Source organism: Paenibacillus qinlingensis, assembly GCF_013204845.1.
GTDB lineage: Bacteria > Bacillota > Bacilli > Paenibacillales > NBRC-103111 > Paenibacillus_E > Paenibacillus_E qinlingensis.
Genome location: NZ_JABMKY010000001.1, coordinates 516,439 through 574,109, shown reverse-complemented (window position 1 = coordinate 574,109; position 57,671 = coordinate 516,439). Strand labels below are relative to the sequence as shown.

The window sequence follows — 57,671 nt, the reverse complement described above, 5'->3', positions numbered from 1 at the left end:
GTGCTTTCACTTGCTCTTGCACTGCTATTAGTAAAAAATACGAAGATTCACGTATTCCTTCGAGCTCTTTACTTTTTCCCGACAATCTTATCATCTGTTGCGGTAGGGTTGATCTGGTCGTTTATGTATGATCCATCGCTTGGTCTTATCAATTCCTTATTGAAGGAAGTGGGCTTGGGGGCTTATGGTCAGAACTGGATTGGCGGGGTAAAAATAGCGCTATTTTCCATTGCTGGCGTGCAAGTTTGGGCTCATGCTGGGCAAATGATGATTGTGTTTGTGGCGGGGCTGCATGCGATCCCAGAAGAGCTCTACGAGGCTGCGAAGATCGATGGAGGCAACAAATTTCAGGTGTTTCGTAAGGTAACATGGCCGCTTTTAGCGCCTTCAGCAACTATAGTTATTGCATATACAACGATTCAATCGTTCAAAGCATTTGATCTCATTTTTACAATGACAGACGGTGGACCCAATTATGCAACGGAAATTTTGACCACCTATATTTATCACACCGCTTTTGCGAACTACTCGTTCGGCATGGCATCTGCGGGTTCTGTTTTATTTCTGATCTTGTTATCTGTGTTAACGATCCTGCAGTTCAAGGCGCTGCGAGCGGATCGTGTTTCCTACTAAATCCAATGAGGTACTAGCAATTATGGGGATGAAATGGTTCGGTCGTGTTATCTTACTGCTGTATGCAGTATTGATAACAGCACCTTTATATTTTGTAGTCGTCTCTTCCTTCAAAACGACACAGCGCTTCTTCGCCTCGCCTCTCGGCTGGCCGAAGCCATTCACGTTTGGAAATTTTAGTGGCATTTTCAAAGGACAAACGATGTGGAAATACTTCTTCAACAGCGTGGAAGTGACCCTCGGCACGGTTATTATTGAACTTGCACTCGGAAGTTTGATCGCCTATGCGTTATTTCGCTTTGGGGGAATCATAGCTAAGATCATCTTCGGCTTGTTTATTGCTGGACTCATTGTTCCATCACAAGTCAATATGCTGCCGATCTACTCACTTACACATAAACTAGGCTGGTCAGATCATTTGTATGGATTAGTACTTGTCTCTGTTGCAATGCTCATGCCATTGACCGTTTTCATGTTGAAGGGCTTTATGCAGGTACTAAATAAAGAAATTTTGGAAGCAGGGAGTATAGATGGGGCTAGTGAGTGGAAACTATATGCACGTATCGCTTTGCCCTTATCTGCACCTTCCTTAGCGGCAACGGCAACTTTCCTGTTCGTGATGGTATGGAATGATTTGTTAATCCCCATGCTGCTTATCAATAGCAAATCCAAATTAACGCTTCCGCTAGCTATGCTGCAGTTCCGAGGCGAATATGTGACCGACTATCCCATGCTCCTTACAGGAGTTGTTATTACGGCAATACCAATGGTAGTGATGTTCTTATTCTTACAGAGGTATTTCGTAGCAGGGGTCATGGCGGGATCTTTGAAGGGGTAAAAGGCAAGAAATGATACAGTCGTGATGTGTCACGGCTGTTTTTGGCATTCTGTTCTTTTTTGTGTTACAGTTAGATGGAGGTGATTACTTGTGTTGAAACTAAGTATATTGGATCAATCGCAAATTGGAGAAGGTCGTAATGCCGCGCAGACGTTGGCTGAGACGACTGAACTCGCACAAGAAGCAGATCGCATTGGTTACAGCCGCTTCTGGGTGTCGGAACATCATGCTTCACAAGCCTTGGCGCATTCAAGTCCAGAGGTTCTGATTGCTCATTTGGCTGCCAAAACTGAGCGCATCCGACTAGGCTCTGGAGGCATCATGATGCCGCATTATAGCGCATATAAAGTTGCTGAAAACTTCCGGTTGTTAGAGGCGCTTCATCCCGGACGTATTGATGTTGGGCTTGGCCGTGCACCAGGCGGTATGCCAATTTCCACGCGTGCGCTGCAAGAGGGCAAATATACAGGTGTTGACCAATACCCGCAGCAAATCGCTGATTTGACGGGTTATTTATATGATTCACTACCAGCGGGGCATAGGTTCGCTGCACTTCATGCATCGCCAATTATCTCAACGGCTCCAGAAATATGGTTGCTCGGATCTTCCTATGACAGCGCAAGAATTGCTGCTGATCAGGGGGCTGCTTTCGGTTTCGCACAATTTTTTGGTAACGCGGATTGTGAGCAAGCCCTGCGTATCTATCGCGAGCATTTCACACCTTCAATCCTGAATGAGAAACCACACTCCCTAGCAGCTGTGTTGGTCATCTGTGCTGATACGGAAGAAGAAGCGAATCAACTGGCGCTTAGCACAGACTTGTTCTTCTTGTCTTTAGGTCGCGGGATGCTGCTTCCATCATTCCCATCTGTGAATACGGCGCTCAATTACCCTTATACGGAGAATGACTATGCCATGATTCGCAATGGACGCCACAGACGGATTGTTGGCACGCCGAAGCAAGTGAAAGAAGAGATCTTGAAATTGAATGAAGCTTACCAAGCGGATGAAATCATGGTCGTCTCGCCGATTCATAACATCGAAGCGCGCTTGCATTCATATCGCTTGTTGGCGAAGGCATTCGATCTGTAGAGAAAGGGGAGCTTGCGCTCCTCTTGTCGGTTGCGCTTGTCAAATCAAACGAACTTCCCGTATCGAACGGGGCTCGCCTATTCACTCGGACCATGTCCTACCATCACTCGCGGCATTAACTGGAAAAAGTACATTTGAATTGGCCAAATTTGCTTGAAAACACGAAATAACTGGATTTCATGTTGCTAATTTCAGTGATTTGGTTTGATTTTAGCCAATCGGTGAAAATCAGCTGTAGGTTTTCCAGTTAATCTCTTTAATCAGCGATATTGCGTGAAATTAGCTGCATATTTTCCATTTATTTTGCGAATTTAGTGGTAGAAGGAAGGTAGCTGTGTGGTAGTGGGGAGGAAGTTGACACATAGGCGATAGGTAATCTACCCATCCAACCAGCACCATACTGAAAAACCACATTTGCGTTTTTTGGTAACTGCCATTACACTTAAACAAAAAACGGTGGAGTGGTGGCATGAGTAAGAATCGCGTATGGAACAAAGGAAAACGGAATGGTGGAGGCGGGCCTGCACCTGGGACAAGTTACAAAGAGAAACTTGCAGCAGAGCAGCCTTTTCAAGCGGAAGTGATCGATCTATCTAATCCGATTAATCAAGTGAAACGCATGAGCCGTGAGAACTGGGTAGAACGTCCAACCCGACCAGCTCGCGCGCAACAGCCGAATAAATAATAATCGCGACAAGCCTAACTAGTCTCCATCACTGGAGATTGTGTGGGCTTTTTTTGCGCCAAAATTCTTGTTAGCTAGTCACTCATACGACTTTTTCCGCCTAAAACCTCATATAAATGGAAAATGTGCCGAAGGTGAGAATGTGATGTACCAAGCGGATAAGGTTCGACAAAGGAGGCTATGCATCATGAGATCCGTCTTGAAGCTAGAAATTGAGGAAGCGAAGGTGATGATTGCTGCTGGAGTTCAAGCCGCCGAGGAAGCTCAAGCGGCAGAAACAATTTGTATCGTCGACGAAGGCGGTTATTTGCTAGCCTTAGAGCGGATGGACGGGGCACGCAACACGAGCCCTGAGCTGGCGATGGCAAAAGCTTTTACGGCTAGTGGGCATAGACGTTCGACACACTTGTTTAATCAGCCTGGCGGGCCAGCGACGATCCATGGGGAAGCGTTTGGCATTCATGCCATGATGCCGGGGAAGTTTGCGATTTTCGTAGGCGGATTTCCCATCGTGGTCAACGGGCAAGTCATTGGCGGGGTTGGCGTGAGCGGAGGAGCTGGCGAGGAGGATATTCTCGTAGGAGTGGCGACCTTAAAGGCGTTGCAGCATCACTTAGGTGACCAATACGAAGTCCTTACGCATCCTGATATTAAGAAATGAGAAAAACTTTCTATCGAGGATCTTCGAGGATGAGCGACTGCGATTGAAAGGCGGTTTTTATCGCCAATACGAATTTGTTCTTCCGAGTAACGGAAACTTATCAATATTTATATAGTAAGAAAACCCCGACATCTCTCCTTAGAGAGAAATCGGGGTTCTTTCTTACAGTAAGCCTCTGACGTACGAGAAAGCTTCTTCGATCGTATGATTTTCGAGTCGCTCTAATGAAATGTCGACACCAGGTTTATGCGAGTGTAGCTTGTTTAAAAAAGCTGCTGTCTCGAATATGCCTTTACCGGACGCAATTTCATTCTTTTGACCATTGTTCACTACGTAATCCTTCAGATGAGTCAGTACAATTCGGCTGCCAAAAGTTGCGAAGGCATGATCCAAGAAAGTTACTTGATCTTGCGGTTCAACCACAGTCGGCGGAATTAAATTAACGGGATCGAAAACGACGCCTAACGTGCTAGAAGGCACTTCTTCCAGAATTCGAGCCATTTTCTCAGTACTCGATAGCGTATGTGTGACAACCGGTTCTAATCCGATATGAACACCCCAACGATCGGCCTCTTCTGCTAATTCCTCAACTGTTTGCTTCAGGATCGACCATCCTTTGGCCTCATACCCGTTAGCATCCTCCGCAAGATACGTTGTTAGATCTCCTGTTTCGGTTGCCACAATGGACGTTCCAAAATCACGGGCGTATCGCAAATGCTCTTTGAATCTATCGATCTCATAACGACGCTGCTGCGGATCGGGATGAATGGGATTGATGTAACATCCGAGCACGCCAATCCGCACGCCTGCGCGATGAAATTGCTCGCCAATATGATTGGCAAGAGCCGGACTTAATTTCCCGAGGCTTAAATCATAGTCGCTAATCGCTTTACTGAGTGCTAATTGAACGAAGTCGATGCCTCGTCCGCTTAATTTTGCGGTCAATTCCTTCAAGGGCAGATGGCCGACGGTATGAGCGAGTGTCCCGATGCCCATCTATCTAGCCATCCATCCGCCGTCCACACATAGCACGTGTCCGTTCATATAATCGGAAGCATTCGAAGACAAGAAAACAACAGGGCCTTTCAAATCTTCCGGTGAACCCCAACGGCCAGCTGGAATACGCTCTGTGATAGAAGCTGTACGCTTCTCATCTTTGAGAATAGGCGCTGTGTTATTCGTTGTCATATAACCTGGGGCAATGGCATTGATTTGGATGCCTTTTCCAGCCCACTCGTTCGCTAAAGCTTTCGTCACACCAGCAATCGCGTGCTTACTTGCCGTGTATCCTGGTACGTTGATTCCGCCTTGGTACGTCAGCATGGAAGCGATATTCACGATTTTACCGCTGCCGCGCTCGATCATATGACGACCAATCAACTGACACAAGAAGAATGCCGAGTTCAAGTTCAGATCAATCACATCGTGCCAATCTTGACGCGCATGGTCAACGGCTGGAGTACGACGGATAATACCCGCGTTATTTACTAGGATATCGATGCTGCCGTAAATGCCAATCGCTCTAGCAACGACATCCTCAAGGATGTCTTCATTGCTTAGATCAGCAGCGATAAGCTCTGCTTTGCCGCCTAATGCGCGGATCGCTTCAACGGTTTGAACGCTTTCAGAAGAGGAAACCGCGATGACGTTCGCGCCTGCTTCTGCAAGTCCGATCGCCATAGCTTGGCCTAGGCCGCCTGAAGCGCCTGTAACGAATGCTGTTTTTCCCGATAGATTAAAAAGTGTCATGACGTACTCCTTTTCCCAAAAAGAAATGTTAGGTTTCAACTTTGCAATTTGCGTTTAAAGTGTTTCGATCTGGATGCCCGTTTCGCGGAACTGTCGGGCCGTCGCTTCCGTCAACCCGCTATCGGTTAAAATCATAGCCACTTCAGAAAGGGAAGCGAAAGTTCGCAACGCACATTGTCCGAATTTGAAATGATCGATAACCCCATAGACGGTTGCGCTGGAGCTGATTAAGGCACGTTTATATTCAACTAGATCATTCGTGTAAATCGTAAAACCATGCTGCAGATGTACCCCAGTAGCAGAAATGAAGGATTTCTGTATGTTGAGACTTCGCACATAGTCTACGGCTTCTGGACCGGCAAGCATGTTGCGCAGACGATAACCGCCTGGCACAACTAGCCGAATTTCATCCTTATGGACAAGCTCTGAGATGATATATAGATCGTTAGTTACAACCGTAAGCGGCTGATTATCCAGCCGCCTAGCAATTTCAAGCGTTGTCGAGCCGCCATCCAATGCGATAATATCGCGAGGTTGGATGTATCGGAGTGCGAGAGAGGCAATCTCTGATTTTTTGTCCGCATGCTTGATATTCGGTTCTTTCGCAGAGAGAATGCCTAACTGATCGCTTTGAGCTAGCATAGCACCGCCATGAATGCGGATAAGCAGCCCTTTTTCTTCAAGCTTGGCTAAATCCTCGCGAATGGTTTTTCCTGTTACTTCTAGACGTTCACTTAGCTCATTCACGGTGACTTCTTTCTGAGCGAGTAAAACTTCCATGATCGTTTCATATCTACGTAAAGGATTCATCGGGTTTCATCCGTTCTTCTAATGGGATTACCGATTATTTTAGATCTTGCATAGCAACTGCGTCCATATCGTTGAACATTTGATTCTCGCCAGCCATACCCCAAATGAATGTGTAGTTGTTCGTACCAACACCGCTGTGAATGGACCAACTTGGTGAGATGACAGCTTGCTCATTGCGCATAACAACGTGACGCGTTTGTTGCGGCTCACCCATCATGTGGAAGACAACAGCATCTTCTGGCATGTCAAAATAGAAATAAACCTCGGAACGACGGTTGTGCGTATGAGTCGGCATTGTATTCCACATGTTGCCTGGCTTCAATAATGTCATACCCATAACAAGTTGACAGCTTTGAATGCCATCCAAGTGGATGTATTTATAAATCGTACGCTCATTGGAAGTATTGATGCTGCCTAGGTGAGCAGGAGTCGCTTCGCTAATCGCTACTTTTACAGTCGGGTACGTTGTGTGCGCTGGTGTGGAGTTGAAATAGAACTTCGCTGGGTTCGCTGCATCATCACTTGCGAAGGAAATTTCTTTGGAGCCAAGTCCGATGTAAATACAGTCTTTGGAGTCCATTGTGTACGCTGTACCATCAACAGTGATTGTACCTCTTGCTCCAACGTTGATAATACCGATTTCGCGGCGCTCTAAGAAGTAGTCAGCAGCCATTTCTTTCGTGTCAGCTTCTAATTTAAGCGTTTCAGTTGTAGGTAAAACTCCGCCAATAATAAAACGGTCAACGTGAGAGTAAACTAATGTCACTTGGTTTTCAGTAAATAACGATTGAATTTGAAATTCAGTTTGTAAACGTTCAGTATCAAATTGTTTAACTTCATTCGGGTGTGATGCATAGCGGATATCCATGGATTAATCTCTCCTTAGAGTTGGTTTATTTGTGTTGATATACGTTCATATAGGTTTAATTTACTTCATATCGTTCATTTAGGCAAGGAGATCTTGCGTGCGATATTGTGGAAATTAGGGAAGATGTGAATAAAGTAAGCGGAAAGTGTACAAAACAAGCAAACGAGGACAGTTTATTAGGAAGTTAAGAAGGAGGTGACACATGTCGATGGACAAAAGTCACTATTTCGATCATGTCTGCAATGATACAATCCCAACGCGGCCAGAGGAAGAAGATACAACACCGACAGATATGTTAAGTGATGCAGTTGCAGAAATTATGGATAATATAAGTCATCCGTTTTCGGATGATGATTACACAGATCGAGACTAAATGATGTAGAAGAATCCCTTCCATTGGAAGGGATTTTCTTTTTGAAGGCAGGGGAGTACAATGACCATATGTACACCATATGAACAGATGGAAAGGATTCCCCAATGCCTCAATCGACAAAATTATTTCCTGCGTTGTTACCGGATCACCCCTGTCATCCACAGGTGGTTGCTTATTATTTTAAACAATGGCAAGGCTTTCATATGCCCTTTCACCGACATGATGCGACGGAGATCATGTATACCATACATGGCTTTTGTGAGATAGAGATACAGCTTTCCCCAACCCGAACTGAACGAGTTAGATTGAAAAAAGGGGAGTTCATTCTTCTTAATGCCAATATTGCCCATCGACTTATTGTCGAAGATGATGAGCCGTGTCGGATGCTCAATGTGGAATTTCGGTTTACTCCTCATCGTGGCGTGATGCCATCCTTACAACAGCTTGCCGCTGAAGAGGTACAACTGAACTCATTATTGGAAGTTCAGACCGCTTACTTAGTGCTGCGTGATCCAGATGAAGTGTATCATGTGATGAAAAGTTTGGTGCTAGAACTAGACAAGCCTGCCGACAAGAGTGAGTCCATGATTCAACTGCTGATTGCACAACTGTTGATCCGAATCGCTCGTTTACGACGTGAATCTGCAAGCAGTAGTGTGGTGCAAAGCGAATGGTATGTGAAGAAAAGCATGGACTATATGCATCAAAATTACGATCGCGAGATTCAAGTGAAAGAGATAGCGGGGGCTGTGAATTTACACCCTGGCTACTTACAGCGCATCTTCAAAACGGTGACAGGACAAACCCTTATGACGTACTTAACGGAAATCAGAATGGAAAAAGCGCAAATGCTGCTGCTCGAAACAGACATTCCGATTGCAGAGATTTCTGAATATATCGGGGTGGGCAGCCGTCAATATTTTCATATGTTATTCAAGGCGCACACGAACTTAACTCCTACGGATTATCGTAAATCGATGAATACGCATAAGCATATGTATCCGGAAGGAAGTTAGGATTTTTGACAATTGGGGTGTGAAGTAGTTAGAAATTTGATAACGTTTTCTCTCTTTGCTTGGTACAATGTGAAGCATAGACGAAGTGATAGAGAGGGCGATAAATATGACATTTAAGGTAGCATTCATTGGCGCAGGCAGTATTGGTTTCACACGTGGACTACTTAGAGATTTATTAGCTGTACCCGAATTTCATAATATCCAAGTGGCTTTTACAGACATTAACCCACACAATTTAGAGATGGTGACGGAGCTATGTCAACGTGACATTCATGAGAATGGCTTATCGATTCAGATTCAAGCGACGACGGATCGCAGGGAAGCATTGGAAGGGGCCAAGTATGTGCTTTGCACAATACGTGTAGGCGGTCTAGAGGCTTTTGCAACAGATGTGGACATTCCTTTGAAATATGGTGTGGATCAATGCGTTGGTGATACATTGTGTGCAGGGGGCATCATGTACGGTCAACGTGGCATATCTGAAATGCTTCGCATTTGCCAAGATATCCGCGAGGTTGCTGCGCCAGATGTCACATTGTTGAATTACGCGAACCCGATGGCGATGTTGACATGGGCTTGTAATAAATACGGCGGTGTACGTACGATTGGACTTTGTCACGGTGTCCAGCATGGCCATCATCAAATCGCAGATGTTTATGGCTTGGATAAGAAAGACGTGGATATTATATGTGCTGGCATTAACCATCAAACCTGGTATATCCAAGCTTCACATGAAGGGAAAGATTTGACAGCAGGCTTATTAGAAGCATTTGAAAATCATGCCGAATATGCACGAACAGAGAAGGTTCGTATCGATATGCTGCGCCGCTTTGGCTACTATAGCACCGAGTCCAATGGACATTTGAGTGAATATGTTCCGTGGTATCGGAAACGGGCAAGTGAAATTGGGGATTGGATTGATATGGGGTCTTGGATTAATGGTGAAACAGGCGGATACTTACGTGTGTGCACGGAGGGACGACGTTGGTTTGAGACAGATTTTCCGAACTGGATGAAAGATCCCGCATTCGTCTTTGCGAGCGAGAAACGAAGTGAAGAGCATGGCTCTTATATTATCGAAGGATTAGAAACAGGCCGCGTCTATCGTGGGCATTTCAATTTGGTCAATAAAGGTGTGATCTCGAATTTGCCGGATGATGCGATTATTGAAGCGCCAGGCTATGTCGATCGTAATGGTATCTCGATGCCGCATGTTGGTGATCTGCCATTGGGGCCAGCGGCGGTGTGTAATGTTAGCATTTCTGTTCAGCGTTTAGCTGTAGAGGCGGCTGTGCATGGGGATGATCAGCTGTTGCGTCAAGCCTTTATGATGGATCCACTCGTTGGAGCTGTCTGCAATCCGAAGGAAATTTGGCAAATGGTAGACGAGATGCTAGTTGCCCAAGAGGCGTGGTTACCGCAATATGGTGCAGCGATTGCTGAAGCCAAACAGCGTCTTGCAGCAGGAAACCTCATTCCGACGCGTGACTATGAAGGGGCTGCTCGTGTGAAGGTGAAAACAGTCGCCGATATGCAGCAGGATCGTGAAGCCGCCAACAAGAACGCAGGGGAAGCGGACAAAGGGAAGGATCGCGCGACGACTACGGCGTGAGGTTCGTTTATTTTCAAGTATGTTCATATGGGTTCTTTTCGGGTATAATTAGTGAGTAAGTGAAGGGCCGCTTGCGGTCCTTCTTTTTTCATTTGGAGCTGGAAGCGTTTTATTACGAAAGGGGAAAGTCAGATGTCTAATATTGGCGTATGGGAAGCTGCGGAACCAGGCGTGACTCGTTGTATTTTGAAAGCAGAAGTAGGTTTAATGATGATGGAGGTTCACTTTGAACCAGGAGCAATTGGCTATCAGCACAGTCATGTTCACGAGCAAATGTCATATTGCTTGAAAGGCAAAATCGAATTCACAATCGATGGTGTTGTTACAGTTATTGAACAAGGCCAAACGATTTATATACCAAGTGGTGCTAAGCATGGTGTTACCGCATTGGAAGATTCAGCACTCTTAGATGTATTTACACCGATTCGCGAAGATTTGGTGAAACGATAACCAGTTGCGTCCGCAACTCTACCATAAACGATAAAGGAAGGGCTGAGCCTTATGCAAAATAGCGGTAAATTTGCTTGGACATGGACGATTCGCGAAGAAGATCTTGAGGAATATGTGAAGATGCACTTGGCTCCTTGGCCAGAGATTATGGAGGAGCATAGTAAAGCGGGATTCCGAGATTACTCCATTTTTCAAAATGGCGCGCAGTTTTTCTATGTATTTTTGTGTGATGATGTAGAGGCTGCTTTCGCCTACCTCGCTGAGAGTGAAGCATGTAATCGCTGGAATGCCATTACTTCCAAAATGGTTGTAGGATCCTTCGATTTCCGTGAAGCTGTTCCAATTACGCCGATGCGTGAGGTTTTCTATCTAAAATAAGTGAGATAAGAACAAGGATGCCTAGAGATTACTCTAGCATCCTTGTTTTGTTTTCGGACTATTTACCAGAGCTGGAATACTGTGGTTCTTGGGGAATAGAAACCTACTTGAAGTGCTACTAGGATTGGGATAGTATGAATAGCAGAGCAATGTACGTTGAAAGGGACGTGAGAAATGAATAACCTCAACTTCACATTATTATTGAAAGCATCACGATTTCGGGTTATTCCAGTGATGGTTATTCCTGTCGTTTTAGGTGGATTAGGAGCAATCGTTTGGAACGATACATTTCATCCGATCTTATTTATTTTAACCTTCATTGGGTCCATCGCTGCACACTTATTCTCGAATATGATTAATGACTTATGGGATTTTCGTAATGGCATTGATACGGCAGCCAGGGAAACTGCTTCAACAATTTCGACGAATTCAGGGTTTCTTGCTAATGGTACCATATCAGAGCGAACGTTTAGTTTTTTGACATGGTCACTATTTGCTATAGCTCTTATTTGCGGTCTTATCTTAAGCGTTAGCAGCGGCTGGCTCGTACTTGTTTTCGGAGGTTTAGGTGCTTTGATTGCCTACTTCTATGTGGCCCCGCCTATTAAATTTGGCTATCGCGGCAAAGGATATAGTGAAATTGCGATATTACTTTCGTTTGGTGTACTACCTACTTTAGGCAGTTATTATGTGCAGACCATGCAGGTAGATTATCGGCCTATTTTGCTATCTTTGCCAATCGGCTTATTGACGACTTTAATTCTATTTAATCATCATTTCCTTCACTGGAAATCAGATCAAAGTGCGGGTAAGCGAACGCTAGTTGTTGTCTGGGGCGAGAAACGAGCACTCGTATTTTCTAAATTTTTATTTGTATTATCCTACTTGGCATTGATTTTGTGCGTTGTTATGGGTGTGTTTCCTTACTATGCCCTTCTTGCATTAGTGACAGCCGTACCATTTTATCGGGTATATCGTAATTTGAAGTCAGAGAATCCTTCTCCCGCTTATCTGCCATTAATGGGTGCTTCCCTAAAAGCAACAACAAGAGGCGGTTTGATCATGATGCTCGCATTGGTCGTCAAAGCTATTTTTCAATAAAAAATATATCACAACAAAGTGAGGTCATAAGCGATGAGCAAACAATTCACAATAGGTGATTTTCATACCATCTTATCTGAGGGTGAAGTTTGGAAAATAGGTGGATTCCCGATGCCAGATGGCTCCTTCTGGGAATTCAGAGAGCCGAATGCGACGATTATTGTTCGGAATGGCATTCTATATGCCCGTGCACCGCTTAGCCGCAAAAATGACTATGTACAATTTCTAGATAACGCCAAACATATGTATTATTCAGCTCAAGATGTTGAGGTACCTGAAGAAGGAGAAATTTCCTTCGAGCTGCAAATCCGCGCTCGCACGCAGAACACAGAGCCGAACGATTTATATGATGGCTTTGTCTCTTTGAATTTGCTTGATTTTACAACAGGGGCAGCGCTGGATTTCTTTGCTGGAAACGACAAATATGCGAGTGTATATGCCGTACTTCCATTTCCAGGCGTACAAGTTCCAGAGACGGACAAAACGCGATTCTTCTGTATTTTCAAAGAGGAAACGAATTTCCAACCACGAGAATTCAACACGTACAAAATTACGTATCACCGCGGCAATGACGAAGTCATTTTCTATGTGAATGGCGAGGAAGTGCGACGTGAGAAGCATGTACCGATCAAATTCAATCGCTTCACAGTTGCCCTAGGCATGATGACGGAGAAGGATTTGACACCGCAAGGTAGTGTCTCCTTACATGGTCAGACGATTATAGGCGAGTGGTCGCCTGTGACGGTTACAATAGCGGAATAAGAAGGCATACATGAAGAGCTCGAACTTCGTTTCTGAAGTCGGGCTCTTTTTTGCACGCTCCTGCCTATGGGTGAATACACTGGAGTACTCAGCGATTAGGCTTCTTAGGAGGTACAGGTATGCGGAAATATACAGTCAAACAAGACCCTCGCGATTTTCGTGATTTCACATACAGGAGTGTCAATTATATTCGGGAATCACAACTGCCGGGGCAAATCGATTTGCGGGGTAAACTTTCGCCCGTTGTCAACCAAGGTTCTTTAGGTTCATGCACGTCGAATGCCATTGTAAGTGGTCTGAGAGAGTATTGGCTGCGATCCGAAGAAGAGAATCCAATGAGGTTATCACGTCTTTTTCATTACTGGCATGAACGTGAGTTAGAAAATACGGTAGAGCTTGATGCAGGGGCGACAATCCGCGATGGTATGAAAGTGTTGCAGAAAACTGGCGTATGTCCAGAGGAAGTATGGCCGTATAAGATTGCAAATTTTAAAGAAACACCGGATTATCAAGCGGAGTCACTTGCTAGATATTATCGCATTGAAGGCTATCATCGGATTCATGATTTAGCAGGGATGAAGGCTGCGCTTGCAGATGGCTCACCTGATGTATTTGGCATTTGGCTGTATGCCTCATTTGAGAATAAGACAGCTGCTAAGACGGGTAAAATCCCCTATCCGAATCGGAAAAAGGAAAGACTACTAGGCGGTCATGCACTGCTTGCAGTTGGCTATAAGGATGGTAAGGAAAAAGGAAAAGGCGTTATTATCGCCCGAAATTCATGGGGAACGGCTTGGGGAGACGCAGGATATTGCTATATTCCTTATTCTTTTTTCAGAAATAAATCACTAACTTTTGATTATTGGACTGGTAAATAAAGTTGTTTTATTAGAGGAGGCCTATTGTGATGATGAGTGTTGAAGATGCGAACAAGATAATAGCTTTCTTATCAGCAGCCTATTTCGCGACCTCAGATGCGGAAGCACAGAAGGAATTTAATCGATTAGCAAATGAAGTGAGGAAAGCTTCGGGACAGCAGCCGCAATGAGTGTAACGGAGGGAATATCAATGAAACGAGGGACAGCACTCATGCCAAAAGACCAACTGAAATTGCTCATACTCATATTATTTGTATTGCTAATCCTATTTCTTTGTTTATTCATATGAAAAAGAAAAAACAGCCGCTGCGCATTTCACGCAGCGGCTGTTTCGCGTTCAAAAACCTTTGTACTGAGGCTCTTCATTTTCTAACTGCTGGACGCGATTGGCTACTTGATCAACGATTTGCTGAGTCGATTGGGCAGCTGTCTCGTATAATTGCTTGGCCTCTTGATTTTGTGTACTTAGGGCGAAGGTTTCAAGACTGGCTTGGGCACTTTTTAAGGATGCCAAGGTGGTTTTAACGTCTGATGCTACTGTCATGTCGTATACACTCCTCAATTTTGATAATGGATGAGAACAAATCATCGACATATGTGCTCTCCTGTTTGCGGTTGTTAATATGCCCCCATAGTGTTTGATACATGTTAACAAATAAATCCAATTTAGAGCAATAATAGTTAGGGTTCAAATGACACATAATGTAGATATTGAAAGTTGAAGAAGGGGGAGGAATGATGTGCCGGACTGGATACTTATTGCGATTCGAGCATTAAGTACCTTGATATTTCTGTTTGTATTGACGCGGATTCTAGGTAAAAAACAAATTTCTCAGCTCACTTTCTTTGAATATGTCATTGGCATAACGCTTGGGGATTTGGCCGGGAACATCTCGACCGACGTCGAAGCAAATTATGTACATGGTGTTATCGCGATTCTAATATGGGTACTTGTGCCATTAGTGCTGGAAATATTGACGTTAAAGAGCAAGACCCTTCGAGTCTGGTTTGAAGGCAATGGCAGGGTTCTCATCAAGGATGGCAAGATTCTAGAAGGTAATTTAAAAAAAGAACGCTATACAGGTGATGAATTACTTGAACAGTTGCGTACGAAAGGTGTATTTCGAGTGGCGGATGTGGAATTCGCAATGCTGGAATCCAGCGGTGATTTGAGTATTCTACTGAAGAGTGAGAACCAACCATTAACGCCAAAGCATGTAGGGCTAAAGCTAGCCATAGAGAAACCGACTCAAGCCGTTATGATGGATGGTGTTATTCAAAATGAGCCCTTAGCTGCAGCTGGTAAAAGTAGAGGTTGGCTGCAAACAGAACTTGAAAAGATGGGTGTGGCCAAAGAAAATGTATTTCTTGGACAGGTCGATACGCATGGTGAATTATCCGTTGACCTTTTTGATGACCAATTAGTCCTACCAGCATCTACCGAACGACCTGCCGTACTAGCGTGCTTGAAGAAATGCGAAGCAGACCTAGAGTTGTACTCATTAACGACGAACAATTCTGAAGCTAAACAGATGTATGAAAGCTGTTCCGTTCAGTTAACTCAAATTATCCAGCAGGTACATACGATTCTCAGAGCTTAGGCTTTGAGGGAATAGGAGTAAGTCATGCCTAACAACAAGAAGAAAAACTTAACGATGACACAACAGGAGTATCAAAAGTTAGCTAAACAGCAAGAACCTAAAAGACCTGTACTCAAAAATTGTGGCAGAGCCTTTCTGGTAGGTGGGACAATCTGCTTAATCGGTGAATGCTTTATGCATATGTTCATTAATTACTTTGGTTTTACCGAGAAGACCGCCGGCAACCCGACCGTTGCTGTTATGATTATTATTTCGGTGATCTTAACCAGCTTTGGCATTTACGACAAAATCGCACAGTGGGCAGGTGGCGGAAGCTCTGTCCCAGTTACCGGGTTTGCGAACTCTCTCTGTTCTGCAGCTATTGAGCATCGTGCTGAGGGACTCGTTCTCGGTGTTGGCGGTAACATGTTTAAATTAGCAGGTTCAGTCATCGTTTTCGGAACAGTGGCGGCCTTTTTTGTAGGGATTGCACATCTGATCTTCACGGGGGGCTGAGGAGATGCTGAAGGGACACCAAAGCTGGCTTTTCGAGAATCGGCCTGTCATTCTTTCAACAGGTACTGTTGTGGGTCCTGATGAAGGAAAAGGACCGCTCAATGAGGATTTTGATATCGTTCACGGTGATTTGACAATTGGTCAAAAAACGTGGGAAAAAGCGGAGAAAGCGCTGCTAGAAGAAGCCGCTCAGCTTGCACTGAAGAAAGCTGGTCTTACCGACGGCCAAATCCAATTCTATGTTGGAGGGGATCTGATGAATCAGATCATCTCCAACACGTTCGCTGCGCGGACATTGAATATCCCTTATCTAGGGATATTCGGTGCTTGCTCCACGTCGATGGAAGGGCTGGCGCTAGCCGCGCAACTAGTTGATTCTGGCGCAGCCAACCATGTTATGGCTGGGACATGCAGCCATAACTGCACGGCGGAGAAGCAATTCCGTTATCCGACGGAATACGGGTCGCAGAAGCCGCCGACGGCGCAGTACACCGTCACTGGCGCTGGCGTCGCCGTGCTTGGGAAGACCGGGGACGGCCCTGTCGTCACCGCGGCCACGATCGGACGCGTCGTGGATATGGGGATCACGGATCCGTTTAATATGGGCGCTGCGATGGCGCCTGCCGCTGTCGATACGATTCAAACACATTGTCGCGAGTTGAATCGCGACCCTTCTTATTACGATCTTATCGTGACGGGGGACCTCGCATCGGTGGGGATCAGCATTGCACGCGAGCTCTTTAGTAAGCATCAATTCCCAATCGAGCAAACGACTTATAATGATTGTGGATTAATGATCTTTGACCGAGAAACACAAACCGTCCAAGCAGGGGGGAGCGGATGCGGGTGCTCTGCTACAGTGACCTATGGGCATTTATTAAAGCGCATGGCAAAAGGAGAATTGAAGCGAATCCTCGTTGTCGCAACGGGGGCTTTGCTTTCACCGATTTCATTCCAACAAGGTGAAAGCATTCCCTGTATCGCACATGCTGTTTCCATCGAGTCTGGAGGTTTATACGTATGAGTTTTTTCTGGGCATTTGTTGTTGGAGGAGCCATCTGTGTGCTGGGGCAGCTAATGATGGACGTTGGGAAATTAACACCGGCCCACACCATGAGCACATTGGTTGTGCTTGGTGCCATAGCCGACGGTTGCAATCTATATGAACCGTTGATTGCCTTTGCTGGCGCTGGTGCGACGGTGCCGATTACGAGCTTTGGGAATGCCCTTGTTCATGGTGCACTGGAAGAGCTGCATAAGGAAGGGTATATAGGCATCATTACAGGTATTTTCAAGGTGACTAGCGCGGGGATCTCCGCCGCGATCATCTTCTCCTTTTTAGCTGCCTTGTTTGTGAAGCCCAAGGGGTAAAGCAGGGCAGATGCGGAAGGCTAAATATGAAGTGAAAAAAGGACGCCGTGAGGCGTCTTTTTCGTTTGTGCGTATAGTGTCGCGGAGGGTGGTGGCTGTCTAGGGACGTTACGGGAGGAATAACTGGAAAAACTCCATTTATCCTGATTTTATAAGCATTGTATACCGAAACAGCTGTACATTTTACATCTAAATCAATTAGCGACTCATCTGCCTGAACGTATAACTCAACGGAGCGCATTCACACAGGAATTCAGGTCAGTCAACAAGCACTACATTCTCTCACGAAATCCACCTGACTATCCACCCGATTCGTCCATTTTCGTAACCAAACAACCATTTATTCTCCTCGCACCTTCAGTAATTTATCCAAGGCTCATTTACGTGGTTAATTTTAACAAATAACTTTAGAGGATTTACAAGTATACGGAAGAAAAACTTTCCTGTAAACTAGATTTACGTACATTTTGTTTGTTTTCTGAGCGAAACAGAAGATGAAGCAGGTTGGTACAAAAAACGTCATGTTTACGCATACAAGATTTACGAAAACTCAGTAGTGCTTACGAAGCAAGTTTTGCAAGCAAAACTCTAAGGAGGATCAACACATGGAAACTGCCACCCAGCATCATGTAGAAGTACTAGCTAGGCTGAAAGCAAATTTAGAATCATGTATTCTTGGCAAAAGTGCCGAAATTGAATTGTTGCTTACTGCGATGTTGGCAGGTGGTCATGTTCTGCTTGAGGATGTCCCAGGGACAGGGAAAACTGTACTCATTAAAGCACTTGCGAAATCGATTAATGGGCAGTTTCGCCGTATTCAATGTAACCCGGACTTATTGCCAACGGATATAACTGGCGTATCTATATATCACCCCAAAAAAGAGGAGTTTCTTTTCCGATCGGGGCCGATTATGACAAATATTTTACTTGTAGATGAGATTAACCGTGCGACAACCAAGACGCAATCAGCTCTTCTTGAAGCAATGGAAGAACAACATATTACGGTAGATGGTGATTTGCATGAACTTCCATCCCCGTTCCTCATGCTAGCAACTCAGAATCCAATTGATTTTGAGGGAACGTATACTTTGCCAGAGGCACAATTAGATCGATTTATGATTAAGTTGAGCCTTGGCTACCCGAGTGAAGCAGCTGAGAAAATGATGATAGCTTCCCAAAGCAAAGTACATCCGATGGAAGCGCTGAATGCTATTGTAGATACGAAGCAAGTGCTTGAAATTCAAGAGCAGGTTCGCCTAGTGCATTTGGATGAAGCAGTTGCTGATTACTTAGTCACAATCTCGAGAAAAACACGCGAGCATCACGCGGTCTTCCTTGGTGCGAGTCCAAGGGCTACGCTATCGTTGGTATTAGCCTCCAAAGCCTATGCCTTCTTACATGGCCGTGATTATGTCATCCCAGATGATATTAAATATTTAGCTCCTTTTGTACTGGGTCACCGTATGATCCTTCAAATGGAAGCGCGTATGGATGGCGTTAGCATTGCCTCTGTGCTCGCGACGATTTTTGAGCAAGTACGGGTTCCGGTTAGATTGGAGAAGTGAGCCTATGAAACGACCGGTATTCAAACGATTCGGGGAACTCACCCGGCTTCCGGCACCATTTTGGCTACTTATAACTTGCTTGGCAGCTAGCTTGTTATTCATGCTATTTCAAGGCGGCAAGTTGGCTTCCATGCTGTTCATAACGATGACATTTTTAACTGTCTATTTACTTTCAGGAAATTGGAGCGGCATCAGACGTGTGCAAGGGACTCGGAAGCTTACGAATACAAGCATAGAGGCCAAACTGGAGGCAGGACAATCTTTACAAATTGGGCTCGGTGTCCAATTACCAGGCTACTGGCCCGTTCCCTACGTGATGATTAAAGATCAGCTCATACGTCAGAATGGAGACGAATCTGTGTTCGAAGGATCTATCGTGCCAGACTGGAAACGACGGGGGGAATTCACGTACAGCACGCCGCCACTTCGGAGAGGGTATTATCGTTTCGGAGAAACCGAATGCTTGACCGAAGATATTTTTGGCTTCTTCCAGCATAAGGGTCGATTAGATCTGCAACAACCGATAACGGTGTATCCGCAAACCGTTATGATCCGCGAATGGGCGCAATTTCATCAAATGCTCAAAGGCATGCAGCATCACTCGACGGCGACGAGCGCACACCGTGAAACGACTCAAATCAATGGTGTTCGGGAGTACATTTATGGCGATCGACTTTCACGTATTCACTGGAATGCGACCGCGAAGACCGGGACTTGGAAGTCGAAGGAGTTCGAGCGAGAATCTTTGCCGAAAACCATTGTTTTACTGGACCGAACTGCTCGAGCATACCGAGATGCGGCCGAGTTTGAACTAGCGGTGTCTGTTGCAGCTTCCTTATTCCGATACGGAACGGGACGAGAAATGGCACTTGGCTTACTGTCGATCGGCAAGGAATTTACTTATTTTGAACCGAAGCACAGTCAGCATCATTACAAGGAAATTGTAAAACATCTCGTTGGTGTAGATGCGGATGGTTATCAAACGCTCAGCCAAATTCTGAAGGAACGCTCGCAGGATTGGCCTGCTGGCAGCTTAATTGTACTCATTTCCCCGCAAAAAGGGAGCGCAATGCTGCAGATGTTTCAGCAAATGGCACTGCTTCAAATGAAGCCATGTCATATTTGGATTCATGCCCAAGAAGATCAAGCTTTCAGCCCACAGGGTGTGGAACATATTTCCGCACATGAGGATTATATTAAGGCCATTCGCTCGCAAGGCTATATGGGGTATGAAGTAAGTCAATTAACGGACTTGCCTAACCTCTTGGGAGGGGCGAAACGGTATGCCTAACACATGGTGGAGCAGAATTCTTCTTAAAGATTGGGCTTTGCGTGTATCTGCGATATTCGTGGGGATATTCCTATACCAATTTCTGATTTGGATTATGAAAGAAGATGGGTTGTGGCTACCAGAGACGGTTTCGTTCGTTACCTGGACCTTAGTTCTTACGACAGCGACCTACTGTATTCCCAGAATAAAAGACGGCCTACGAGCGTTTCTCCAATTCGTTCTGATTATCTGGTTTCATGGGTTGGGTATGGGCTATCACTGGGTAGCTGTAAATATGACAACTTGGAAAGAGGCGCTTCGCTTTATTGGGCTTAACGCGGGGCAGCTTGAACCGTATATTTGGTTTAGCTTGGGAGCATGGATCATCTATTTATTCGCAATGTGGTCCGTGCAATCAAGGTTCCGTATTGTAGTCCTCATCTTTGTTAGCATTTTGTTTTTTGCTGTTCGTGATTCCTTCAGTATGATTTTTCTATGGCCTCAAGTGGCGATGATTATGCTTTGTGGATTTCTGCTCTTAATTGTGAGACATTTCTCTCAATTGAAGAAGAAAGCGCCAGACGTTTGGGAAACGATTTCTGATTACCCGTCGTCATTTACTGTTCCTATTCTTATTCTAATTGGTGTAATTACTTTAGCTGGCGTTTTCGCTCCGACAGTAAACCCTATACTGACAGACCCTTACACAGCTTGGAAAGTAAGTCGAGGGGAAACGGTGCCGTTGCTTGGCAAAGGGGTTAGTATTGCCGCATCGACCGCAGATGCTTCATCTGGCTATAGCCGAGATGATAGTCGACTTGGTGGTGGATTTCGATTTGACTACACACCGGTGATGACCGTTGAATCTACCAAACGAACTTACTTCCGTGGGGAAACCCGATCGATGTATAATGGTAAAGGATGGGAGCTTGGACCAACGGAGAAGAGATTGCCTGCGTATCGGGTGAATTTGAATCCGTTACCGCTTGATCCACGATTTGATGTATCCCAATTGAAAACACAGGAAGTTACACAAAGTGTTGTGATGGAGAGAGATGAGACGTTCCCGGTCATATTCGGGGGCTATGCCATTCAGAAAATCGTGGAAATCAATCAAGGCGAGAATCCGTTCCAGCGTATCATTTGGACACCGCGACAATCGGAACTTCGATTCACGGGACGATCTAATTATCCCAAAGATTACTCGATCGTTGTCCAAGAGCCGATTCTAGAGGAAGATCTACTGCGACAATCGCAGCAAGATTTTACCAACAAACCGGAATGGGCTGAATACTTGCAAGTTCCTGTCGATTTACCGGAGCGAGTGAAGCAGTTAGCGCTAGATATTACGAAATCCGCGACGAATCCTTATGATAAAGCAAAGCTGGTTGAGAAGTATTTATCGGAACATTTTCCTTATACGAATACGCCGGATGAATCGAAGGGGAAGAGCAAGGATTTCGTGGATCGGTTCTTATTCGAAGTGAAGCAAGGCTATTGTGACTACTACTCGACGGCAATGGCTGTTCTCACACGATCGCTTGGATTGCCTACTCGCTGGGTGAAAGGATACTCCTCTGGCGCTTCATCGATTGCTGATGACATTCGCGAGCAGGGTATCTTGAGCCAGTTAGGAGCAACGATTGATTTAGATGGGGCGGGCACCTACACGGTTCGCAACTCCGACGCGCACTCCTGGGTGGAAATTTATTTTGAAGGCTTTGGATGGATTTCATTCGAGCCAACTTCCGGCTTTGCTTTGCCTAACGTATTCCCTGAAGCAGCACCTGTTGTAGAAGATATACCGACAGACACAGAAACTAGCACATTGCCTGAAGAAACGACAGAAGCAGCAAGTTTCACATGGCTATGGCTGACATTAAGTGGTGTAGTGGTAGCAGCACTTCTTACTGTTGCTGTATTCTTCTTAGTAAGAAGCGAAGCGTGGCACAATTGGCGTACTCGCAGGAAGCAGCTGCAAGTCGTGAATTTTAATCAGAAAATCATCGTTGAATTTGAAAAAATGCTCCGTGCTTGCCGTCGTAAAGGGTACACCCGATACGAATATGAAACAGTACGTGAAGCAACCACTAGGTGGTCAACACAGAGCAAATGGATGAAGAAAGAATTGGACGCATTAATTGAACTGTTCGAACGAGCCAAATACAGCCAATTAGCTGTATCTGAAGTCGAATATCAACAAGCAAACCAATTAATTGTCCGTGTCAAAGAACAAATAAAATGATGAGCCGAAGCCACTCTCCCATCAAGGAGGGTGGCTTCCTATGAGAGGAGATTTAATCAGATGGCGTTTATCGATTGTCATTTTCATTCAGAATCCCTTGGTGTTGCTGCTTCCATGCATGTCATACTACCTCAAATTGCCAAAAGTCAGATTGGACTAGCTTCGCATGCTTATGGTGGGAAGCATCCTACCTTACTTTTGTTGCACGGGTTGTCCGATGACCATACCATTTGGATGCGTAGAACGTCCATTGAGCGCTATGCTTCTCAGCATGGTATTGCAGTAGTTATGCCTGCTGTAAACCGGAGTTTTTATGCAGATATGGCGTCAGGTCCGAAGTATTGGGAGTTCATTAGTGAAGAATTACCTGTGATAGCAAGATCCTTCTTTCCCTTAGCCGAAGAACGAGAGCTGAATTACGTGGCAGGACTATCCATGGGGGGATATGGGGCGATGAAGTTGGCACTTTCGCATCCGAATCGGTATGCAGCAGGGGCTAGTTTGTCTGGAGCCGTAGATATTGTTGAGCGAGCTACAGCTTTTCCGAATGATTTTCAACTGATTTATGGCGATGTGACGACGATAAAAAATAGCCCAAACGATTTGTTCTATCTCGCTAATCAGCTTGTTGCTAGTAAAGTAGAGCAACCTAAGCTTTATCAATGCTGTGGCACTGAGGATTTTTTATATGAAGATAACATTCGATTCCGCGATTATTGTCATGCACAAGGGCTAGTTATTACCTATGAAGAAGAGTCGGCTACCCATGAATGGGGATATTGGGATCACAAAATACAGCGTGTTTTAGAGTGGTTGCCATTGCCAAACAAGGCATAGGGGGAAAATATGTTCTTTTCTTTTTGCAACAAACGAGGCACTATGGTATAGTTTCACGTATATGTCAAGGAAGCAGTTGGAGGGAATTTGTTTGCTGAAAAAGCTAGTACCCAGACAGTCTGTTCATACAATTTATGATATTGATGCCAATCACTTGTGGGGATTCGGCATTCGCGGAATTATAACGGATCTTGATAATACACTTGTTGGTGCACGTGATCCACATGCGACACCTGAGTTAATAGAATGGCTGAACCATTTGCAGCAGATCGGCTTCAAGGTTGTCATTGTGTCGAACAACCATCATAACAGGGTTTCGACTTTTGCTAAGCCCCTGGGCATTTCGTTTATTCACCGTGCCAAAAAACCGACGAATGCTTCCTTCCATAAAGCGATGAAGTTGCTCGGAACGAATGCACGACAGACGACTGTTATCGGGGATCAAATGCTGACAGATGTGCTTGGCGGCAATCGAATGGGGCTATACACGATCCTTGTTCAACCCATCTCAAGAAAAGATGAAGGCTTCTTCACGAAAGTGAATCGGCTGATTGAGAAATGGGCTCTAGCAAGGATGAAGAAATAGGGAGGTTTCATGAGTACAGAAACAATTGGGCATTGTACGGGTTGCGGCATTGGGCTGCAAACAGAAGACAAAAGTAAGCTGGGCTTTATTCCAGAGGCTGCCTTGCAGAAGGTGCCTTTGATTTGCCAGCGTTGTTACCGAATTAAGCATTATAATGAGTCTTCAAGCATTACCCTTCAACAAGACGACTTCCTGAAATTATTAGGACATGTTGGTCAAACGAAGGCGCTAGTCGTGAAAATCGTGGATATTTTTGATTTTGAAGGCAGCATGATTAGTTCACTTGCCCGATTTATCGGCAATAATCCCGTTTTACTCGTCGTTAACAAAATTGATTTACTTCCGAAAGTGACGAATGCCAACAAAATCATTAACTGGGTACAGCGTCGCGTGAAGGAAGAGAATCTCAAGGTTGTGGATATCATTCTTTGCAGCGCGAAGAAAAACATCGGTTTTGACCGTGTTATTTCGGCTGTACAAGAATATCGTGGCAACATGGACGTGTACGTGGTTGGTGCAACCAACGTTGGGAAATCAACGCTGATTAATCGCTTGATTAGTGATTACAGTGATTTGGAATCCGAATTGACGACGTCGCTATATCCGGGAACTACGCTTGATTTAGTGAAAATTCCACTCGATGATGGGAAATTCATTATTGATACGCCTGGGATTGTGTACAAGCATCGTCTTACAGAAGTCGTGAAGAAGCGTGATTTAACGCCACTCATGCCGGACAAACCGTTGAAACCAATGGTATTTCAACTTAATGAAGGACAAACCTTATTTTTTGGTGCGTTAGTTCGTTTTGATTTTATCCAAGGTGAGCATCAATCCTTCACGATATATACGTCGAATGCCATTCAGATTCATCGTACGAAGCTCGAGAAAGCGGATCAGTTATATGAAGATCATAAGGGTGTCATGTTGACGCCTCCGGCTCAGGCAGATCTTGAAGAGCTTCCGAAGCTGGTCAAACATCCGTTGCACATTCCGAAGGGGAAACAGATGGATGTGCTCGTCTCTGGTTTAGGATGGATTAAAGTGAACAGCCTTGCTGGTGCTCAGCTTGCTGTACATGCACCGAAAGGGATTAAAGTCATTACACGGGAATCGTTGATTTAGGGAGAACATGGGGGAAATCATGGAGAAACTTCGGACGATCGACAGTCATACAGTTTTGTACGGGGTTTTCGGGGATCCGATCAGGCATTCTCGTTCACCGATAATGTTGAATCGCGCTTTTCAGGAAGCGGGCATCAATGGGGTATATGCTGCGTTTCATGTTAAGCCAGAAGCGCTTGGGGAAGCAGTTCGGGGAATTAGGGCACTAGGATATCGCGGAGTGAATGTGACGATTCCGCATAAAGTAGATGTCATGAATTACCTTGATGAGATCGATGAAGGAGCTTTGATCGTTGGCGCAGTGAATACCATTGTGAACGAGAATGGGAAGCTCAAAGGATTTAACACCGATGGTATCGGGTATGTTCGTTCGTTGAAAGAAGAGACGGGCATCGAGCTCAAAGGTAAACGAGTTCTAGTTCTTGGGGCAGGCGGCGCGGCGAGAGGTGTAGCTTATGCACTTGCGAAAGAAGGTGCGAGCTGCATTTATATCGCGAATCGTACCAAAGAGCGTGCAGTCGAATTGGCAGCCACAATTGGCGCTTTCACCGAAACCGTTGGTTTAGGGATGGACGAGTTGGAGAACGTTGTGGACAATGTTGAATTCGTGTTGAATACGACGTCGGCAGGTATGCATCCAAACGTAGATGAACTCCCTTTACCACTACACCTGCTTCGACCGCATCACCTCGTTAGTGATCTTATATATAACCCGCGGATTACGAGATTTCTTCGTGAAGCGGAAGCCATTGGCGCGCGCATTCATGGCGGGCTTGGCATGTTTATTTATCAAGGCGCATACGCCTTCGAGTATTGGACGGGAACCCCTGCGCCGGTTGCGGCGATGAGACAGGTGGTAGAACAGTCATTAACTGAATAAGAATGAATAGAGGGACATCCATGTTAACAGGCAAACAAAAAAGACATTTGCGCTCTTTGGCGCACCATGTAGATCCGATTTTTCAAGTAGGTAAAGGTGGCGTAAATGAGCATTTAATTCGTCACATCCAAGAAGCTATTGAGGTGCGTGAATTGATCAAAATCACCGTACTCAACAATAGCGGTGAAGATCGCCAAGAAGTCGGAGTGGAATTGTCCGAGAAATCAGGCGCAGAACTAGTTCAGGTTATTGGTAAAATCGTTGTGTTGTACAAAGAATCGCGTGACAATAAGAAGATTGAACTGCCGCGCTAATGAGGTGGACGTATGCTTGTCGGAATTATGGGAGGCACATTCGATCCCATTCATACCGGTCATTTAATCGCAGCTGAACGTGCGAGGGTGGAAGGGGGCTTGGACGAGGTTTGGCTAATGCCAGCAAACGTCCCGCCGCATAAACCTAATGCCCCGAAAGGAACGAGTCAGCAGCGTTGGGAGATGGTTTGCCTTGCTGCAGAAGGCAATCCTTTTTTTCGTCCTGTCGATATCGAAATTAACAAAGGCGGCGTATCCTATAGTATCGATACGATCGAGCTGTTGAAATCGCAATATCCGGACATCGCGTTCTCTTACATTATTGGCGCGGATATGGTTCAGTTTTTGCCGCAGTGGCATCGCATCGATGACATCGTGCGGCATATTCATTTTATTGGATTAGCCAGACCTGGTTATGATCTGGACCTGCAACAGCTGCCCGAACATATACGAAACCGAGTGAAGCTTGTTCCGATGCCCCTCGTTGAAATTTCATCGACAGCTATTCGGGCGTTGAGACAGAAGAGGGATCCTGTCAGGTATCTTGTACCAGATAAGGTTGGGCATTTCATGGAGGTGAATGGCTTATATGAAACGTGAGGACCTGATGGCAGCTGTGAAGGAGCAAATGCCCGAGCGGCGTTGGCAGCATACCCTTGGCGTGATGGCAACGAGCGTTATGCTTGCTGAGCGATTTGGCGGGGATGCGGTCAAAGCAGATATTGCAGCGATTTTGCACGACTATTGCAAGTATTGGCCTACTGGTGAGCAAGCTAAGATTATTCGTGAGAACGATTTACCACAAGATTTGTTAGTTTTCGATAAGGAGCTATGGCATTCACATGCAGGGGCTTTCATCGCTAAGTCGCAATTCGGAATCGACGACGAGGAAATTTTAGATGCGATTCGGTATCATACGTCTGGTCGAGAACAGATGACGCTGCTAGACAAAATAGTTTGCTTGGCGGATTATATGGAGCCAGGTCGTGATTTTCCAGGAGTCGAGTTTATTCGTGAACTGGCAAATACGAGTCTTGAACGCGCTTTGATTGCCGGTTTTGACTCCACGATCAACTTTTTGATTTCCAAAGGAAAGCGCATTTATCCCTTAACAATTCTGACGCGCAATGATTTATTGGAACAAATACAACTACACACCTAATGACATGGAGGATGATTGCATGAGTAAAAACCCAGAAGAAATATTAGCATTCATTGTTGAGGCAGCGGAAGACAAGAAAGCAGCAGATATCGTTAGTTTGAATTTAAAAGGCGTATCCCTAATCGCTGATTATTTCGTGATTTGCCACGGAAATTCGGAAACACAAGTTCAAGCAATTGCGGGCGAAGCTCGTAAAAAAGCTCACGAACATGGCGTTCATATTCGAGGGTATGAAGGCGTTGATACCGCAAGATGGGTACTGCTTGATTTAGGGGATGTTGTTCTCCACGTTTTCCATCGTGATGACCGTGAATACTATAACATCGAAAGACTTTGGTCCGATGCTAAAGTTGTGGAGCGCGTATGAGAATGGAAGCAGGATCCCTTGTTACCCTAGAGGTAGCAAGGGAAGTTCCACCAAACGGCTTTTTCCTAAGCGACGGTACACAGGATTTTCTGCTGCCTTATGCGGAAATCGTTGGGAATCGTATTAGCCCAGGAGACCAAGTAGAAGTATTCTTATTCCACGATACGTTGGATCGGATGATGGCGACCATGAGGAAACCGCTACTGACCATGGGGCATGTGGGTCTACTTGAGGTTGTTGATATTCATCCGCGCTTTGGTTATTTCCTAGAAATGGGCCTAGGTCGTCATCTGCTCTTGCCTTATCGGAATGTGCCTGAATTCGAGGATCTTCGCCCTCAGGTTGGCGACAAAGTGTTTGCAACGCTTACACACGATCGTCAAGGTCGATTGATTGCGAAGTTAGCGCTTGAAGAGGATTTGGCACCGCTTTGCGTGCGAGCTCCATCGAGTTGGACGAACCAATGGGTGAAAGCGCGCGTGTATCGCCCTCTGCAAATGGGTACCTTCGTTATTTGTGAAGCAGGTGTCCTAGGGTATGGCGTCATCGGGCTGATCATCCCACAAGAGCGAACACGTTTACTTCGCGTAGGTGAGCAAGTCGATGTAAGGATTGCTTTCGTTCGTGAAGAAGATGGACGAGTTAATCTTTCCATGAGGCTTCCCAAGGAAAAAGGACGCGACGAGGATGCGGAACGCATTCTTGAAGTACTTCGCGAACGTCCGGGGAATGCGATGCCCTTTTCGGATAAAACGCAAGCGGACGTTATTAAGGATAAATTCGGATTAAGTAAGGCAGCCTTCAAACGTGCCTTAGGTAAACTTATGAAAGATGGGCTCATCTATCAAGAAGCAGATTGGACCTATCTGAAACAAGAGGAGACGCAAGGCTGAGATGAGTTACGAAAAATTCGCCTACACGTACGATCGCCTGATGAACAGTATGCCGTATGAAGACTGGCTTCGATTTCTGAAGGAAAGTTTTGAACGGTTTGGAGTACAACCTGCAACGCTCGTTGATTTAGGTTGCGGGACAGGCAATTTGTCGATTCCATTGGCTGCTGAAGGCATTCAGGTGACTGGTATTGATTTGTCCGAAGATATGTTGGCTGTCGCTGAGCAGAAGTATAGTGAACAACCCAGCCAGCTTCGCGGCGGCGGTATCCGTTGGATTCAGCAGGATATACGGGAATGGGAGCTTGGCGAGGAAGTTGAAGTTGCCATTTCGTTTTGTGATAGCCTTAACTATTTACTAGAGGAAGAAGACATCGTGGATGCTTTCCGTCAAACATGGGCGGGACTTAAGCCAGGTGGGTTATTCCTCTTTGATGTACATCCGCCACAGCAGTTGTTCGCATATGCAGAATCGCAGCCCTTTTTTCTTAACGAAGACGACGTTGCTTACATTTGGACAAGCGAATTAGATGAGGAACGTGTTCAGATTGAACATGATTTAACGATCTTCGTCAAAGAAAGCGGCCAGCAGGATGCCTTCCGACGCATTGATGAGACGCATGAACAAAGAGCGTATCCCTTGCAGTGGCTAGAACAAATGCTGATCAAGGTAGGTTTTCGCGAGGTACATCAAGCAGCTGACTTTACGTGGGAGCAACCAACAGAGATGACAGAGCGCGCTTTTTTTATTGCAAAAAAATAATACCAACGGGATTCGCCATCGGCTTGACAGTGCGGCATTATTTTACATATAATCAAAGCTAATCAGTTGTATGGAAAGCTTAGATGAGGAATAGTACCTTGTACAGCATCTTTCAGAGAGTCGGAGCTAGGGTGTGAGCCGGCAGATGTTAGTCTTGAGAACTCGCCTCGGAGCTAGAAGGTGAACCGCCTGATCCTGGATCAGATGCGCTAGCTGGATCGTTTCACCCGCGTTAAGGGGCAGAGTGAACACAGGTGAAGAACGCCTTGTGTTAACTAGGGTGGTACCACGGGAATTATACCTCTCGTCCCTAGCGATATCCGCTAGCGATGTGAGGTTTTTTTGTGCGTATTTGCATACATGAGCGAAGAGCAATTTAAGGAGGCACGGAAGGTATGACACAAGAATTGAAAGAAACCAAAGAACAACAAGGCTATAACCCGCAAGCCATCGAACCTAAGTGGCAGGCATACTGGGATGCTAAGAAAACATTTAAGGTACTAGAAAATTCGGATAAGCCGAAATTTTATGCTTTGGATATGTTCCCATACCCATCAGGCGCAGGCTTGCACGTAGGGCATCCAGAAGGCTACACAGCGACAGATATCGTTTCCCGTTTCAAAAGGATGAGAGGCTTTAATGTCCTTCACCCAATGGGCTGGGATGCGTTCGGACTTCCTGCGGAGCAATATGCCCTAGATACAGGGAATGACCCACGTGAATTTACGAAGAAAAATATTGATACGTTCCGCCGCCAAATTAAATCCCTTGGTTTCTCTTACGATTGGGATCGGGAGATCAGTACAACGGATCCTGAGTACTACAAATGGACGCAGTGGATTTTCATCCAGCTGTACAATAAAGGACTTGCTTACGTCGATGAAGTGCCAGTTAACTGGTGTCCTGCGTTAGGTACGGTTTTGGCCAATGAGGAAGTCATTGATGGATTGAGCGAACGTGGTAACCATCCGGTTATTCGGAAGCCGATGCGTCAGTGGATTTTGAGAATTACGGAGTATGCAGAGCGTTTACTAGAGGATCTTGAGGAGCTAGACTGGTCTGAAAGCATTAAGGATATGCAACGCAACTGGATTGGGAAATCAACAGGTGCTGAGGTTCAGTTTGCGATTGAAGGTCATGCTGAGAAAAGTTTAACTGTATTCACAACACGTCCCGACACACTTTTCGGTGCAACCTATTGTGTATTAGCGCCGGAGCATGAGCTTGTAGCGCAGATTACAACAGAAGCACAAGCAGCTGCGATTAAAGAATATCAAGAAAAAGCTTCGCGTAAGAGCGACTTGGAGCGTACCGATTTGGCGAAAGACAAATCTGGTGTGTTCACAGGTGCTTACGCGGTCAATCCAGTGAATGACACGAAAGTGCCAATCTGGATCGCTGACTATGTACTTGGTGGTTACGGCACAGGGGCAATCATGGCGGTACCAGGGCATGATCAACGTGACTGGGAATTTGCGAAACAATTTGATTTGCCGATTATCGAAGTTGTGCAGGGCGGAGATGTGGAGAAGGAAGCTTACGCCGGCGATGGCAAACATGTGAACTCCGGACCAATCGATGGATTAAACATTGAGCAAGGCATCAGCCACATGATCGCTTGGTTGGAGCAAAATGGCAAAGGCCGCGGCAAAGTAACCTATCGTTTGAGAGACTGGCTGTTCAGCCGTCAACGTTATTGGGGTGAGCCGATTCCAATTCTTCACCTTGAAGATGGCACAATGAAGCCAGTTCCAGTGGACCAATTGCCGCTATTGCTTCCGCAAGTAGATGAAATTAAACCATCCGGTACAGGTGAGTCACCGCTTGCTAACGTATCTGAGTGGGTCAATATAATTGATCCAGAAACAGGTATGAAAGCTCGTCGTGAAACGAATACGATGCCGCAATGGGCGGGAAGCTGCTGGTATTACCTGCGTTTCATCGATCCGAAGAATGATCAAGCGTTCTGTTCCGATGAGCTGCAAAAGCAATGGTTGCCGGTTGATCTATATATTGGTGGAGCGGAGCACGCGGTTCTTCACTTGCTGTATGCGCGTTTCTGGCATAAAGTGCTTTACGATCTTGGTTTTGTTCATACCAAAGAACCTTTCCATAAGCTTGTTAACCAAGGGATGATTCTTGGCGAGAACATGGAGAAAATGAGTAAATCACGCGGCAATGTTGTGAATCCAGATGACATCGTGAGCGATCAAGGTGCGGATACACTTCGTATTTATGAAATGTTCATGGGACCATTGGAAGCGACGAAACCGTGGAATACAACGGGTGTAGACGGGATCTACCGTTTCTTGAATCGCGTATGGAGACTGTTCGTTGATGATAATGGTCAAGTTCACTCCAAAATTAGCGCAGATGAGACGCTAGGCAGCGATGCATTTAAACGTACATGGCACCGTTCAATCAAAAAAATTACAGAAGATTTCGATGCGCTTCGCTTCAACACAGCGATTAGCCAAATGATGATTTTCGTCAACGAGGCTTACAAAACAGAACGTCTCCCACTAGAGGCAATGAAAAATTTCGTGCAAATGCTATCCCCGATCGCTCCGCATTTGGCTGAAGAGCTTTGGGAGAAATTGGGCGGCGTGGAATCCATTACGTACGAAGCATGGCCAGCTTATGATGAAGCATGGACTGTGGATAATGAAGTTGAAATCGTCGTGCAAATCAATGGGAAAATTGTTGATCGCGTGATGATTTCTAAAGATACAGATGAAGCAGCGATGGAGAAAATGGCTTTTGAACTCGACAAAGTCAAAGAAGCGACCGCCGGAAAGGCCGTTCGCAAATTGATTGTTGTTAAGGGTAAATTAGTTAATATCGTTGTAGGTTAAGACAACTAAGATTAAGCATTGAGAGGGCTACTGCTGCTTCAAAGTGAAAAGCTGCTCTGCCTTCTCAATGTCTTCTTCATATTTTGCATGTGTTGCACTTATTACTTGAGAGAATACTCCGCAAAGCTCCTTTTCCAATATCCGCAATCCTTCTGCCGTAATGCCTCCAGGAACAGATACCCGCTTTTGTAAACTAATAGGGTTGAAGCCTCCCGTAGTAAGCAATTTTCCTGTACCTAACGTCATTTCACTTGCTAGTAATGTAGCCTCTTCAGCAGAAATACCCGTTTCCTCCACAGCCGCATCAATGAATGCTTGAATAAAGCTAGCTAGAAAAGCAGGACCACAACTGGATAAATCAGATGAAATTCTCGTATAACTCTCAGATACACGTATGGGTGTAGAGATATGTGTGAAAATATTTTCAAGCCATTCTTTATCTTCAGGCTGCATACGATTTCCATGAATGCATAACGTAGCACCACTTAAAACGTAGTTCGTGATACTCGGTATGATTTTACTTATTTTAGCCGGTAGAAGACCTTCCAAATGCTTAATCAGAATAGGACTTGTGATGGATATTATAAATTGAGAGGAAAGCACGTCCTCTTTGATTTCATCAATAACCTTTTTAAATTCAGATGGTTTCACACAGAGGAAAATCAAATCACTTCCACGCACCACTTCACGATTCGATTCTGCCACTTGTAGGCCAGGATAGTTCTCCGCAAGTAATTCAACTTTACGTAATGTTCGATTGCTAGCAATAATTTGCTCGGGATTGAATGCCCCGGAATGAATGAATGCTTCAATCAGTATACTTCCCATACTCCCAGTACCGATGAATCCAGCTTTCATCAAGTGATCCCTCCCGATAAAATCAGTCTGTATACGAAAATCAACCTGTAATCGCGGTTACTCAGCCATGAATGGCAAGGATAGAGGTCCAAGCATCGTCTCAATCTTATCGTGACTAACTGTGTAGTCATTGGGACGCTTTTTCATGTATATGGTTGCCCAAACGCAAATATGCTAAGAAAGAAGGTAGTTTGTGGATTTTTTTGGAAATAAAATAAAGCGAATTGGGCTGATTCTTGGCGCTGTCTCGCTCTTTGTTTGGGTTGTGTGGCCATTTCTACGTGGTGGACAGCCCGCCATTCAAACAGCGTTCAAGCCAATCAATACGCAGATGGAAGAATTGCTTTTGCAAGGGGAGAATGAGAAAAAAGCGGCAGCGGGGAAAGTTTCACCAGTTGCCAACGAAAAAGCAAAAGCAACGCCAAAGGCGAGTTCTACGGTCACATCCAAATCTGATGAAGTATCTTCATCCACAGCACTACGATCCGAAGGATCGGATTCCGCGGGATTAAATACGCAAACTTCGTCTTCATTCTTAGAACCTCCTTCAATCACCGCTGCTAGTCCTGTACCTCCACCCATAACTGCAACTAAACCTACACCTCCATCAAATGAAGCTCAGAAGGGACTGCTAGATTTAAACACCGCTACATTGGAGCAGTTAGATAAACTGCCTGGAATCGGTGAAAGTAAAGCCAAAGCTATTCTTGAGTATCGCATGAAGAAAGGACGTTTCAAGCGAGTCGAAGAACTCAAGGAGGTGAAAGGGATCGGAGAGAAAATGTTCGATAAGCTGAAAGGGTTATTGTTTGTAGGGCCAAACTAGCCCGACTTTTCATTTCTAGCAAAATATGAGAAAATACTAGAAATAGTTGGACTTTGAAAGTATTTTAATTGAGTGAGCAACATCTTAATAGAAGATCTAGTCATCAGGAGGGAGTCATCATGAGCATCCGGAAAGATTGGGATACATATTTCCTTGATATTGCCTATATGGCCTCCACGCGCTCACGGTGCAACCGTAGACATGTTGGAGCGGTACTCGTTCAAGGGAAAAAGCTGCTAGGAACAGCCTATAATGGCGCACCGATGGGCGTAGCAGATTGCACGGAAGCAGGTTGTATGCTTGTGGAAGAAATCGAGCTAAAGCTCGTTGCTGATGTAGAGGAAGTCGTGCGGAAGCACCGTTGTATACGTACCATTCATGCAGAACAGAACTTATTGTTGTTTACAGATCGGGAAGATCGAGAGGGCTCGACTGTGTATGTTACAGATCAACCGTGCTGGACTTGTGCAAACATGCTAGCTAACAGCGGGGTGACAGAGATCGTGTTTCATCGGGGGTATCCGAAAGATCATGAGAAGGTTAGCGAGTTAATGGGAGCCAGAGGTATTTCGTTCCGCCAATTGACCTCATATGAGCCGCCAGCAGGTACGGTATCTGAGGTAGTCAATTAAATAGCACGGAGTCAGCTTTGATGAAGCCGAGAGAGATCGGATTCACGCAAATGCGCTTGATTGATTCGTATTCGCTAGCTAGGGAATTCGTCATTCTGTTGACAATTCCCATAGCTGCTTATAGGGTAGTGCCTATGCTTGTGCGACTACAAATAAAGGTTTTATACCAGTACTGCTTGTTCTTTGTGCTTTTTAAGTTGTCGCTGTATACGAATAGCGAATAAAGCGGCAATGAAGCAGGTAAGACCAGCAATGAAGAAAGTTTGTGAGTAAGTGCCAAGCCAATCGCGCATTAAACCTGCACCGTACGCGGCAAAGGAAGCACCGATCTGGTGAGCCACCACTATCCAGCCGAATATCATGCCAGATTTTTCTTTACCGAAAGTCTCACCTGCAAGTTTAGCGGTTGGCGGTACGGTTGCGATCCAATCGAGACCGTAAAATACCGAGAACACGACTAGCATGTACGGTGTAGCAGCCAAGGCATACGGTAAAAATATGAGGGATAAACCGCGCAGGCCGTAGTACCAGAAAAGTAGCCAGCGACTGTCAAATCGGTCAGTTAACCAGCCAGATATCGTCGTTCCGAATAAATCAAAAGCGCCCATCATGGCTAGGAGCCCGGCAGCGGCGACTTCCATCATCCCGAAATCTCCGCAAGCGGCAATGAGGTGGGTGCCGATCAAACCATTTGTTGAGAACCCACAAATGAAGAAGGTGCCCGCGAGCAGCCAAAATGTTTTATTTTTACTTGCAATAACGAGGTTCTGGATAGGGGTAAGAAATACATTGCCCTTGAAAGGCTCTGGCTTTACAACTTCTGTTGTACCGTATGGCGCTTCACCAACATCCGAAGGATTGTTCTTCATCCATATGGCTACCAAAATAAAGACTATGATGATAGCGGCTACCGCTGCATACATTGCATACCGCCAGCCGTAATCAGAAGTCACCTTTGCAATCAAAGGGAGGAATAGCAACTGACCTGTTGCTGCACTTGCTGTCAGTATGCCAACTACGAGCCCTTTACGTTTGACGAACCATAAATTACTGACAGTGATACCAAGCACGTTTGCCATCATTCCACTTGCAAGTCCAGAAACGACTCCCCACAGCAAATCGAACTGCCACAAGGAATTAATCAGCGGCGTGACGGCAAGGCTGGCACCTAGAACAGACAGTGCGAGCAATACAACCTTGCGGATACCGAAGCGTAATAACAGAGCCGCAGAAAACGGACCAACAAGTCCATATAGTAAAATTCCGATAGAGGCGACACTTGATATAGCCGCGCGGCTCCATCCGAATTCTTCTTGGAAAGGGATCATCAAAACGCTGGGCATGGAACGGATGCCTGCTGACACAAGTAATGTGACGAACGTTAGCATAACAATAATCCAGCCGTAATAAAGCTTGCTTTTTGTTTGATTCATCATTTACACCTCAACTTATATTTCTAATTTCTCACTGGCGGATTCCAAAGATTGCGTCAATAGAGTCGCGATTTCATCTCCAAGAATAGCCTTATAAGAACGCAGAAGCTCCTTCGATGCTGCACGAAGTGATGGCTCGAGTTCAATGGCTTTGTCCGTGGGGAAAACGAGCACAGTTTTTCCCTTCACTTGGCGCTCTACGAGTCGTTTGTGTTCCAATTTATCGATAAATCTGGTAAGAGTAGATGGCGTAATGTAGAGCTTTTCTGAAAGTTCTTTTTGTGGAATGCCAGGTTTTGCGACAACCAGTCTGAGCAAATAACCGTAAGCGGGCGCAAGTCCTGTTGTTGCAAATGAATCGTCGGCCATTCGGCTAATTGCCCGACTCAGCCGATTGGTAGTGAAGTATAAGCATTGATGCAAAAAAGCTTCATTGTCATCCGTTTCTTTTACTTGAGCTTTGTTAGTCATATGATGTCCTCCTCTTATTTTGTATGTACAACGAATATAATCCAAGTGCTGTTGTCTGTCAATTGTATTTATTAAACAAGATGGATTGAGAACTGTGAAATAAACTGAAAGTAGTTAGGGGAAGAACCTCTTTCTAGCGCAGCCATTGTGGGTGCGTTAGAAAGAGGTTTTTTATTTAGAATTGTATGAAAGTGAAAATGAAGGAGAGATCTCCCATGAAAAGACCAGTTGTTCAAGGATGCTGTCTGTGGATAAGTGGCTATGTGCTCGCGATCTATACGGAGATCGCGTGGCTGACATGGATGACAAGCGCGCTGTTGTTAGCCGCGCTTGTCATCCTCTACGCGCTGCGTCTGCCTGGCCGGCAGACGCTGGGCGCCCTGCTGCTGGTCGTAATAGCCTACGGCTATTATCAAGGGACCGACCAGCGCAACATCACTGCACTGCCGCTGGCGCAGCAGCAGCAGGTGGGTGAGGCAGGCAGCGAGGTTACGCTGCTCGGCCGGTTCACCAGCCCTGTCACCATTGACGGTGACAGGGCTAGCTTCACCGTGGAAGCGGAGTCCGTCCGCTTCCCAGACAACACCGCTTTCCCGCTCGGCGGGGAAAGCGTGCAGGTCTCGCTGCGCCTGACGGAGCAGGCGCAGCAATCCGTGGCGTCGGGCTGGCGCCGCGGCGACGCCCTGACGCTAACGGGGACGCTGCGCAGCCCGTCCCCGGCCCGCAACTTCGGCGGCTTCGATTACCGCCGATATTTGCGCCTTCACCACACCCATTGGCTCATTTCAGCCAAAGGGGTGGATCAGGCGCAGGTGCAGCCTGCGGCAGCGCACTTCAGCGTCGTCCAGCTGCTGCGCTGGAACGACGAGCTGCGCGCTGCGCTCAGCAGGCGCATGGACGTGATCTTCCCAGCATCGCAGGCGGGGTTCATGAAAAGCATGCTGATCGGCCTCACGGACGATCTGGATCCAGAGCGCTTCCAGCAATTTTCGGAGCTGGGGCTGACGCATATTTTAGCAATTTCAGGCTTGAATATTGCCGTATTTTTAGGTGTATGCATATGGATATTGCGCCGTTTTAAAGTCACCAAAGAAACTTATCTGCTCATCTGCATGGGCTTGCTGCCTTTCTACGTCCTCGTTACTGGAGCATCGCCGTCCATTGTCAGGGCAGGGCTTATGTCAATGATTGCGCTGTATGCTGCTCGGCGTGGAGGAATGAAGGAGGTGCTGCACATACTTGCAGTGGCCGCTTGGGCCATGCTTTTGTGGGATCCTTACTTTTTGCTTGATGTAAGCTTCCAGCTTTCCTTTCTAGTTACACTTGGGCTCATCCTCGGTGTGCAGCGGGTGACGGTATTGCTCTCACCGTACCTTTCTTCCCCCACACTCAAAAACACCCTCGCCATCACACTCGTTTCCCAATCCGTCTCTTTTCCGGTCTCTATCTACTATTTTAATCAGTTTTCCTTGTTATCTTGGATAGCGAATGCTGTGCTAGTCCCTGTAATCAGCATGATCGTGTTTCCAGCAGGTTTGGTTGCCTTAGCACTAGGTCTAATTTACATTCCTTTAGGCAATAGAATTGGTCAACTAATCACCTGGCTGAATCAGGCTATATTCTGGATTACGGATCAACTTCAGCAGATTCCACATCTCACCATGATTTGGCCATCACCAAGTATGGCTTGGATCTGTTTTTACTATGGATTCCTAATCATTATCTATATGCTTTGGCATCGTAGTTACCTAAATTCGATGGGTGAGCTTCCCATCCTATTGGAAGTCGACAGCAGGAATAGTCCACAGAGAATGCGTATCAAACTCATTTTAATCTTTGCAATATGCGGCTTTCTCATCCTGTTATGGATGGGGTATTCACCGAATCGCTTTCAACGAACAGGTCTTGTCCAATTTATCGATGTGGGGCAAGGGGACGCTATTCTAATTCGAACGCCTTACGGACGCCATGTATTAATCGATGGAGGAGGGACGCTTACGTTCCGTAAGCCAGGTGATGATTGGAAAATCCGTAAGGATCCGTTTGAAGTGGGGCGTAAACTGCTTGTTCCACTCCTGAAAAAACGAGGCATTCAAAGCCTAGACCTTCTCGTACTTACGCATGAGGATGCGGATCACAGTGGTGGTTTACAGTCTGTGATTGAACAAATTCCAGTGAAGCAATTTCTATTTAACGGAACTTTTAAGGAAAGCAATTCTATGACGACCTTTTTTTCCACATTGGTTCAAAAAGAAGTACCCTTATTACCCGCGCAAGTAGAAAATTGGGTCGACATTGATCCCGTTACGAAATTGCAAGTGATGTATCCGCTTGAAACGAATTCGACAATGATTGAAATTGTGAAAGAGCAGAATGCGAGATCCGTTGTTTTCCTGCTCGAGATGCAAGGGACACGCTGGCTGTTTACAGGGGATATGGAGAAAGAATCCGAAGCGGCAGTGCTGGATTATTTACGTGATCATCCTGCTTTAGTAGATTCAACCAGCTCTGCCTCTCGTATCAGCAGCAATAACAAAATCGACGTCCTAAAAGTTGCCCATCATGGCAGTAAAACTTCAACCACCTCAGAATGGTTGACCTACTGGAAACCAGCAGTGGCTGTTATCTCAGTGGGTGCAATGAATTCATATGGCCACCCTTCTCCAGAAATTACAGATCGCTTGGCCAATGCGAACGTGGCTATTTATCGCACAGATCGAATGGGAGAAGTGCAGATGGAAGTGCGGAATTCAGGGATTTTCACACGGATGAAGCTATGGAACTAGAAGGTAGATTATTTAAACTCTCGCGAGCGCCGCAAGTACAAGCCATAAGCATCATCATCTCCTGTTGGGAATGATCTTCTTAGGCTTTTTCTTTTGTTAAAATCAACTATTATGAAACTAATTTTCACTTTTTACGTCTAAAAGATGTTATGTGGCTCATTTTTTGTTATTCTGATAGATGCAAGTTATTAATATATTTATTCTAAAAAAATTGCAACCTTATGAGATGCCATTGCGTCTGTAAGAATGCAAGGGGGAGGGATCCCAGTGATAGCACCCGAACTGGTAAGATCAGCACAAGCCGGTGACCGTGATGCGCTCATTACCCTATTGCGAGAGATTGAGTCTCACGTTTATCGGACGGCTTTTTATATTTTGAATAATGAACAGGATGCGCTTGATGCTTCGCAGGAAGCTCTTCTTCGGATTTATACCAAAATTAATTCCTATGAAGAAAAAGCCTTGTTCAAAACGTGGGTGCAGCGGATTGTAACGAACATCTGCATCGATAAATTTCGCAGAGCGAAACCAACGGTTTCTATGGATGAGCATGACATGACTTTTACAGCTGATAATGATGTAGAACAGGAAATATTGACAGGCTACCTAGCTCAGGATATTAGAGAGGCAATTGATAAGCTTCCCGAACACCATCGCACTGTAGTTGTTCTACGTTATTTGCAGGACTTTTCGTATCATGAAATTGCAGAATCGCTAAATTTACCACTCAATACGGTGAAGTCTTACTTATTCCGAGCTAGACACACCTTACAGTCGTTACTCCAAGATTATCAGAAAGGAGGTGTTCGGGGATGAAATGTCAAGAGGTGATGATGTACATGCAAAGACAACTAGATGGAGATTTAGCTCCTAAAGAAGAGAATGAGCTGCATGCTCACCTTATGCATTGTTTGGACTGTGCACAGATGTTTGAGCGTCTGCAGGCATTGTCGAACGAATTGTCCCAGCTTCCTAAGGTTATGCCGCCTTTCAGTTTGGTTGATGCAATTATGCCGCAGCTGCTTGAATTGGATAAACAAAATGTGATGGAAGCGGCGGATAATGTCGTTGTTTTCCCATCGAAGGTTGCTAGGATAGAATCAGTGGAAGACATGCCTAAGCGCTCAGGGGTGAGCAGATTTAAAGAACAGTTCTCGTGGAAATTCGCAAGCGGCGTCGTTGCCGCGGGATTGATTATTGGATTTTTCGCATTTAATATGCAGAATCCAGTTATCGATAATGCGGATGGGATTATGTCCCGTTCAAGCTCTGATTCCAAAGCCGTAGCAGATAAGCGTGTAACGGCAACTTCAGAGTTGAATCAAAAAGAAGGAAACAATGACATCGCGAAAACCCAGGAAAACGCTGCATCTTCTAATGAAGGATCACCTGTTGCACCAACGGCAGATCTATTTGTTAAAGGGACAGAAACAGCTAACACAGCTACAGGTGATGGCGGGAATTTGCCCCAAGCTACTTCCAAAGCGCAATTAGAAAAGCCAGGTGCATATAGCTCGCCAGCTACTGGCGGTGACATGCAGACAAACAAGGTATCACCATCTACATCAGCTCCAGAGCGGTTAAGAGATCCTGATGCGTCCATTCCAAAGTCGGATAAGATTGATTCTAAAGCAGACGCCACTACTCCTGCGACTGGCTTAAGTGTACCGCAATCATCGTTAGAGCCGAAGTCCACGGAGTCACCATCTCGGAAAACAACTCCGTCACCAACCGTTGACCCTGCAAGTTCAGATCGAATGAGTTCGAGTCAAGGAATTCTCTCATTCACTGTTCCTCCAGGGGAGACTAAGCTAAAGTCTACAACGGGTATGTATGAGGCAACGATTGAAGAGGCGCACGTAGTCATTCGAAATACCCTCACGCTTGAGATTGTCTTTGCTTCGAAGCATGTATGGCAGACAGAAGATCAAATCAAGCTATTGGAATGGTCGAAGGATGACAAGCTGTTTTATCAGGTTATTAGTAAGGGATTGCTTCAAACGATTCTTATCGATGTGAAAGAGAAAACAGAAGCTAATAAATAAAAACAAAAATCGTTGCACCAATTTGACTGAAATTGCGTAAACTATTTTATGGAACATGGAACAGTTCATTCATCCACACGAGTTAAGGTTTCTAGGGCCTTGAATCGGTGTTTAAATAGACTGGCGAAGGGGTTGCTTCAAAGTCTTCGGGCTTTGACGTAATCCCTTTGTTGTTGTTAAAATAAACAAGAGGGGTGAATGCCAGTCATGGATGCCAAAAGAGCATTAAAAGATATACAAGCAGGCCGCCCAGCGCCCGTTTATTTGTGCTACGGACCTGAGAAATATAAAATGCGCGAATTTATTCAGATTTTAACAGATTCTCTAATGGGGCCAGAAGATCGGGAATTTGCGGTGAGTAAATTCGATTTGAGTGAAATGTCACTTTCATCAGCATTAGATGATGCAGAAACATTACCTTTTATGGTACCGAAGAAACTGGTTATTGCTAAAAATGCGTTATTTTTCACAGGTGCGAAGGAAAATACGAAGTTAGAGCACAATATGGATCGGTTAACAGCCTATTTGAAATCACCCGCGGAACATACAGTTGTGGTATTCACAGTGGATGCAGATAAATTGGACGAGCGTAAGAAGATTGTTAAAGCTCTCAAAGACATGGAGGCCGCTGTGCCGTTCCTTTCTTTGAGTCCTGAGGAATTGACGCATTGGGTAGCGAAACAAGCGAGTACGCTAGGCTTTACATTCTCAGGTGGCGCGGCAGACCAGTTAATCCTGTACACCGGTGGCAATTTACAATCGTTATCGGCCGAACTTGAGAAGATTTCCTTATATGTCGGTGCCGAAGGTGTAGCTTCGCCTAACGTAATTGATCAATTGGTCGCTCGGAGCACGGAGCAGAACGTATTCATACTTATTGAGGACATCGTGAATGTGCGGTTGGAGAGGGCTTTTGTGATCTTAGAGGAGCTTCTGAAGCAGCGTGAGGAGCCGATCAAAATCGCCTCGCTCATCGCCAGACAGTTCCGGATTATGTTGCAGGTGAAGGAGCTTGGCAAGCAGGGCTACTCGCAGCAACAGATGGCTTCACAGATTGGCTTACATCCTTTTGCTGTCAAAGTTGCCGAAGGGCAGGCGCGAAAGTACGACGGGGAGAAGCTGAGCCGAATTATGGGTGAGTTGGCGGATCTTGATTTGCAGATGAAAACGGGGAAAATCGATAAAGTGTTAGGGTTGGAACTATTTCTTCTTAGGCTCGCTGCCTAGGAAGAACAATGGAAAAAAGACTAATTCTCCTAGGAGAATTAGTCTTTTGCTTTTATGTCCGTGAATTACGCTTGAGCCGAAAGTGCGTTTAGCTTTTTAGCTAGACGGGACTTCTTGCGGTTAGCGGCATTTTTATGAATTAAACCTTTAGAAGCAGCTTTGTCTAATTTCTTAGAAGCAGAAACTAAAGCTTCAGGGGTCAAAGCTGTTTCGAAAGCTTTCACAGCAGTACGCAAAGCGGACTTGTGGGAAGCGTTGCGAAGACGACGCTTTTCGCTAACTTTTACTCGTTTAATAGCGGATTTAATGTTTGGCATGAAATTCACCTCCTACTTACAAAACACGTTCAACGTTACATTTGTATGTTTGCTGACAACTTTAAGTATTCTACCACGCAATATTTCAAATTGCAAGAGCTGTCAATAGGTTTTCAGTGGTCTTTATTAGCTGTTCGGCAGTTCATGAACGATGTTACTCAATCATTGCCACTCACTTAATTGCTGCTGCTCACTTCAGCATCCGGTCACTCGGAATTTCAATTAGTCCGATTTCCCCGAACTAAATCGAAGATTCCTTACTACGGAGAGCGATTAGTCAGGTTATGCCGAACTAATTTGCTATTTTACTTGTGAATTGGTTGTTTGGGTTGATTTAGTTGGGCTATTCCGGACTAATTAAGATCTGAAGACGCAGAGTATAAGATTAGTTCGGTAATATCGGACTAATTGGGGCAATAGAGACTGATTTACTGGCTGGGGCAGGGAATGAGTGGGAGGAGAGTGGCAGTGGAGAATAGCAGTAGCTAATGCAGTATCAGTATCAGGAAACTAGCATGTCCTCACAACAAGGGAGGAGTGCGAGTCGTATCTACAATCCAAGAGTGGACTCTCACCACGTTTTTTACTTCCGGATGGAGCCATTTTTCTCTTCTAAGAGCCTCATGTGTTTTCTCGCAGTATCATACCCGAAACACAGCACTTCCTTAACATCTACGAGCTTAATCGGGCGATCCAAACGTAAGGCTAACCGCAGAATATCTCTTTCTTGGCCACTTAACCGACTTTCCGTAGTTTCTTGTTCCCCAAATAATCTGCCAATAAGCTGAAGGAGCAATGCTTGCCATAGACGTGGTCGTTCCCTGATATCATCTAAGCTGATTCGTACAATGATCCATCCGTCGTTCACAAGGTGCATATGGCGCACCCATTGATTTGAGTATTGTCTTCGATCCATTTTATCATAGTGAGTTCCGTAAGGGTCGATCTCAAAGGCAATGCGAATACCCGAACGGATATAGGCGAAATCGAGATATCTTTTACCGTCCATGAAGTCAACAATTTCATACTCCGGATGCAAGTAATTAAAATGTCCAAATGCATTCCACCATAGATAACGCAGAAACTCTATCTCAGCAAAAGCATGACTAGTCTTTAATTTCCTTAAAGCTTCACCTTTTCTTTTGGATATATGTGAGTTCAACCATTCTCTGTGTGCACTATCAAATTGATGTAATGTTATTTTTAACACTCTCCATTCCCAATAAAAATAGCGCCGTCCCACAACTCCAAGGAGTAATGGAAACGGCGCATGCTTTGCGTGTGAAGATCTAACTTGTTTGGTTACATTGAGAATATCATCACCTTGCAATTCTGACAAGGCATTTACAAGTCTCCGATTTTCAAATCAATAGGTTTTCAGTGGTCTTTATCTCTGCATAACCCCGCGGCATCTGTCACACAATAAGCAACACAGCGCAAGTATGAAAGGGGACCTCCAATGGACTTAGGCATATTTAACACACAGACCGATCTTGCACTCGATGCAAGGGATATGGCCCATGCAGCCAATCAGGGGCAACCGATTCCTGGTATTGAGCAGGAGTTCACACGGGAAAACGGGATTCGCGTAACCAAAATAAACGTCCTGAACGAAGAAGGCTCCAAAGCACTTGGTAAGCTTCTGGGTCATTATATAACGATTGAGGTACCTGCACTGCGGGAGAAAGACAGTCAGCTTCAAGATCGCGTGGCCACGAAACTCGCTCAGGAGTTTGAGCAGTTTTTGCGGCAAGTCGGTATTCCGAAAAATGCGAAAGCACTGATTATTGGACTGGGCAATGGCAATGTGACTCCCGATGCCTTGGGGCCTCTCGTCGTTGAAAATATCATGGTTACGCGCCATTACTTTGAACTGGTTCCCGAGGATGTAAGCCCGGGCTATCGAGCCGTGAGTGCTGTTGCCCCTGGAGTTCTTGGTACGACGGGAATAGAAAGCAGCGACATTGTACAAGGAATTGTGGATAAATCTAAACCTGATTTCATCATCGCCATAGATGCACTGGCCTCTAGATCCTTGGATCGTGTCAACACGACCATTCAGATTGCGGATACCGGCATTCACCCGGGATCAGGAATCGGCAACAAACGCAAAGGCTTGACGAAGGAGCAGTTGGGTATTCCTGTTATTGCGATTGGCGTACCAACGGTTGTCTATGCATCAACCATTGTTAATAATGCTTTTGATCTGATGCAGAAGCATTTCAGCGGTCAAACGAGCAACACGGGGCAGATATTCGGACTTCTGGACAATATCAACGAAGACGAGCGGCTGCAGCTTGTCAAAGAGGTGCTAAACCCCGTAGGGCACGATTTACTCGTGACACCAAAGGAGATTGACCAGTTTATTGAGGATATTGCCAATATCATCGCCAGCGGCTTGAATGCGGCTTTACATGACGCCGTAGATGTAGACAACGTAGCTGCATATACGCATTAATGAAACGAGAGAACTGAGCCTACTTACGTGGGAGCAGTTCTTTTTGGCGTTGGAGCTGCCTAGTATATTCAGGTCGAGAACCTACCATCCTTTTCTATTAAAAAAATCTAGTGAAAACTAGTTCTATCGTTCGAGCTCGTTTCATAGATTGAATTAAGATAGTTTAGGAGGCATGGGTAACTATGAAATGGACAGCCACATGGAATTTCAGCCAAGTTCGCAAAACCTTTCAGAGCGCCAGTTCCGTCGGGAAAACGTTTATTGTCCTCAGCACCTCGACCTTAGCTCTATTCGTTCTAATTGGTCTGGGTGGCGTCCTGCAAAGCCGATTAATGTCCACATCGCCTGTTTCATCCATGAAAGGTCTCGCCGCTTCTGTCACGAATCAGTTTTTTATCGATATGTTGGGTATGGAAGTCCCTCATTTAAATAAGGATCAGAAAAAGTTCACTTTCTCCCAGCACAATGTGTTTCACTTCGCTTTTCAGATGATGACGGATATTAATCCAAGTGATCCTAAGAGCTTAGTAGCTAGTGAAGTGCCAGGCATGGAATTGAACAAATCGACGGTATTGGTAAGAGGGAGCGAAACGAATCCAAGTGCCCCCTATGATCTAAATCCAATATCAAGTGATTTGGAAGCGGAAGCCAGATTTCCACAGCCAACGCCATCCGTAGAGCCGACACCTATTAGCTCTTCATCCCCTTCACCAAACGCAGTTGCACAACCACCGAAAACAGCTGGCGATAATATTGCATTTATCTATCAAACACATAGTAATGAGTCCTTTTTACCAGAGCTGAAAGGTGTTACAGATCCAGATAAAGCCTACAGTGATAAAGTGAATATCATCTCCGTCGGTCAACGGTTAGCTCAGAATTTAGAGAGAGATGGCATTGGTGCTGTGCATTCTTCGACTGTTTATCCGAGTACTGTTAAAGGGTTTGAATATCCGTATTCCTACAAGTATTCGGCCAAAACGCTTCAGGAAGCAATGACGTCGCATAAGGATCTGCAGTATTTCTTCGATATTCATCGCGATTCAGCAGCACGTAGTAAAACAACAGCCACGATTGAAGGCAAGGATGTCGCACAGGTGTATTTTATAATCGGCGGAAAAAACCCAAACTGGAAAAAGAATGAGGAATTTGCTAGAAAAATTCATCAAGTGCTGGAAGAGAAGCACCCAGGCGTCTCGAAGGGAATTCATGCGAAAGAAGCCAGCGAGGGCAATGGGCTGTACAACCAAAACATTTCGCCGAACAGTATTTTGATTGAGGTTGGAGGTCCTTACAATACCCTAGAGGAATGCTACCGGACAACAGATTGGCTTGCTGAAGCGATATCGGAAGTTATTTTGAACGCGAAAAAAGTGGATGCACCCGTGACTACACCTAAAAACTCGTAAGCGAGTAAACCATGGAGGAGGGAATAAAATGAGGCTGAGGCACTTTTATATCAAGGTAGGCTTATTTGGACTCTTGCTGCTGTTTTGTATCTTGTTCGGCGTCAGTTTAGCATCCAGCGGCATGGAACGCATAGAAGGTCCTCAGCCTTCCTCCAAAGCAGCCCAACAAGTTGCTCCAACGAAAGCGCCGGGAAAAGTGGTGACGACGGTTGCCAAAACAACACCCACACCTACGCCACTTGGTAAAGACACTGTGATAAAAGGGAAACAGACGACAGAGCCACAGGCTGAACCTGTTGCCATTCATGATAATTCTTTGAACCGAGTAGGGAATAAACTAGGTGATCTTTTACAGATTACAGCGCACCATGGGATTAAATTGTTTATTTCTTTGTTTGATGCTGTTTTAGGCAAAGGCTAGGTGTGCATTGCTCCGACTTCCCACAACTGCTATAATGAAAATTATTTGCATGTAGTGGGGGTTAGTCTTTAGCATGACGGACATTCGAGAAAGACAACAAAGAATTCGCAACTTTTCAATTATCGCTCATATCGATCACGGTAAATCAACTCTAGCTGATCGTATTCTGGAATATACAGGTGCATTGTCTTCACGAGAGATGCAAGAGCAAGTTCTCGACCAGATGGATCTAGAGCGTGAACGTGGAATTACGATTAAACTTCAAGCGGTGCGATTAGGTTACCGCGCTGACGATGGTGTGGACTACATCCTTAACTTGATTGATACACCAGGACACGTCGACTTTACTTATGAGGTTTCACGAAGCCTAGCGGCTTGTGAGGGTGCATTGTTGGTTGTTGATGCGGCTCAAGGAATTGAAGCTCAAACACTGGCAAACGTATATCTCGCATTGGAAAATAACTTAGAAATTTTACCTGTTATCAATAAAATTGATTTACCAAGTGCGGACCCTGATAAAGTAAAGCAAGAGATCGAAGATGTGATCGGGCTTGACGCTAGCGATGCTGTACATGCTTCAGCTAAAGCGGGGATCGGCATTAAAGAGATTATCGAACAAATTTGCCTGAAAGTACCGGCTCCACAAGGTAATCCTGATGCACCGCTCAAAGCATTGATTTTCGACTCCCATTACGATAGTTACAAAGGTGTAATCGTATATGTGCGTGTCGTTGATGGTTCGATCAAAGCGGGTTCCAAAATTAAAATGATGGCAACAGGCAAAGTATTTGAAGTAATTGAAGTAGGTGCGTTCAAACCAAGAATGTCGTCGGTTCCTTCCCTAGAGGTCGGAGACGTTGGTTTTATCGTTGCTGGTATTAAAAATGTTGGAGACACGCGTGTCGGTGACACCGTGACAGAAGCAGATCGCCCTTCACCAGAAGCGCTGCCAGGTTACCGTCGGATTAACCCAATGGTTTTCTGCGGATTGTATCCAATTGAAACAACTGATTACAACGATCTGCGTGAAGCGCTGCAAAAGCTTGAACTGAATGACGCTTCCTTGCGTTTCGAGCCGGAAACCTCGACGGCATTAGGCTTCGGCTTCCGTTGCGGATTCTTAGGACTCTTGCACATGGAAATCATTCAAGAGCGTATCGAGCGTGAATTCAATATTCCGTTGATCACGACGGCACCGAGTGTTATTTACCGGATTACGTTAACGAATGGTGATGTCATGGAAATTGACAATCCATCGAACTATCCGGATCCACAACGAATTGATTTCGTTGAAGAGCCTTACGTGAAAGCTTCTGTCATCGTGCCTAATGATTATGTGGGTACAATTATGGAGCTTTGCCAAGGTAAACGCGGTGAATATATGAATATGGAATACTTAGATACGAATCGTGTTACATTGACTTACGAGATTCCACTATCAGAGATTGTCTATGATTTCTTCGATATGCTGAAGTCACGTACGAAGGGCTATGCTTCCTTCGACTATGAAGTTAGTGGCTATAAGAAATCCAATCTTGTGAAAATGGATATTTTGCTTAATTCCGAGCAAGTGGATGCGTTATCCTTCATCGTTCACCGTGATACCGCTTATCATCGCGGTAAAATCATTTGTGATAAGCTCAAGGAGCTTATCCCGCGGCAAATGTTCGAGGTGCCGATTCAAGCGGCCATTGGACAGAAAATCGTGGCTCGTGAAACGGTTAAAGCGATGCGTAAGAACGTACTTGCGAAGTGTTACGGCGGTGACATTTCCCGTAAGCGTAAATTGTTAGATAAGCAAAAAGAAGGTAAAAAACGCATGAAGCAGGTCGGTAGTGTAGAAGTGCCGCAAGAAGCGTTCATGGCTGTTTTGAAAATCGACGAATAGATGTTAGAACGAAAAGCTGGGGTGGCAGCGTACGCTGTCCCTTGGCTTTTTCCAATTCGCAAGCTAGTAGAAAGGAATACCCTTATGTTAGTTACTTATACAACGCCTACAGCGGTGTACATTCATATCCCTTTTTGCACAAATAAATGTCATTACTGTGACTTCAACTCTTACGTGCTCAAGGGTCAACCTGTGATGGAATATCTAGATGCGCTTGAACGTGAAATGGAGCTTACTGTACGCAACCATCCTCCTCTGAAAGTGGAGACGATTTTTGTAGGCGGGGGAACGCCAACGGTGCTGCTTCCAGATCAAATGGAACGCTTCTTGCGTATCGTACGCACGTATTTCCCAGCAGATAGCACAGAAGTCGAATTTTCGATGGAAGCCAACCCAGGAACAACGGACGAAGATAAACTTGCTGTCATGAAAGCCGGCGGTGTAAATCGCATCAGCTTCGGTGTGCAATCTTTTAACAATGACATTCTCGCGGCTATCGGCCGTATTCATAATACAGATGATGTGCATAGAAGCATTGCTAATGCGAAGAAGTTAGGCTTCGATAATTTATCGATTGACCTGATGTTCGGGCTTCCAAAGCAAACAGTGGATATCATGCAGGCAACATTGGATGAGGCGCTCTCACTTGATTTACAGCATTATTCAATTTACAGCTTGAAAGTTGAAGAAAACACCTTATTCCACACTTTATTCAACAAAAATCAACTGCCGCTCCCGAGTGAGGATGAGGAAGTCGATATGTATGAGTTGATTATGAAAAGGTTAGAGGGAGCGGGTTACAAACAATATGAAATTAGTAACTTTGCCAAACCAGGCCGCGAAAGCAGACATAATACGATGTATTGGCGCAATCGCTCTTATTATGGATTAGGCGCAGGTGCACACGGGTATATGAATGGTAAGCGTCATGTGAATGTGAAGGGCATCCAACCTTACATTGATGCAACGAAGCTGGGATTACCGATCATGGAACAATTCGACGTTACCCCCCAAGAAGCGATGGAAGACTTTATGATGGTTGGACTGCGACTTCTTGAAGGTGTGCGTAGCACGGACTTCATGGATCAATTCGGAGAGACGATCGAATCCCACTTCGGAACTACGTTGCAAAGCTGGATTAACAAAGGGCTGATTGAACAAACGCCGGAAGGATATCGTCTATCGAAACACGGCATTTTGTTAGGAAATGAAGTCTTTGCTTCGTTCTTAAGCTAAACAGAAATCGCGCAAAAAACGCTTGTGCATTTATACGTATTGTTGTATATTTATACATAAATCCACAAGCGAAACAGCGGAAAGCCGCAGAGCGCTAACGTGGCTTTTATGCATTTTTGTGCGAATGGTGGGTGGGGAAGCGTGAATACATCAACTACGGTATCCGTAAGAAAAGCTTCGGTGGATGATATCGATAAGCTTTTTGAAATTATACAGGGGTATGCCAAGCAAGGCATCATGCTGCCGCGGAGCAAGGAAATGCTCCAAGATCAAATTGATACGTTTGTTGTCGCAGAATTCGATGGCCTATTAATAGGCTGCGGTTCATTGACGAGGTTAGGGCCAGATCTTGTTGAGATTCGCTCACTTGGAATGACGCCTGGCTACAAGGGTCAAGGAATCGGTGGCAAGCTAGTTAACTTCTTAGTTGAAGAGGCAAGAAGCCAAGGAATTATTAAAGTTATGGCACTTACTTATGAAGTGGCGTTCTTTCAGAAAAACGGCTTTACACTCGTTCCGAAGGAGATTTTTCCTGAGAAGGTTTGGAGAGACTGCATGCATTGCAAAAAACAGTATTGTTGCGACGAAATCGCCGTACTTAAACGTTTGGATTGACTTGACAACAGACCTTAGGGTCTGTTATTTTTGTATTAGGATTTAGCACTCACTAAATACGAGTGCTAACGAAGGTGGCAAATAGTGAGAAGTGAGGAGGAGGGGTACTCATGTTGACAGAGCGCCAACGCATGATTTTAAGTGCAATCATAGATGATTACGTTCGTTCAGCGGAGCCAATTGGTTCGCGAAGTATTTCGAAGCGTGGGAATGTTGGTTTTAGTCCAGCGACCATTCGCAACGAAATGTCTGATCTCGAAGAAATGGGCTATCTTGAGCAGCCTCATACGTCCGCAGGTCGTATTCCTTCACACAAAGGTTATCGCTATTATGTCGATCATTTGTTAAAGCACGGTTCCTTGCATAGTCATGATTTGGACTCCATGAAAGGGGCTTTCGCAGAACGTATTCAAGAGATGGAAGGTGTTATTCAGCACGTTGCTGGCATGCTCTCCAGTCTTACGAATTACACGTCTATTGTGCTCGGTCCTGAGGTTTTTAGCACGACATTGAAGCATATCCAAATCATTCCGATCTCGGATACGACAGCTGTTGCGATCCTAGTGATGAATACGGGGCATGTTGAAAATAAGACAGTAACGATACCCGAAGGAATTCCAATGTCGGAAATCGAGAAGGTCGTTAACATTCTGAACACTAGGCTGAAGAACGTGCCGTTGGTTCAGTTCAAATCGAAGCTCTACAATGAGATTTCTAATGAATTAAGCAAATATGTCACTGGCTATCAAGAGCTTCTTGGTTTGGTGGAAAGCGTGCTACAAAGTGATGAGAAAGATCGTGTTTTCCTCAGTGGGATGACTAATATGCTTACACAGCCTGAGTTCAAGGATGTGGAGAAAGTGAAGAGCATTTTTGATCTGCTGGAAGAAGCACCAACTTTGATCAAGTTATTTACTCCGTCAAATGAAGGCATTGAGATTAAAATTGGTGCTGAGAATAGTATTGAAGCCATATCGAATTGCAGTTTAATTACAGCTTCCTATTCCATTGGCGGCACACCGCTTGGAACGATTGGTATTTTGGGACCTACTCGCATGGAATACGGTAGAGTCATTGGCTTAATGGAACATCTATCGAAGCATATGGAATTGGTCCTAGGACGTTGGTATGGCAAATGACAGGAGCCAAACCCATGCACGGTGAAAGCGAAGAACGGTACTCCACGTTAGTGAATAATGCAGCAGCTGTCAGAGCTATTTGTTCGGCTGTGGAAGGAACCTTAGGACCTAAAGGGCTAGATACCATGCTAGTCGGCGGTCAAGGTGATGTCATTATTACCAACGATGGTGTAACTATATTGGAAAAGATGGATGTTACTCATCCTGCTGCTAGGCTAATGATTCAGGTCGCTCGCAGTCAACAACGCCAGATTGGCGATGGGACCACGACAGCGACAGTACTTGCTGGAGCCATGGTGCAAGAAGGTGTCGCGCAAGTTACACGCGGCGTTCCTGTTGCCAAGGTTGTCACTGGCATGCTACAGGGCATTGAATTGGCCGTAGCGAGCTTACAGGGCCGTAGTCGTAAGATTGCTGGTCTTGCAGATCGCGCGCTGCAACGGATCGCTTATACGGCGGGGCGAGAGCAAACAGATATCGCTAAGCTTATCATTCAAGCAGCGGAAGCGGTAGGTGAGGCGAAGCTGCGCGAAGAGGGCTATCGCTTCGCAGACAGTGTGCTCGCACATGAAGAAGCGAGCAGTGAGGTCTGGACCGGCATTCTGTTAAATCAGAAGCCGATGAACCTGCACCTCGAGCACGAGCGGCGAGATGCTCGCATTCTCGTGCTGCATGATGCCCTGGAGCCTGAGGCGGTTAGCGAGGAATCGCTGGTCACCGAGGCAGGCTTCCAGCGCTACATGCAGCTCCGGGAGCTCTTCCGCAGCAGCCTCGGCTCGCTGTTGGAGCTTGGCGTCGGTCTGATTGCTTCAGACCGCGGAGTTGACCCAGAGGCGGAGCAGTTCTGCTCCGACCATGGCATCCTCGTGCTGCAGCGGCTGTCCCGTCGGGACTTGCAGCTGCTGAGCGAGCACACCGGCGCTAGGCCGGTGCGGCGCACGGCGCTGCGCAAGAGCGCGCCGGAGCTGAGCGCTGCGCTCGGTCACGCGGGGTATGCCGCGTATGACGAGCGGCTGGAGCGCGTGCGCGTAGCGCAGGGTCACGGCGAACAGCACGTGACCGTGATCGTTGGCGCCGCGACGCGCGAAGCGGCGCATGAGCGCTCGCGCATCGCGAAGGACGCTGCGTCAGCCGTCCAAGCAGCCGTGCGTGGCGGGTACTTACCCGGCGGCGGCGCAGCGGAGATGGCCGTCGCGCATGATCTGGAGCGTGTGCGCGAGACGATGAAGGGCATGGAGGGCTTTGGTGTGGCCGCTGTCGCGGGAGCACTTCGCAAGCCATTGTCTCAAATCGTCGTGAACGCTGGCTACAATCCTCTCGAGAAGGTTGAGGAGTTGAAAGCGGCCCAGCTTGCGCAGGATACGGACAGCCTAGGGATCGATTGTGATACGGGGTTGATCACGGATTTTGTGGAAGCAGGGATCATGGATCCGACAGATGTGAAAATTCACGCTCTGCAAGCGGCTGGTGAAGTAGCTGCCGCGGTGCTGCGTATCCATACAGTGATTAAGATGAAGCAGCCTTTTGAAGAGAACTAAAGATGGGCAAACTAAACCCAAATATGTCGTGTATTATGTTTAGGAGGTGAAGGACAATTGAGTACTGGAGATAACAAAACAGTCGAACAAGACATTGACACTACATACGCAGCCGACAACGAAGCAACGAATGAAGAAGCTGGCGTAGAAGTTTCCGAGGAAGCTACGGTATCTAGCGAATTGGAACAGGCGCGTGTGCAAGCCGAAGAAAACTATCAGCGTTTATTACGCGTTCAAGCGGACTTCGACAACTTCCGTCGCCGTGCAAGAGCGGAGAAGGAAGATTTCGCGAAATACGCTTCGCTAAAATTGATTGAGCAGCTATTACCGATTGTGGATAACTTTGATCGCGCGCTGTCTTCAAGCAAAGAGACGAAGGATTTCGACGCATTGGTAAAGGGCTTGGATATGACTTACCGCGGTATTGATCAACTATTAACTGCTGAAGGGCTTAAGCCTATCGAAGCTGTTGGTCAACCGTTCAACCCTGAATTCCATCAAGCCGTGATGCAAGTGGAATCCGAGGAGCATGAAGAAGGTATTGTTGTAGAAGAATTGCAAAAAGGCTATATCCTAAAAGATAAGGTCATCCGACCTGCAATGGTTAAAGTTAGTGTTTAACTGATCTTATCATTTTTAACTAAAATCTAATCACGTTCCTAGGGGACATAAGGAGGCATCTTTACATGAGTAAAGTAATTGGTATTGACTTAGGTACTACAAATTCTTGCGTTGCCGTTATGGAAGGCGGAGAAGCTGTTGTAATTCCAAATCCAGAAGGTAACCGCACAACGCCATCCGTTGTAGGTTTCAAGAAAGATGGCGAGCGCGTAGTTGGTGAAACTGCTAAGCGTCAAGCGATCACAAACCCAGATAAAACAATTAGCTCCATCAAGCGTCACATTGGTACGAACCACAAAGAAAACATTGATGGCAAAGATTACACGCCACAAGAGATCTCAGCAATCATCCTGCAAAAGCTAAAAGCAGATGCAGAAGCTTACCTTGGTCAAACCGTTACGCAAGCAGTTATCACAGTTCCTGCTTACTTTAACGACAGCCAACGTCAAGCGACGAAGGATGCTGGTAAAATTGCTGGTCTTGAAGTTCTTCGTATCGTCAACGAGCCAACTGCAGCAGCACTTGCTTACGGTCTGGAAAAAACAGAAGACCAAACGATTCTCGTATATGACCTTGGTGGCGGTACATTTGACGTATCCATCCTTGAGCTTGGCGATGGATTCTTTGAAGTTAAAGCAACAAGCGGCGACAACAAATTGGGTGGAGATGACTTTGACCAAGTTGTTATCGATTACCTCGTTGCTGAGTTCAAAAAAGAGCAAGGCATTGACCTTTCCAAAGATAAAGCAGCAGTTCAACGTTTGAAAGATGCTGCTGAAAAAGCGAAAAAAGAACTTTCCGGTGTGTTGACTACGACAGTTTCCCTTCCGTTCATCACGGTAGCAGACGGCGTTCCTCAGCATTTGGAGTTGAACTTGACTCGTGCGAAGTTCGAAGAATTGTCAGCTGGTCTTGTTGAAAGAACACTAGGACCAACACGTCAAGCACTTCAAGATTCCGGTTTGTCCACAAGCCAAATCGACAAAGTTGTTCTTGTTGGTGGATCCACACGTATTCCAGCGGTTGTTGAAGCGATCAAAAAATTGATCGGTAAAGAGCCTCATAAAGGTGTTAACCCGGATGAAGTTGTTGCGCTTGGCGCGGCAGTTCAAGCTGGTGTTTTGACTGGTGAAGTGAAAGACGTTGTTCTTCTTGACGTAACTCCACTTTCCCTTGGTATCGAAACAGCGGGCGGCGTATTCACGAAAATGATCGACCGCAACACAACGATTCCTACTACGAAATCACAAGTGTACTCCACTTATGCAGATAACCAAACTAGCGTTGAGATTCACGTACTTCAAGGTGAGCGCTCCATGGCTAGCGGCAACAAAACACTTGGCCGTTTCATGCTAGGTGACATTCCTCCGGCTCCACGCGGCGTTCCGCAAATCGAAGTTAGCTTCGATATTGATGCGAATGGTATCGTTAACGTGTCTGCTTTGGATAAAGGAACAGGCAAAAGCCAAAAAATCACGATCACTTCCTCCAGCGGCTTGAGCGACGCGGAAGTTGAACAAATGGTGAAAGACGCGGAAGCGCATGCTGAAGAAGATCGCGCACGTAAAGAGCTTGTTGAAGCTCGTAACGAAGCAGATCAATTGGTGTACTCCGTTGACAAAACGATCAAAGATCTTGGCGACAAAGTAGACCAAGGCGAGATCGACAAAGCGAACGCAGCGAAAGAGAAAGTTACAGCTGCTCTAACTGGCAACGATCTTGAAACGATCAAAAAAGCAACAGAAGAATTGACTGAAGTTATTCAACAACTTTCTGTTAAATTATATGAGCAAGCTTCTGGGGATCAAGGCCAAGGTCCTGATGCTGGCGCAGGCGAAGCTCCTAAAGGCAGAGAAAATGTTGTTGACGCTGACTACGAAGTGGTTGACGAACCTAAAAAATAAACATATTCTAACTAAATAGAGGTTTAAGAAGTCATTAAGCACTGTTTGTTAGTATGCATGGAACGTAAGAGTCAAAGCCAAGGGGGAGAGATCTCCGTGGCTTTGACTTTCCGTTTGTAGTCTTGAACATGGGAGTGGAACAAGTGAGTAAACGTGATTATTACGAGGTATTAGGTCTCGGTAAGGATGCTTCGCAGGATGAAATCAAGAAAGCTTACCGCAAAATGGCACGTCAATATCACCCTGACGTCAATAAAGCGGCGGATGCTGAAGATAAGTTCAAAGAAGCTAAGGATGCGTACGATGTTCTAAGTGATGATCAGAAGAAAGCACAATATGATCAGTTTGGCCACGTGGACCCGAATCAAGGGTTTGGCGGGGGGCAAGACTTCGGTGGCGGCTTCGGGGATATCTTTGATATGTTCTTTGGTGGCGGCGGCGGTGGTAATCGTCGTAATCCGAATGCACCGCAGCGTGGTAATGACTTGCAATACACAATGACAGTGGAATTTAAAGAAGCTATCTTCGGTAAAGAAATGGATATCAACATTCCACGAACTGAAAATTGCGATACGTGTCATGGTTCAGGTGCCAAAGCAGGAACAAAGCCAGAAACATGTGGCGGTTGTCATGGCAGCGGGCAACAAGAAGTAGTTCAGAATACAGCATTTGGCCGTATTGTGAATCGCCGCGTGTGTACGTCATGTAATGGTTCCGGTAAAATCATCAAAGAAAAATGCGGAACTTGTCATGGCGCTGGTAAAGTGAAAAAGACGCGCACAATCCACATCAAGATTCCAGCTGGTGTAGATGATGGCGCACAACTTCGCGTTTCGGGTGAAGGCGAAGGCGGAACGCGTGGAGGCCCATCAGGTGACCTTTATGTTGTGATTCGCGTGAAAAATCATGAATTCTTCCAACGTGAAGGTAATGATGTGTACTGTGAAGTGCCATTAACTTTCATGCAGGCGGCGCTTGGGGATGAAATCGAAATCCCTACGCTTACTGAGAAAGTGAAGCTCAAGATTCCAGCAGGTACGCAAACCGATACGTACTTCCGTCTGAAAGGCAAAGGCGTTCCGCATCTGCGCGGCTTCGGTCAAGGGGATCAGCACGTGAAGGTCATCGTGATGACACCGACAAACTTGTCAGAAGATCAGAAGGATTTGTTGCGTCAGTTCGGCAAGCAAAGCGGCGAGCATACGCATGAGCAAAGCCAGTCTATTTTTGAACGTATGAAGAGAGCCTTCTTAGGCGACTAGATAACTAGGGCACCTCGCGTGTTTGGATGACAGATTTAATCTGTTCATTCACACATGCGAGGTGCTTTTTGCTTTTAAGGAGAAATTCTATCATTTCAGTGGATTTGTCCGCCATCGCACCCCCCTCTATCGATAACGGACACAGAAGACACTATTTGTTTAAAATCAGGGCATTTGGAGCGCTAACGGACACAGACGTCACTATTGGGGTTAAAAACAGCTTTTAAGTGGCATTTTTACCGAAAAAGCTGCAACTGTGTCCGTTAGCTATAGAATAGGTGATTTTTAATTGAATTAGCGTATGCTGTGTCCGTTAGGAGGTGAAATCGACTATTGGGCAACCCTGTAAC

General features: G+C 45.6%; 60 protein-coding genes and 1 other annotated feature (2 of these 61 only partly in view). Of the genes, 49 read left to right on the top strand and 11 right to left on the bottom strand.

All coding sequences use genetic code 11. The features are described from left to right. The 5 genes from HQN88_RS02870 to HQN88_RS02850 form a co-directional block, all read left to right on the top strand. Positions 1 to 633, top strand: partial view of a carbohydrate ABC transporter permease gene (locus HQN88_RS02870; protein WP_173108703.1) — the 3' portion only. 243 nt of this gene lie to the left of the window's left edge; 633 of the gene's 876 nt are visible here — the last part of the coding sequence; the start codon falls outside the window, past its left edge; its stop codon occupies positions 631 to 633. A gap of 22 nt (positions 634 to 655) precedes the next feature. Then, positions 656 to 1,471 (top strand): carbohydrate ABC transporter permease, encoded by an 816-nt coding sequence (locus tag HQN88_RS02865; protein ID WP_173108702.1) that lies wholly within the window; start codon positions 656 to 658, stop codon positions 1,469 to 1,471. 90 nt (positions 1,472 to 1,561) lie between these two features. Continuing rightward, positions 1,562 to 2,563: an LLM class flavin-dependent oxidoreductase gene (locus HQN88_RS02860; RefSeq protein WP_171635148.1), complete on the top strand. Its 1,002-nt coding sequence runs from the start codon at positions 1,562 to 1,564 to the stop codon at positions 2,561 to 2,563. 469 nt (positions 2,564 to 3,032) lie between these two features. After that, positions 3,033 to 3,248, top strand: a complete 216-nt coding sequence (locus HQN88_RS02855) for a hypothetical protein (protein ID WP_173108701.1) — start codon at positions 3,033 to 3,035, stop codon at positions 3,246 to 3,248. Positions 3,249 to 3,435: 187 nt separating this feature from the next. Next, positions 3,436 to 3,909, top strand: coding sequence for a GlcG/HbpS family heme-binding protein (locus tag HQN88_RS02850; RefSeq protein ID WP_173108700.1), 474 nt, complete (start codon positions 3,436 to 3,438; stop codon positions 3,907 to 3,909). A gap of 162 nt (positions 3,910 to 4,071) precedes the next feature. On the opposite strand, the gene HQN88_RS02845 is transcribed toward HQN88_RS02850, so the two are convergent. From HQN88_RS02845 to kduI, 4 genes are read right to left on the bottom strand one after another with little or no spacing between them, the layout of a single operon-like run. Further along, positions 4,072 to 4,905: a sugar phosphate isomerase/epimerase family protein gene (locus HQN88_RS02845; protein ID WP_173108699.1), complete on the bottom strand. Its 834-nt coding sequence runs from the start codon at positions 4,903 to 4,905 to the stop codon at positions 4,072 to 4,074. Further along, positions 4,906 to 5,658 carry a 2-dehydro-3-deoxy-D-gluconate 5-dehydrogenase KduD gene (kduD, locus tag HQN88_RS02840; RefSeq protein ID WP_173108698.1) on the bottom strand — a complete coding sequence of 251 codons (753 nt, stop codon included), beginning with the start codon at positions 5,656 to 5,658 and terminating at the stop codon, positions 4,906 to 4,908. A gap of 54 nt (positions 5,659 to 5,712) precedes the next feature. Further along, positions 5,713 to 6,468 carry a DeoR/GlpR family DNA-binding transcription regulator gene (locus HQN88_RS02835; RefSeq protein WP_173108697.1) on the bottom strand — a complete coding sequence of 252 codons (756 nt, stop codon included), beginning with the start codon at positions 6,466 to 6,468 and terminating at the stop codon, positions 5,713 to 5,715. Between the two features lie 34 nt (positions 6,469 to 6,502). Then, positions 6,503 to 7,336, bottom strand: coding sequence for a 5-dehydro-4-deoxy-D-glucuronate isomerase (kduI, locus tag HQN88_RS02830; RefSeq protein WP_173108696.1), 834 nt, complete (start codon positions 7,334 to 7,336; stop codon positions 6,503 to 6,505). Between the two features lie 202 nt (positions 7,337 to 7,538). On the opposite strand from kduI, the gene HQN88_RS02825 reads away from it, so the two are divergent. The 9 genes from HQN88_RS02825 to HQN88_RS02785 all read left to right on the top strand — a co-directional run bounded on the left by HQN88_RS02825 (position 7,539) and on the right by HQN88_RS02785 (position 14,076). Next, positions 7,539 to 7,709 carry a hypothetical protein gene (locus tag HQN88_RS02825; RefSeq protein ID WP_173108695.1) on the top strand — a complete coding sequence of 57 codons (171 nt, stop codon included), beginning with the start codon at positions 7,539 to 7,541 and terminating at the stop codon, positions 7,707 to 7,709. A gap of 104 nt (positions 7,710 to 7,813) precedes the next feature. Beyond that, positions 7,814 to 8,725, top strand: coding sequence for an AraC family transcriptional regulator (locus tag HQN88_RS02820; protein WP_173108694.1), 912 nt, complete (start codon positions 7,814 to 7,816; stop codon positions 8,723 to 8,725). Between the two features lie 106 nt (positions 8,726 to 8,831). Continuing rightward, a complete protein-coding gene (gene melA / locus HQN88_RS02815) occupies positions 8,832 to 10,337 on the top strand; it encodes an alpha-glucosidase/alpha-galactosidase (protein ID WP_173108693.1) in 1,506 nt (501 codons plus the stop codon). Between the two features lie 132 nt (positions 10,338 to 10,469). Next, entirely contained in the window at positions 10,470 to 10,787 is a 318-nt protein-coding gene (locus tag HQN88_RS02810; protein ID WP_057314467.1) for a cupin domain-containing protein, read from the top strand. A gap of 51 nt (positions 10,788 to 10,838) precedes the next feature. After that, positions 10,839 to 11,165, top strand: coding sequence for an L-rhamnose mutarotase (locus HQN88_RS02805; protein WP_173108692.1), 327 nt, complete (start codon positions 10,839 to 10,841; stop codon positions 11,163 to 11,165). Positions 11,166 to 11,339: 174 nt separating this feature from the next. Continuing rightward, positions 11,340 to 12,266, top strand: coding sequence for a prenyltransferase (locus HQN88_RS02800; RefSeq protein WP_173108691.1), 927 nt, complete (start codon positions 11,340 to 11,342; stop codon positions 12,264 to 12,266). A gap of 33 nt (positions 12,267 to 12,299) precedes the next feature. Continuing rightward, positions 12,300 to 13,028: a DUF6081 family protein gene (locus HQN88_RS02795; RefSeq protein ID WP_173108690.1), complete on the top strand. Its 729-nt coding sequence runs from the start codon at positions 12,300 to 12,302 to the stop codon at positions 13,026 to 13,028. 119 nt (positions 13,029 to 13,147) lie between these two features. Further along, positions 13,148 to 13,906, top strand: a complete 759-nt coding sequence (locus HQN88_RS02790; protein WP_173108689.1) for a C1 family peptidase — start codon at positions 13,148 to 13,150, stop codon at positions 13,904 to 13,906. A gap of 29 nt (positions 13,907 to 13,935) precedes the next feature. Then, positions 13,936 to 14,076 carry an N-acetylmuramoyl-L-alanine amidase gene (locus HQN88_RS02785; protein WP_173108688.1) on the top strand — a complete coding sequence of 47 codons (141 nt, stop codon included), beginning with the start codon at positions 13,936 to 13,938 and terminating at the stop codon, positions 14,074 to 14,076. 167 nt (positions 14,077 to 14,243) lie between these two features. Here the strand turns inward: HQN88_RS02785 and HQN88_RS02780 are convergent, their stop codons facing one another. Beyond that, positions 14,244 to 14,450, bottom strand: coding sequence for a DUF1657 domain-containing protein (locus HQN88_RS02780; RefSeq protein ID WP_171635169.1), 207 nt, complete (start codon positions 14,448 to 14,450; stop codon positions 14,244 to 14,246). A 196-nt stretch (positions 14,451 to 14,646) separates the two neighbouring features. Here HQN88_RS02780 and HQN88_RS02775 point away from each other — a divergent pair, with 196 nt between their 5' ends. The 18 genes from HQN88_RS02775 to leuS all read left to right on the top strand — a co-directional run bounded on the left by HQN88_RS02775 (position 14,647) and on the right by leuS (position 32,235). Further along, positions 14,647 to 15,507, top strand: coding sequence for a DUF421 domain-containing protein (locus tag HQN88_RS02775; protein ID WP_173108687.1), 861 nt, complete (start codon positions 14,647 to 14,649; stop codon positions 15,505 to 15,507). A 24-nt stretch (positions 15,508 to 15,531) separates the two neighbouring features. Then, positions 15,532 to 16,002: a stage V sporulation protein AC gene (gene spoVAC, locus HQN88_RS02770; RefSeq protein WP_171635171.1), complete on the top strand. Its 471-nt coding sequence runs from the start codon at positions 15,532 to 15,534 to the stop codon at positions 16,000 to 16,002. A gap of 4 nt (positions 16,003 to 16,006) precedes the next feature. Continuing rightward, positions 16,007 to 17,026 carry a stage V sporulation protein AD gene (gene spoVAD / locus HQN88_RS02765; RefSeq protein ID WP_173108686.1) on the top strand — a complete coding sequence of 340 codons (1,020 nt, stop codon included), beginning with the start codon at positions 16,007 to 16,009 and terminating at the stop codon, positions 17,024 to 17,026. Continuing rightward, on the top strand, positions 17,023 to 17,373 hold the full coding sequence (gene spoVAE, locus HQN88_RS02760; RefSeq protein ID WP_056609845.1) for a stage V sporulation protein AE: 351 nt from the start codon (positions 17,023 to 17,025) through the stop codon (positions 17,371 to 17,373). The genes spoVAD and spoVAE overlap by 4 nt, the downstream gene beginning before the upstream one ends. Before the next feature lie 605 nt (positions 17,374 to 17,978). Then, on the top strand, positions 17,979 to 18,938 hold the full coding sequence (locus tag HQN88_RS02755) for an AAA family ATPase (protein ID WP_173108685.1): 960 nt from the start codon (positions 17,979 to 17,981) through the stop codon (positions 18,936 to 18,938). Between the two features lie 4 nt (positions 18,939 to 18,942). Continuing rightward, positions 18,943 to 20,229, top strand: coding sequence for a DUF58 domain-containing protein (locus HQN88_RS02750; protein ID WP_173108684.1), 1,287 nt, complete (start codon positions 18,943 to 18,945; stop codon positions 20,227 to 20,229). Next, positions 20,222 to 22,453, top strand: a complete 2,232-nt coding sequence (locus HQN88_RS02745; RefSeq protein WP_173108683.1) for a DUF4129 domain-containing transglutaminase family protein — start codon at positions 20,222 to 20,224, stop codon at positions 22,451 to 22,453. The genes HQN88_RS02750 and HQN88_RS02745 overlap by 8 nt, the downstream gene beginning before the upstream one ends. Positions 22,454 to 22,513: 60 nt before the next feature. Beyond that, positions 22,514 to 23,290, top strand: a complete 777-nt coding sequence (locus HQN88_RS02740; RefSeq protein ID WP_173108682.1) for an alpha/beta hydrolase — start codon at positions 22,514 to 22,516, stop codon at positions 23,288 to 23,290. A 91-nt stretch (positions 23,291 to 23,381) separates the two neighbouring features. Then, positions 23,382 to 23,876, top strand: coding sequence for a YqeG family HAD IIIA-type phosphatase (locus HQN88_RS02735; protein ID WP_173108681.1), 495 nt, complete (start codon positions 23,382 to 23,384; stop codon positions 23,874 to 23,876). A 9-nt stretch (positions 23,877 to 23,885) separates the two neighbouring features. Beyond that, positions 23,886 to 25,001, top strand: coding sequence for a ribosome biogenesis GTPase YqeH (gene yqeH / locus HQN88_RS02730; protein WP_173108680.1), 1,116 nt, complete (start codon positions 23,886 to 23,888; stop codon positions 24,999 to 25,001). A 19-nt stretch (positions 25,002 to 25,020) separates the two neighbouring features. Beyond that, positions 25,021 to 25,881, top strand: a complete 861-nt coding sequence (gene aroE / locus HQN88_RS02725) for a shikimate dehydrogenase (protein WP_173108679.1) — start codon at positions 25,021 to 25,023, stop codon at positions 25,879 to 25,881. Positions 25,882 to 25,901: 20 nt separating this feature from the next. Next, the gene (gene yhbY / locus HQN88_RS02720; protein ID WP_173108678.1) at positions 25,902 to 26,195 is read left to right on the top strand and encodes a ribosome assembly RNA-binding protein YhbY; all 294 of its coding nucleotides are present in this window, start codon (positions 25,902 to 25,904) and stop codon (positions 26,193 to 26,195) included. A 12-nt stretch (positions 26,196 to 26,207) separates the two neighbouring features. Beyond that, positions 26,208 to 26,795, top strand: coding sequence for a nicotinate-nucleotide adenylyltransferase (gene nadD / locus HQN88_RS02715; protein WP_173108677.1), 588 nt, complete (start codon positions 26,208 to 26,210; stop codon positions 26,793 to 26,795). Continuing rightward, positions 26,785 to 27,357 carry a bis(5'-nucleosyl)-tetraphosphatase (symmetrical) YqeK gene (yqeK, locus tag HQN88_RS02710; RefSeq protein ID WP_173108676.1) on the top strand — a complete coding sequence of 191 codons (573 nt, stop codon included), beginning with the start codon at positions 26,785 to 26,787 and terminating at the stop codon, positions 27,355 to 27,357. Before nadD ends, yqeK begins: the two co-directional genes overlap by 11 nt. A gap of 19 nt (positions 27,358 to 27,376) precedes the next feature. Then, positions 27,377 to 27,724, top strand: a complete 348-nt coding sequence (gene rsfS, locus HQN88_RS02705) for a ribosome silencing factor (RefSeq protein ID WP_173108675.1) — start codon at positions 27,377 to 27,379, stop codon at positions 27,722 to 27,724. Continuing rightward, complete coding sequence (locus HQN88_RS02700) at positions 27,721 to 28,617, top strand: CvfB family protein (RefSeq protein ID WP_173108674.1); 897 nt, start codon at positions 27,721 to 27,723, stop codon at positions 28,615 to 28,617. Before rsfS ends, HQN88_RS02700 begins: the two co-directional genes overlap by 4 nt. 1 nt (position 28,618) lies before the next feature. Next, on the top strand, positions 28,619 to 29,380 hold the full coding sequence (locus HQN88_RS02695) for a class I SAM-dependent DNA methyltransferase (RefSeq protein ID WP_173108673.1): 762 nt from the start codon (positions 28,619 to 28,621) through the stop codon (positions 29,378 to 29,380). A 71-nt stretch (positions 29,381 to 29,451) separates the two neighbouring features. Continuing rightward, positions 29,452 to 29,695, top strand: a binding site (T-box leader). Positions 29,696 to 29,775: 80 nt separating this feature from the next. Continuing rightward, positions 29,776 to 32,235, top strand: a complete 2,460-nt coding sequence (gene leuS / locus HQN88_RS02690) for a leucine--tRNA ligase (protein WP_173108672.1) — start codon at positions 29,776 to 29,778, stop codon at positions 32,233 to 32,235. 27 nt (positions 32,236 to 32,262) lie between these two features. Here the strand turns inward: leuS and comER are convergent, their stop codons facing one another. Continuing rightward, a complete protein-coding gene (gene comER / locus HQN88_RS02685; protein ID WP_173108671.1) occupies positions 32,263 to 33,093 on the bottom strand; it encodes a late competence protein ComER in 831 nt (276 codons plus the stop codon). Between the two features lie 193 nt (positions 33,094 to 33,286). Between comER and HQN88_RS02680 the strand changes: the two genes are divergently transcribed. Next, positions 33,287 to 33,919, top strand: coding sequence for a ComEA family DNA-binding protein (locus HQN88_RS02680; RefSeq protein WP_274320288.1), 633 nt, complete (start codon positions 33,287 to 33,289; stop codon positions 33,917 to 33,919). Positions 33,920 to 34,038: 119 nt separating this feature from the next. Further along, positions 34,039 to 34,551, top strand: coding sequence for a deoxycytidylate deaminase (locus tag HQN88_RS02675; RefSeq protein WP_173108670.1), 513 nt, complete (start codon positions 34,039 to 34,041; stop codon positions 34,549 to 34,551). A gap of 161 nt (positions 34,552 to 34,712) precedes the next feature. On the opposite strand, the gene HQN88_RS02670 is transcribed toward HQN88_RS02675, so the two are convergent. Beyond that, positions 34,713 to 35,984 carry an MFS transporter gene (locus HQN88_RS02670; protein WP_173108874.1) on the bottom strand — a complete coding sequence of 424 codons (1,272 nt, stop codon included), beginning with the start codon at positions 35,982 to 35,984 and terminating at the stop codon, positions 34,713 to 34,715. 15 nt (positions 35,985 to 35,999) lie between these two features. Then, complete coding sequence (locus tag HQN88_RS02665; RefSeq protein WP_173108669.1) at positions 36,000 to 36,455, bottom strand: MarR family winged helix-turn-helix transcriptional regulator; 456 nt, start codon at positions 36,453 to 36,455, stop codon at positions 36,000 to 36,002. A gap of 215 nt (positions 36,456 to 36,670) precedes the next feature. Here HQN88_RS02665 and HQN88_RS02660 point away from each other — a divergent pair, with 215 nt between their 5' ends. The 4 genes from HQN88_RS02660 to holA all read left to right on the top strand — a co-directional run bounded on the left by HQN88_RS02660 (position 36,671) and on the right by holA (position 42,513). Beyond that, positions 36,671 to 39,241, top strand: coding sequence for a DNA internalization-related competence protein ComEC/Rec2 (locus HQN88_RS02660; RefSeq protein ID WP_173108668.1), 2,571 nt, complete (start codon positions 36,671 to 36,673; stop codon positions 39,239 to 39,241). 267 nt (positions 39,242 to 39,508) lie between these two features. Further along, a complete protein-coding gene (locus HQN88_RS02655; RefSeq protein ID WP_173108667.1) occupies positions 39,509 to 40,057 on the top strand; it encodes an RNA polymerase sigma factor in 549 nt (182 codons plus the stop codon). Next, on the top strand, positions 40,054 to 41,286 hold the full coding sequence (locus tag HQN88_RS02650) for a zf-HC2 domain-containing protein (RefSeq protein WP_173108666.1): 1,233 nt from the start codon (positions 40,054 to 40,056) through the stop codon (positions 41,284 to 41,286). Before HQN88_RS02655 ends, HQN88_RS02650 begins: the two co-directional genes overlap by 4 nt. Before the next feature lie 207 nt (positions 41,287 to 41,493). Beyond that, entirely contained in the window at positions 41,494 to 42,513 is a 1,020-nt protein-coding gene (gene holA, locus HQN88_RS02645) for a DNA polymerase III subunit delta (protein WP_173108665.1), read from the top strand. Between the two features lie 65 nt (positions 42,514 to 42,578). Here holA and rpsT read toward each other — a convergent pair whose 3' ends face one another. Both rpsT and HQN88_RS02635 read right to left on the bottom strand, forming a co-directional pair. Beyond that, positions 42,579 to 42,830: a 30S ribosomal protein S20 gene (rpsT, locus tag HQN88_RS02640; RefSeq protein ID WP_056609803.1), complete on the bottom strand. Its 252-nt coding sequence runs from the start codon at positions 42,828 to 42,830 to the stop codon at positions 42,579 to 42,581. Between the two features lie 583 nt (positions 42,831 to 43,413). Next, entirely contained in the window at positions 43,414 to 44,040 is a 627-nt protein-coding gene (locus tag HQN88_RS02635; protein ID WP_173108664.1) for a DNA-binding response regulator, read from the bottom strand. A 249-nt stretch (positions 44,041 to 44,289) separates the two neighbouring features. Here HQN88_RS02635 and gpr point away from each other — a divergent pair, with 249 nt between their 5' ends. From gpr to dnaJ, 11 genes are all read left to right on the top strand, one after another. Next, the gene (gpr, locus tag HQN88_RS02630) at positions 44,290 to 45,288 is read left to right on the top strand and encodes a GPR endopeptidase (RefSeq protein WP_056609801.1); all 999 of its coding nucleotides are present in this window, start codon (positions 44,290 to 44,292) and stop codon (positions 45,286 to 45,288) included. A gap of 182 nt (positions 45,289 to 45,470) precedes the next feature. Continuing rightward, on the top strand, positions 45,471 to 46,697 hold the full coding sequence (gene spoIIP / locus HQN88_RS02625; protein WP_173108663.1) for a stage II sporulation protein P: 1,227 nt from the start codon (positions 45,471 to 45,473) through the stop codon (positions 46,695 to 46,697). 28 nt (positions 46,698 to 46,725) lie between these two features. Continuing rightward, positions 46,726 to 47,118: a DUF3679 domain-containing protein gene (locus HQN88_RS02620; RefSeq protein ID WP_173108662.1), complete on the top strand. Its 393-nt coding sequence runs from the start codon at positions 46,726 to 46,728 to the stop codon at positions 47,116 to 47,118. A 73-nt stretch (positions 47,119 to 47,191) separates the two neighbouring features. After that, positions 47,192 to 49,006, top strand: coding sequence for a translation elongation factor 4 (lepA, locus tag HQN88_RS02615; protein WP_173108661.1), 1,815 nt, complete (start codon positions 47,192 to 47,194; stop codon positions 49,004 to 49,006). A gap of 84 nt (positions 49,007 to 49,090) precedes the next feature. Beyond that, entirely contained in the window at positions 49,091 to 50,242 is a 1,152-nt protein-coding gene (gene hemW / locus HQN88_RS02610; protein WP_173108660.1) for a radical SAM family heme chaperone HemW, read from the top strand. A 141-nt stretch (positions 50,243 to 50,383) separates the two neighbouring features. Beyond that, positions 50,384 to 50,857, top strand: coding sequence for an N-acetyltransferase (locus tag HQN88_RS02605; protein WP_274320275.1), 474 nt, complete (start codon positions 50,384 to 50,386; stop codon positions 50,855 to 50,857). A gap of 110 nt (positions 50,858 to 50,967) precedes the next feature. Then, positions 50,968 to 51,996, top strand: a complete 1,029-nt coding sequence (gene hrcA / locus HQN88_RS02600; protein ID WP_171635204.1) for a heat-inducible transcriptional repressor HrcA — start codon at positions 50,968 to 50,970, stop codon at positions 51,994 to 51,996. Beyond that, on the top strand, positions 51,993 to 53,534 hold the full coding sequence (locus HQN88_RS02595; RefSeq protein WP_173108872.1) for a TCP-1/cpn60 chaperonin family protein: 1,542 nt from the start codon (positions 51,993 to 51,995) through the stop codon (positions 53,532 to 53,534). The genes hrcA and HQN88_RS02595 overlap by 4 nt, the downstream gene beginning before the upstream one ends. 57 nt (positions 53,535 to 53,591) lie before the next feature. Beyond that, positions 53,592 to 54,155, top strand: coding sequence for a nucleotide exchange factor GrpE (gene grpE / locus HQN88_RS02590; RefSeq protein ID WP_173108659.1), 564 nt, complete (start codon positions 53,592 to 53,594; stop codon positions 54,153 to 54,155). Between the two features lie 65 nt (positions 54,156 to 54,220). Further along, positions 54,221 to 56,059: a molecular chaperone DnaK gene (gene dnaK / locus HQN88_RS02585; RefSeq protein WP_173108658.1), complete on the top strand. Its 1,839-nt coding sequence runs from the start codon at positions 54,221 to 54,223 to the stop codon at positions 56,057 to 56,059. A gap of 128 nt (positions 56,060 to 56,187) precedes the next feature. Next, the gene (dnaJ, locus tag HQN88_RS02580) at positions 56,188 to 57,321 is read left to right on the top strand and encodes a molecular chaperone DnaJ (RefSeq protein WP_216855592.1); all 1,134 of its coding nucleotides are present in this window, start codon (positions 56,188 to 56,190) and stop codon (positions 57,319 to 57,321) included. A 263-nt stretch (positions 57,322 to 57,584) separates the two neighbouring features. Here dnaJ and HQN88_RS02575 read toward each other — a convergent pair whose 3' ends face one another. Next, positions 57,585 to 57,671 carry the 3' end of a hypothetical protein gene (locus tag HQN88_RS02575; protein WP_173108656.1) on the bottom strand. Its footprint extends 216 nt past the window's final position, so only the last 87 of its 303 coding nucleotides appear in the window; its start codon lies off the right edge, out of view — the gene reads right to left on this strand; its stop codon occupies positions 57,585 to 57,587.

Coding starts and splice junctions, on each gene's coding strand:
- dnaK (WP_173108658.1), top strand. CDS start 54,221: ATGAGTAAAGTAATTGGTATTGACTTAGGTACTACAAATTCTTGCGTT.
- spoVAC (WP_171635171.1), top strand. CDS start 15,532: ATGCCTAACAACAAGAAGAAAAACTTAACGATGACACAACAGGAGTAT.
- HQN88_RS02620 (WP_173108662.1), top strand. CDS start 46,726: ATGAGGCTGAGGCACTTTTATATCAAGGTAGGCTTATTTGGACTCTTG.
- HQN88_RS02810 (WP_057314467.1), top strand. CDS start 10,470: ATGTCTAATATTGGCGTATGGGAAGCTGCGGAACCAGGCGTGACTCGT.
- HQN88_RS02785 (WP_173108688.1), top strand. CDS start 13,936: ATGATGAGTGTTGAAGATGCGAACAAGATAATAGCTTTCTTATCAGCA.
- HQN88_RS02650 (WP_173108666.1), top strand. CDS start 40,054: ATGAAATGTCAAGAGGTGATGATGTACATGCAAAGACAACTAGATGGA.
- HQN88_RS02865 (WP_173108702.1), top strand. CDS start 656: ATGGGGATGAAATGGTTCGGTCGTGTTATCTTACTGCTGTATGCAGTA.
- HQN88_RS02695 (WP_173108673.1), top strand. CDS start 28,619: ATGAGTTACGAAAAATTCGCCTACACGTACGATCGCCTGATGAACAGT.
- HQN88_RS02845 (WP_173108699.1), bottom strand. CDS start 4,905: ATGGGCATCGGGACACTCGCTCATACCGTCGGCCATCTGCCCTTGAAG.
- HQN88_RS02855 (WP_173108701.1), top strand. CDS start 3,033: ATGAGTAAGAATCGCGTATGGAACAAAGGAAAACGGAATGGTGGAGGC.
- rpsT (WP_056609803.1), bottom strand. CDS start 42,830: ATGCCAAACATTAAATCCGCTATTAAACGAGTAAAAGTTAGCGAAAAG.
- yhbY (WP_173108678.1), top strand. CDS start 25,902: ATGTTAACAGGCAAACAAAAAAGACATTTGCGCTCTTTGGCGCACCAT.
- HQN88_RS02800 (WP_173108691.1), top strand. CDS start 11,340: ATGAATAACCTCAACTTCACATTATTATTGAAAGCATCACGATTTCGG.
- rsfS (WP_173108675.1), top strand. CDS start 27,377: ATGAGTAAAAACCCAGAAGAAATATTAGCATTCATTGTTGAGGCAGCG.
- holA (WP_173108665.1), top strand. CDS start 41,494: ATGGATGCCAAAAGAGCATTAAAAGATATACAAGCAGGCCGCCCAGCG.
- yqeK (WP_173108676.1), top strand. CDS start 26,785: ATGAAACGTGAGGACCTGATGGCAGCTGTGAAGGAGCAAATGCCCGAG.
- yqeH (WP_173108680.1), top strand. CDS start 23,886: ATGAGTACAGAAACAATTGGGCATTGTACGGGTTGCGGCATTGGGCTG.
- HQN88_RS02670 (WP_173108874.1), bottom strand. CDS start 35,984: ATGAATCAAACAAAAAGCAAGCTTTATTACGGCTGGATTATTGTTATG.
- HQN88_RS02795 (WP_173108690.1), top strand. CDS start 12,300: ATGAGCAAACAATTCACAATAGGTGATTTTCATACCATCTTATCTGAG.
- gpr (WP_056609801.1), top strand. CDS start 44,290: ATGGACTTAGGCATATTTAACACACAGACCGATCTTGCACTCGATGCA.
- HQN88_RS02595 (WP_173108872.1), top strand. CDS start 51,993: ATGACAGGAGCCAAACCCATGCACGGTGAAAGCGAAGAACGGTACTCC.
- HQN88_RS02825 (WP_173108695.1), top strand. CDS start 7,539: ATGTCGATGGACAAAAGTCACTATTTCGATCATGTCTGCAATGATACA.
- kduD (WP_173108698.1), bottom strand. CDS start 5,658: ATGACACTTTTTAATCTATCGGGAAAAACAGCATTCGTTACAGGCGCT.
- HQN88_RS02750 (WP_173108684.1), top strand. CDS start 18,943: ATGAAACGACCGGTATTCAAACGATTCGGGGAACTCACCCGGCTTCCG.
- spoVAE (WP_056609845.1), top strand. CDS start 17,023: ATGAGTTTTTTCTGGGCATTTGTTGTTGGAGGAGCCATCTGTGTGCTG.
- HQN88_RS02675 (WP_173108670.1), top strand. CDS start 34,039: ATGAGCATCCGGAAAGATTGGGATACATATTTCCTTGATATTGCCTAT.
- leuS (WP_173108672.1), top strand. CDS start 29,776: ATGACACAAGAATTGAAAGAAACCAAAGAACAACAAGGCTATAACCCG.
- comER (WP_173108671.1), bottom strand. CDS start 33,093: ATGAAAGCTGGATTCATCGGTACTGGGAGTATGGGAAGTATACTGATT.
- dnaJ (WP_216855592.1), top strand. CDS start 56,188: ATGGGAGTGGAACAAGTGAGTAAACGTGATTATTACGAGGTATTAGGT.
- HQN88_RS02665 (WP_173108669.1), bottom strand. CDS start 36,455: ATGACTAACAAAGCTCAAGTAAAAGAAACGGATGACAATGAAGCTTTT.
- HQN88_RS02850 (WP_173108700.1), top strand. CDS start 3,436: ATGAGATCCGTCTTGAAGCTAGAAATTGAGGAAGCGAAGGTGATGATT.
- spoIIP (WP_173108663.1), top strand. CDS start 45,471: ATGAAATGGACAGCCACATGGAATTTCAGCCAAGTTCGCAAAACCTTT.
- kduI (WP_173108696.1), bottom strand. CDS start 7,336: ATGGATATCCGCTATGCATCACACCCGAATGAAGTTAAACAATTTGAT.
- nadD (WP_173108677.1), top strand. CDS start 26,208: ATGCTTGTCGGAATTATGGGAGGCACATTCGATCCCATTCATACCGGT.
- HQN88_RS02745 (WP_173108683.1), top strand. CDS start 20,222: ATGCCTAACACATGGTGGAGCAGAATTCTTCTTAAAGATTGGGCTTTG.
- HQN88_RS02700 (WP_173108674.1), top strand. CDS start 27,721: ATGAGAATGGAAGCAGGATCCCTTGTTACCCTAGAGGTAGCAAGGGAA.
- HQN88_RS02660 (WP_173108668.1), top strand. CDS start 36,671: ATGAAAAGACCAGTTGTTCAAGGATGCTGTCTGTGGATAAGTGGCTAT.
- HQN88_RS02820 (WP_173108694.1), top strand. CDS start 7,814: ATGCCTCAATCGACAAAATTATTTCCTGCGTTGTTACCGGATCACCCC.
- melA (WP_173108693.1), top strand. CDS start 8,832: ATGACATTTAAGGTAGCATTCATTGGCGCAGGCAGTATTGGTTTCACA.
- HQN88_RS02790 (WP_173108689.1), top strand. CDS start 13,148: ATGCGGAAATATACAGTCAAACAAGACCCTCGCGATTTTCGTGATTTC.
- spoVAD (WP_173108686.1), top strand. CDS start 16,007: ATGCTGAAGGGACACCAAAGCTGGCTTTTCGAGAATCGGCCTGTCATT.
- HQN88_RS02780 (WP_171635169.1), bottom strand. CDS start 14,450: ATGACAGTAGCATCAGACGTTAAAACCACCTTGGCATCCTTAAAAAGT.
- HQN88_RS02755 (WP_173108685.1), top strand. CDS start 17,979: ATGGAAACTGCCACCCAGCATCATGTAGAAGTACTAGCTAGGCTGAAA.
- HQN88_RS02835 (WP_173108697.1), bottom strand. CDS start 6,468: ATGAATCCTTTACGTAGATATGAAACGATCATGGAAGTTTTACTCGCT.
- HQN88_RS02740 (WP_173108682.1), top strand. CDS start 22,514: ATGGCGTTTATCGATTGTCATTTTCATTCAGAATCCCTTGGTGTTGCT.
- HQN88_RS02805 (WP_173108692.1), top strand. CDS start 10,839: ATGCAAAATAGCGGTAAATTTGCTTGGACATGGACGATTCGCGAAGAA.
- lepA (WP_173108661.1), top strand. CDS start 47,192: ATGACGGACATTCGAGAAAGACAACAAAGAATTCGCAACTTTTCAATT.
- aroE (WP_173108679.1), top strand. CDS start 25,021: ATGGAGAAACTTCGGACGATCGACAGTCATACAGTTTTGTACGGGGTT.
- hemW (WP_173108660.1), top strand. CDS start 49,091: ATGTTAGTTACTTATACAACGCCTACAGCGGTGTACATTCATATCCCT.
- hrcA (WP_171635204.1), top strand. CDS start 50,968: ATGTTGACAGAGCGCCAACGCATGATTTTAAGTGCAATCATAGATGAT.